This is a genomic window from Microbacterium hominis NBRC 15708 (assembly GCF_001592125.1).
In the GTDB taxonomy this organism is placed as follows: Bacteria; Actinomycetota; Actinomycetes; order Actinomycetales; family Microbacteriaceae; genus Microbacterium; species Microbacterium hominis.
In genome coordinates, this window is the sequence record NZ_BCWI01000002.1 from 114,397 (window position 1) to 171,840 (window position 57,444).

At 70.4% G+C, this 57,444-nt stretch carries 52 protein-coding genes (2 of these 52 cut by a window edge); 18 read left to right on the plus strand and 34 right to left on the minus strand.

Going from position 1 to position 57,444, the window contains the following annotated elements:
* From glmM to MHO01S_RS04120, 5 genes are all read right to left on the minus strand, one after another.
* A protein-coding gene (glmM, locus tag MHO01S_RS04100; protein ID WP_060960314.1) for a phosphoglucosamine mutase crosses the window boundary here: on the minus strand, positions 1 to 532 show its start. It extends 812 nt beyond the left edge of the window; only the first 532 of its 1,344 coding nucleotides appear in the window; the start codon lies at positions 530 to 532; the stop codon falls past the left edge of the window.
* Between the two features lie 6 nt (positions 533 to 538).
* Complete coding sequence (gene rpsI / locus MHO01S_RS04105; protein ID WP_060960313.1) at positions 539 to 1,036, minus strand: 30S ribosomal protein S9; 498 nt, start codon at positions 1,034 to 1,036, stop codon at positions 539 to 541.
* 27 nt (positions 1,037 to 1,063) lie between these two features.
* Positions 1,064 to 1,510: a 50S ribosomal protein L13 gene (gene rplM / locus MHO01S_RS04110; RefSeq protein ID WP_060960312.1), complete on the minus strand. Its 447-nt coding sequence runs from the start codon at positions 1,508 to 1,510 to the stop codon at positions 1,064 to 1,066.
* A gap of 372 nt (positions 1,511 to 1,882) precedes the next feature.
* Entirely contained in the window at positions 1,883 to 2,821 is a 939-nt protein-coding gene (locus MHO01S_RS04115; protein ID WP_060960311.1) for a UTP--glucose-1-phosphate uridylyltransferase, read from the minus strand.
* Positions 2,822 to 2,967: 146 nt separating this feature from the next.
* On the minus strand, positions 2,968 to 4,665 hold the full coding sequence (locus tag MHO01S_RS04120; RefSeq protein WP_255266062.1) for a sensor histidine kinase: 1,698 nt from the start codon (positions 4,663 to 4,665) through the stop codon (positions 2,968 to 2,970).
* Positions 4,666 to 4,800: 135 nt separating this feature from the next.
* On the opposite strand from MHO01S_RS04120, the gene MHO01S_RS04125 reads away from it, so the two are divergent.
* A complete protein-coding gene (locus MHO01S_RS04125) occupies positions 4,801 to 5,280 on the plus strand; it encodes a VanZ family protein (RefSeq protein WP_060960309.1) in 480 nt (159 codons plus the stop codon).
* Here MHO01S_RS04125 and MHO01S_RS04130 read toward each other — a convergent pair.
* The 9 genes from MHO01S_RS04130 to MHO01S_RS04170 form a co-directional block, all read right to left on the minus strand.
* Positions 5,277 to 7,535: a right-handed parallel beta-helix repeat-containing protein gene (locus MHO01S_RS04130; protein ID WP_061781870.1), complete on the minus strand. Its 2,259-nt coding sequence runs from the start codon at positions 7,533 to 7,535 to the stop codon at positions 5,277 to 5,279. The genes MHO01S_RS04125 and MHO01S_RS04130 overlap by 4 nt on opposite strands.
* Complete coding sequence (locus MHO01S_RS04135) at positions 7,532 to 8,767, minus strand: glycosyltransferase (protein ID WP_060960307.1); 1,236 nt, start codon at positions 8,765 to 8,767, stop codon at positions 7,532 to 7,534. The genes MHO01S_RS04130 and MHO01S_RS04135 overlap by 4 nt, the downstream gene beginning before the upstream one ends.
* Before the next feature lie 87 nt (positions 8,768 to 8,854).
* The gene (locus MHO01S_RS04140) at positions 8,855 to 9,868 is read right to left on the minus strand and encodes a right-handed parallel beta-helix repeat-containing protein (RefSeq protein WP_157553726.1); all 1,014 of its coding nucleotides are present in this window, start codon (positions 9,866 to 9,868) and stop codon (positions 8,855 to 8,857) included.
* A gap of 84 nt (positions 9,869 to 9,952) precedes the next feature.
* On the minus strand, positions 9,953 to 11,776 hold the full coding sequence (locus tag MHO01S_RS04145; RefSeq protein WP_061781871.1) for an amidase family protein: 1,824 nt from the start codon (positions 11,774 to 11,776) through the stop codon (positions 9,953 to 9,955).
* Positions 11,773 to 12,453, minus strand: a complete 681-nt coding sequence (locus tag MHO01S_RS16615) for a cohesin domain-containing protein (protein WP_060960304.1) — start codon at positions 12,451 to 12,453, stop codon at positions 11,773 to 11,775. Before MHO01S_RS16615 ends, MHO01S_RS04145 begins: the two co-directional genes overlap by 4 nt.
* Before the next feature lie 448 nt (positions 12,454 to 12,901).
* Entirely contained in the window at positions 12,902 to 13,597 is a 696-nt protein-coding gene (locus MHO01S_RS04155) for a response regulator transcription factor (RefSeq protein ID WP_060960303.1), read from the minus strand.
* Positions 13,594 to 13,851 (minus strand): hypothetical protein, encoded by a 258-nt coding sequence (locus MHO01S_RS04160; RefSeq protein ID WP_060960302.1) that lies wholly within the window; start codon positions 13,849 to 13,851, stop codon positions 13,594 to 13,596. The genes MHO01S_RS04155 and MHO01S_RS04160 overlap by 4 nt, the downstream gene beginning before the upstream one ends.
* Positions 13,852 to 14,177: 326 nt before the next feature.
* Complete coding sequence (locus tag MHO01S_RS04165) at positions 14,178 to 15,314, minus strand: sensor histidine kinase (protein ID WP_061781872.1); 1,137 nt, start codon at positions 15,312 to 15,314, stop codon at positions 14,178 to 14,180.
* The gene (locus tag MHO01S_RS04170) at positions 15,311 to 15,988 is read right to left on the minus strand and encodes a response regulator transcription factor (protein ID WP_231735150.1); all 678 of its coding nucleotides are present in this window, start codon (positions 15,986 to 15,988) and stop codon (positions 15,311 to 15,313) included. Before MHO01S_RS04170 ends, MHO01S_RS04165 begins: the two co-directional genes overlap by 4 nt.
* 316 nt (positions 15,989 to 16,304) lie before the next feature.
* Between MHO01S_RS04170 and MHO01S_RS04175 the strand changes: the two genes are divergently transcribed.
* Positions 16,305 to 17,399, plus strand: coding sequence for an ATP-binding protein (locus tag MHO01S_RS04175; protein ID WP_060960300.1), 1,095 nt, complete (start codon positions 16,305 to 16,307; stop codon positions 17,397 to 17,399).
* Between the two features lie 43 nt (positions 17,400 to 17,442).
* On the opposite strand, the gene MHO01S_RS04180 is transcribed toward MHO01S_RS04175, so the two are convergent.
* Complete coding sequence (locus tag MHO01S_RS04180; RefSeq protein ID WP_060960299.1) at positions 17,443 to 18,198, minus strand: DeoR/GlpR family DNA-binding transcription regulator; 756 nt, start codon at positions 18,196 to 18,198, stop codon at positions 17,443 to 17,445.
* Between the two features lie 47 nt (positions 18,199 to 18,245).
* On the opposite strand from MHO01S_RS04180, the gene MHO01S_RS04185 reads away from it, so the two are divergent.
* The gene (locus tag MHO01S_RS04185; RefSeq protein ID WP_060960298.1) at positions 18,246 to 18,641 is read left to right on the plus strand and encodes a hypothetical protein; all 396 of its coding nucleotides are present in this window, start codon (positions 18,246 to 18,248) and stop codon (positions 18,639 to 18,641) included.
* 78 nt (positions 18,642 to 18,719) lie between these two features.
* Here MHO01S_RS04185 and MHO01S_RS16220 read toward each other — a convergent pair whose 3' ends face one another.
* From MHO01S_RS16220 to MHO01S_RS04210, 5 genes are all read right to left on the minus strand, one after another.
* Positions 18,720 to 20,072 (minus strand): HNH endonuclease signature motif containing protein, encoded by a 1,353-nt coding sequence (locus tag MHO01S_RS16220; protein WP_082734217.1) that lies wholly within the window; start codon positions 20,070 to 20,072, stop codon positions 18,720 to 18,722.
* Positions 20,069 to 20,308, minus strand: a complete 240-nt coding sequence (locus tag MHO01S_RS04195; protein WP_060960297.1) for a hypothetical protein — start codon at positions 20,306 to 20,308, stop codon at positions 20,069 to 20,071. Before MHO01S_RS04195 ends, MHO01S_RS16220 begins: the two co-directional genes overlap by 4 nt.
* Before the next feature lie 10 nt (positions 20,309 to 20,318).
* Positions 20,319 to 21,629, minus strand: a complete 1,311-nt coding sequence (locus MHO01S_RS04200; protein WP_060960296.1) for a UDP-glucose dehydrogenase family protein — start codon at positions 21,627 to 21,629, stop codon at positions 20,319 to 20,321.
* A 606-nt stretch (positions 21,630 to 22,235) separates the two neighbouring features.
* On the minus strand, positions 22,236 to 23,219 hold the full coding sequence (locus tag MHO01S_RS04205; protein WP_167626502.1) for a glycoside hydrolase family 5 protein: 984 nt from the start codon (positions 23,217 to 23,219) through the stop codon (positions 22,236 to 22,238).
* A gap of 209 nt (positions 23,220 to 23,428) precedes the next feature.
* The gene (locus MHO01S_RS04210; protein WP_167626503.1) at positions 23,429 to 24,472 is read right to left on the minus strand and encodes a glycosyltransferase; all 1,044 of its coding nucleotides are present in this window, start codon (positions 24,470 to 24,472) and stop codon (positions 23,429 to 23,431) included.
* A gap of 75 nt (positions 24,473 to 24,547) precedes the next feature.
* Here MHO01S_RS04210 and MHO01S_RS04215 point away from each other — a divergent pair, with 75 nt between their 5' ends.
* From MHO01S_RS04215 to MHO01S_RS04225, 3 genes are read left to right on the plus strand one after another with little or no spacing between them, the layout of a single operon-like run.
* The gene (locus MHO01S_RS04215) at positions 24,548 to 25,996 is read left to right on the plus strand and encodes a lipopolysaccharide biosynthesis protein (protein WP_167626504.1); all 1,449 of its coding nucleotides are present in this window, start codon (positions 24,548 to 24,550) and stop codon (positions 25,994 to 25,996) included.
* Positions 25,993 to 26,829, plus strand: a complete 837-nt coding sequence (locus tag MHO01S_RS04220) for a polysaccharide pyruvyl transferase family protein (protein WP_060960292.1) — start codon at positions 25,993 to 25,995, stop codon at positions 26,827 to 26,829. Before MHO01S_RS04215 ends, MHO01S_RS04220 begins: the two co-directional genes overlap by 4 nt.
* The gene (locus MHO01S_RS04225) at positions 26,826 to 28,217 is read left to right on the plus strand and encodes an O-antigen ligase family protein (protein WP_060960291.1); all 1,392 of its coding nucleotides are present in this window, start codon (positions 26,826 to 26,828) and stop codon (positions 28,215 to 28,217) included. The genes MHO01S_RS04220 and MHO01S_RS04225 overlap by 4 nt, the downstream gene beginning before the upstream one ends.
* On the opposite strand, the gene MHO01S_RS04230 is transcribed toward MHO01S_RS04225, so the two are convergent.
* From MHO01S_RS04230 to MHO01S_RS04260, 7 genes are all read right to left on the minus strand, one after another.
* Entirely contained in the window at positions 28,198 to 29,166 is a 969-nt protein-coding gene (locus MHO01S_RS04230) for a glycosyltransferase (RefSeq protein WP_082734215.1), read from the minus strand. The genes MHO01S_RS04225 and MHO01S_RS04230 overlap by 20 nt on opposite strands.
* Positions 29,163 to 30,206: a hypothetical protein gene (locus tag MHO01S_RS04235; protein WP_060960289.1), complete on the minus strand. Its 1,044-nt coding sequence runs from the start codon at positions 30,204 to 30,206 to the stop codon at positions 29,163 to 29,165. The genes MHO01S_RS04230 and MHO01S_RS04235 overlap by 4 nt, the downstream gene beginning before the upstream one ends.
* Positions 30,203 to 31,297: a glycosyltransferase gene (locus MHO01S_RS04240; protein ID WP_060960288.1), complete on the minus strand. Its 1,095-nt coding sequence runs from the start codon at positions 31,295 to 31,297 to the stop codon at positions 30,203 to 30,205. Before MHO01S_RS04240 ends, MHO01S_RS04235 begins: the two co-directional genes overlap by 4 nt.
* Positions 31,294 to 33,423, minus strand: coding sequence for a glycosyltransferase (locus MHO01S_RS04245; RefSeq protein WP_060960287.1), 2,130 nt, complete (start codon positions 33,421 to 33,423; stop codon positions 31,294 to 31,296). Before MHO01S_RS04245 ends, MHO01S_RS04240 begins: the two co-directional genes overlap by 4 nt.
* Complete coding sequence (locus tag MHO01S_RS04250) at positions 33,420 to 34,400, minus strand: glycosyltransferase (RefSeq protein WP_060960352.1); 981 nt, start codon at positions 34,398 to 34,400, stop codon at positions 33,420 to 33,422. Before MHO01S_RS04250 ends, MHO01S_RS04245 begins: the two co-directional genes overlap by 4 nt.
* A gap of 24 nt (positions 34,401 to 34,424) precedes the next feature.
* A complete protein-coding gene (locus tag MHO01S_RS04255; RefSeq protein WP_082734213.1) occupies positions 34,425 to 35,897 on the minus strand; it encodes a sugar transferase in 1,473 nt (490 codons plus the stop codon).
* 302 nt (positions 35,898 to 36,199) lie between these two features.
* A complete protein-coding gene (locus tag MHO01S_RS04260) occupies positions 36,200 to 36,943 on the minus strand; it encodes a CPBP family intramembrane glutamic endopeptidase (RefSeq protein ID WP_061781874.1) in 744 nt (247 codons plus the stop codon).
* Between the two features lie 203 nt (positions 36,944 to 37,146).
* Here MHO01S_RS04260 and MHO01S_RS04265 point away from each other — a divergent pair, with 203 nt between their 5' ends.
* From MHO01S_RS04265 to MHO01S_RS04280, 4 genes are all read left to right on the plus strand, one after another.
* Complete coding sequence (locus MHO01S_RS04265) at positions 37,147 to 37,752, plus strand: arsenate reductase/protein-tyrosine-phosphatase family protein (protein WP_061781875.1); 606 nt, start codon at positions 37,147 to 37,149, stop codon at positions 37,750 to 37,752.
* A gap of 169 nt (positions 37,753 to 37,921) precedes the next feature.
* Positions 37,922 to 39,253: an HNH endonuclease signature motif containing protein gene (locus MHO01S_RS04270; protein ID WP_231735148.1), complete on the plus strand. Its 1,332-nt coding sequence runs from the start codon at positions 37,922 to 37,924 to the stop codon at positions 39,251 to 39,253.
* Positions 39,254 to 39,395: 142 nt separating this feature from the next.
* Positions 39,396 to 40,913, plus strand: a complete 1,518-nt coding sequence (locus tag MHO01S_RS04275; RefSeq protein ID WP_060960284.1) for a tyrosine-protein kinase domain-containing protein — start codon at positions 39,396 to 39,398, stop codon at positions 40,911 to 40,913.
* Positions 40,914 to 40,916: 3 nt separating this feature from the next.
* Positions 40,917 to 41,885, plus strand: a complete 969-nt coding sequence (locus tag MHO01S_RS04280; RefSeq protein WP_061781876.1) for a hypothetical protein — start codon at positions 40,917 to 40,919, stop codon at positions 41,883 to 41,885.
* A gap of 21 nt (positions 41,886 to 41,906) precedes the next feature.
* Here the strand turns inward: MHO01S_RS04280 and MHO01S_RS04285 are convergent, their stop codons facing one another.
* Positions 41,907 to 42,272 carry a response regulator transcription factor gene (locus MHO01S_RS04285; protein ID WP_060960282.1) on the minus strand — a complete coding sequence of 122 codons (366 nt, stop codon included), beginning with the start codon at positions 42,270 to 42,272 and terminating at the stop codon, positions 41,907 to 41,909.
* A 174-nt stretch (positions 42,273 to 42,446) separates the two neighbouring features.
* Here MHO01S_RS04285 and MHO01S_RS04290 point away from each other — a divergent pair, with 174 nt between their 5' ends.
* The 7 genes from MHO01S_RS04290 to MHO01S_RS04320 all read left to right on the plus strand — a co-directional run bounded on the left by MHO01S_RS04290 (position 42,447) and on the right by MHO01S_RS04320 (position 51,575).
* On the plus strand, positions 42,447 to 44,063 hold the full coding sequence (locus MHO01S_RS04290; protein WP_060960281.1) for a sensor histidine kinase: 1,617 nt from the start codon (positions 42,447 to 42,449) through the stop codon (positions 44,061 to 44,063).
* Between the two features lie 19 nt (positions 44,064 to 44,082).
* Positions 44,083 to 45,735, plus strand: coding sequence for a sensor histidine kinase (locus tag MHO01S_RS04295; RefSeq protein WP_060960280.1), 1,653 nt, complete (start codon positions 44,083 to 44,085; stop codon positions 45,733 to 45,735).
* The gene (locus tag MHO01S_RS04300) at positions 45,732 to 46,844 is read left to right on the plus strand and encodes a hypothetical protein (protein WP_060960279.1); all 1,113 of its coding nucleotides are present in this window, start codon (positions 45,732 to 45,734) and stop codon (positions 46,842 to 46,844) included. The genes MHO01S_RS04295 and MHO01S_RS04300 overlap by 4 nt, the downstream gene beginning before the upstream one ends.
* Before the next feature lie 24 nt (positions 46,845 to 46,868).
* Positions 46,869 to 48,659: a DUF4012 domain-containing protein gene (locus tag MHO01S_RS04305; RefSeq protein ID WP_061781877.1), complete on the plus strand. Its 1,791-nt coding sequence runs from the start codon at positions 46,869 to 46,871 to the stop codon at positions 48,657 to 48,659.
* A gap of 68 nt (positions 48,660 to 48,727) precedes the next feature.
* Entirely contained in the window at positions 48,728 to 49,300 is a 573-nt protein-coding gene (locus MHO01S_RS04310; protein ID WP_157553730.1) for a cell wall protein, read from the plus strand.
* Between the two features lie 27 nt (positions 49,301 to 49,327).
* A complete protein-coding gene (locus tag MHO01S_RS04315) occupies positions 49,328 to 50,341 on the plus strand; it encodes a glycoside hydrolase family 6 protein (protein WP_061781878.1) in 1,014 nt (337 codons plus the stop codon).
* Between the two features lie 88 nt (positions 50,342 to 50,429).
* Positions 50,430 to 51,575 (plus strand): response regulator transcription factor, encoded by a 1,146-nt coding sequence (locus MHO01S_RS04320; RefSeq protein WP_082808025.1) that lies wholly within the window; start codon positions 50,430 to 50,432, stop codon positions 51,573 to 51,575.
* A 24-nt stretch (positions 51,576 to 51,599) separates the two neighbouring features.
* On the opposite strand, the gene MHO01S_RS04325 is transcribed toward MHO01S_RS04320, so the two are convergent.
* From MHO01S_RS04325 to MHO01S_RS04335, 3 genes are all read right to left on the minus strand, one after another.
* On the minus strand, positions 51,600 to 53,135 hold the full coding sequence (locus MHO01S_RS04325; protein ID WP_060960276.1) for a glycosyltransferase family 2 protein: 1,536 nt from the start codon (positions 53,133 to 53,135) through the stop codon (positions 51,600 to 51,602).
* 33 nt (positions 53,136 to 53,168) lie between these two features.
* Entirely contained in the window at positions 53,169 to 53,900 is a 732-nt protein-coding gene (locus tag MHO01S_RS04330; protein ID WP_060960348.1) for a hypothetical protein, read from the minus strand.
* Between the two features lie 89 nt (positions 53,901 to 53,989).
* Positions 53,990 to 54,586: a hypothetical protein gene (locus MHO01S_RS04335; RefSeq protein ID WP_255266060.1), complete on the minus strand. Its 597-nt coding sequence runs from the start codon at positions 54,584 to 54,586 to the stop codon at positions 53,990 to 53,992.
* 259 nt (positions 54,587 to 54,845) lie between these two features.
* Here MHO01S_RS04335 and MHO01S_RS04340 point away from each other — a divergent pair, with 259 nt between their 5' ends.
* Positions 54,846 to 55,364: an LPXTG cell wall anchor domain-containing protein gene (locus MHO01S_RS04340; protein ID WP_060960274.1), complete on the plus strand. Its 519-nt coding sequence runs from the start codon at positions 54,846 to 54,848 to the stop codon at positions 55,362 to 55,364.
* 91 nt (positions 55,365 to 55,455) lie between these two features.
* On the opposite strand, the gene MHO01S_RS04345 is transcribed toward MHO01S_RS04340, so the two are convergent.
* The 3 genes from MHO01S_RS04345 to truA form a co-directional block, all read right to left on the minus strand.
* Positions 55,456 to 56,307, minus strand: coding sequence for a universal stress protein (locus MHO01S_RS04345; RefSeq protein WP_061781880.1), 852 nt, complete (start codon positions 56,305 to 56,307; stop codon positions 55,456 to 55,458).
* A gap of 86 nt (positions 56,308 to 56,393) precedes the next feature.
* Positions 56,394 to 57,083, minus strand: a complete 690-nt coding sequence (locus tag MHO01S_RS04350) for an endonuclease/exonuclease/phosphatase family protein (RefSeq protein WP_060960272.1) — start codon at positions 57,081 to 57,083, stop codon at positions 56,394 to 56,396.
* Between the two features lie 75 nt (positions 57,084 to 57,158).
* Positions 57,159 to 57,444, minus strand: the end of a protein-coding gene (gene truA / locus MHO01S_RS04355; protein WP_061781900.1) for a tRNA pseudouridine(38-40) synthase TruA. It continues 551 nt past the right edge of the window; the window shows 286 of its 837 coding nt (coding positions 552-837); the start codon falls outside the window, past its right edge — the gene reads right to left on this strand; its stop codon occupies positions 57,159 to 57,161.

Below are 57,444 nucleotides of genomic sequence, written 5' to 3' on the forward strand. Positions count from 1 at the left end.
CGTCGAGGCGGTGGGGAAGGGAGGCGAGCAGGTGGATCGCGTAGCGGTCCTCGGCATCCGAGAAACGCACCACACGACCGACGTCGCCGCCGGTCGGGCGCAGCTTCTCGCCCGACATCGCCTCTTCGATGCGCCGCTCGACCTGATCGGGGAGCTTGACGCCGCCGCGCGCGAAGATCTTGATGCCGTTGTCGGGCGCCGGGTTGTGCGACGCCGAGATCATGACCCCGAAATCGGCGTCGATGTCGCCGATGAGATAGGCCGCGGCCGGCGTGGGCAGCGTTCCCGCATCGAGCACGTCGACACCGGAGGAGGCGAGACCCGCCTCGACCGCCGCGGACAGGAACTGGCCCGACACGCGAGGATCACGCGCGATGACGGCGGTGAGCCGCTTTCCCGCGGCCTTGCGCGCCTCGGCGATACGGCCCTGGCCCAGGACGACGGCAGTCGCCTGGGCCAGGGTGAGCGCGAGGTCGGCGGTGAGGGGGCCATTGGCCAGGCCCCGCACACCGTCCGTCCCGAACAGCGCCATGAAGCTTTAGCGCTTCGAGTACTGCGGAGCCTTGCGGGCCTTCTTGAGACCGGCCTTCTTGCGCTCCTTGACGCGAGCGTCGCGCGAGAGGAAGCCGGCCTTCTTCAGGGTCGGGCGGTTGTTCTCGGCGTCGATCTCGTTGAGCGCACGGGCGATGCCCAGGCGCAGCGCGCCGGCCTGGCCCGAGGGGCCCCCACCGGAGATGCGCGCGATGACGTCGTAGCCACCGGCGAGGTCGAGGACCGTGAACGGGTCGTTGATGAGCTGCTGGTGCAGCTTGTTGGGGAAGTAGTCCTCGAGGGTGCGACCGTTCACCGTGATGGTGCCGGAGCCCGGGATGAGGCGGACGCGCGCGATGGCCTGCTTGCGGCGGCCGACGGCGGCACCGGGAACCGACAGCACCGGGCGGGGCGCGGCAGCGGTCTCGACCGGGGCGCTCTCGGTGGTGTAGCTCTCCGCGTTGTCGAGGGTGTTCTCTTCGATGGAGTCAGCGATCTTCGCCATGAGTTGTCCTTATGTCTCTCGGCGCGCTTACTGGGCGACCTGGCCGAAGGTGTACGGGGTGGGCTGCTGGGCCGCGTGCGGGTGCTCGGCGCCCACGTAGACCTTCAGCTTCGACAGCTGCTGGCGGCCCAGGCTGTTCTTGGGGAGCATGCCGCGGATCGCCTTCTCGACGGCGCGGACCGGGTTCTTCTCGAGGAGCTCCGCGTACGAGGTGGCCGTGAGGCCGCCCGGGTAGCCCGAGTGGCGGTAGGCCATCTTCTTCTGGAGCTTCTGACCCGTGAGGGCGACCTTCTCGGCATTGACGACGATGACGAAGTCACCGGTGTCGATGTGGTTCGCGAAGGTGGGCTTGTGCTTGCCGCGGAGGATGGCGGCGGCGTGCGAGGCGAGGCGTCCGAGGACGACGTCGGTCGCGTCGATGACGACCCACTCACGGGTCACTTCACCGGCCTTGGGGGTGTAGGTGCGCGTCACAGTAGTGCTGCTTTCTTGATTCGAACGGAGAGGTTCGTGAATCCCGCTCCGGGGTGGTTCGCTGCGCGGTGACGGTGCACGATGCAGGGGAACACGCCAGTGGAGGGCTCACGTTCGCGGTGCCGGCCGCAGGCAGCGCGAGCACCAAAGGGAGAGTCTACGCCATGCGGATGCCGCGGCAAAACCGGACGTGCGACGGGCGCCGTGAGAAAAAGGGCGACCGAGGGGCCGAAGGGATACTCCGGGCCCCTCGGTCGCGGCGGCCGCACGCGGGGGGTCGGCGACCGCCAACCGGTCGTGTGGGGACACTACCGGGGGCTGAGGGATCTTCAGCGGACGCCGGTGACGGCGCCGCGTTTATCGGTAACCAGCCTACCGGGCGGAGGGGCTCTGCACCGTAGCCCCGGCCGGAGAAACATCCGTCGCCGCGAGGCCCGCTGCGAACTGCTTGATCCAGGGTCGTAGCTCGGGTCCGAGGTCGTCGCGGTCCACGGCCAGCTGCAGGATCGCCTTGATGTAGTCGACCCGGTCGCCCGTGTCGTACCGGCGACCGCTGAAGACGACGCCGTAGACGCCGGGTCCCTCGGGGTCGGCCGCGAGCTCGCGGAGGGCGTCGGTGAGCTGGATCTCGCCGCCCTTGCCGGGAGCGGTGTGCGCGAGCACGCCGAAGACCTCGGGGCCGAGCACGTACCGGCCGATCACCGCGAGGTTCGACGGCGCCTCCTCGCGGGACGGCTTCTCGACCAGATCGAGCACCCGGTACGAGCCGTCGGGGTCGCGGTCGCCGACGGTGGCCACGCCGTAGAGGTGCACCTGTTCGGGGTCGACCTCCATCAGGGCGACGACCGCACCGCCGGTGCGCTCGTGCACCGCGAGCATGGTCGGCAGCAGCGGGTCGCGCTCGTCGATCAGGTCGTCGCCGAGCATGACGACGAAGGAGCAGTCGCCGACGTACGAGGCGGCGCGGGAGACGGCGTGACCGAGGCCGCGCGGCTCGCCCTGGCGCGTGATGTGGATGTCGGCGAGCTGCGAGGAGTGGGCGACCTTGCCGAGCTTGGCCGTGTCGCCCTTCGTCGTCAGCGCCGTCTCGAGTTCGGGAACCGAGTCGAAGTGGTTGGCGATGTTGTTCTTGTTGCGGCCGACGATGATCAGCACGTCGCGGATGCCGGCGGCGACCGCCTCCTCGACGACGTACTGGATGGCCGGCTTGTCGACGACGGGGAGCATCTCCTTCGGCATCGCCTTGGTGGCGGGAAGGAACCTCGTGCCGAGACCGGCGGCGGGGATGACGGCTTTGTAACGGGGGGACATGCGATCTCCTGCGGGGCGTAGGGGGGTGTGCTCCGAGGCGTCCGGGGACGCGCGCGTATCGCGAGCATAGCGAACGACGTCACATCGTCTGTGACGGGGATGCGACGGCTCGATGACGAGCGCGGACGTGGCCGACGAGCGCGGACTCAGGCGTGCGCCGCGAGCGCCGGAGCCGGGATCATCGACTCGAGCACGACGTCGTCGCCCTCCTGATACAGGAGCGTGCGACCCGCGAACGGGCGCATCGGCATGACGGCGCGCGGCAGCGCGCCGGAGGACGCGACACGCACGTGCAGCACGCCGTCGGCGCCTGTCGTGATCTCGATGCGCGCCGCGCGCGCACCGGAGTGCTTGACCGCGTTGACGAGGGCCTCGTTGACGACCTCGGTGACGATCGGTGCCGCCTCGGAGCGTTCGACGGCAGCGACGGCGCCGTCGTCGATGCGGGTGTCGAGATGCATGATGGGCTCCCAGCCCGCCAGCATGCGTCGCAGCTCGCCGCCCGACTCGATCTCGGCGGCGCGCACCGGGGCGATGACCTCGTCGAGGGCGCGATCCGTCTCGGAGCGGAAGCGCGCGATCTCCCGCGCCGTCGGGGCGTTCTCGTCGACGTGTGCCGCGAAGATCACGCACCGCCCCTGCACCCGTCCGTGCAGGGTGGATGCCGCCTGGAGCAGCGGCAGCTGCGCGCGGCGCGTGCGGTCGGCGAACTCCCCCGCGGCGCGGGCGAGCTCGACGGTGGAGCGCGCCGCCTCCTCGCGTGCGCGCCGGCGCGTGTCGATGGCGAGCGCCAGGACGATCGCGGCGAGCGGCATCGCGACCAGCGGGATCAGCATGATGGCGCCCGTGTCGGGCAGCAGCAGGTGTCCGACGGCGGTCGTGGCGGCGCCGGCGAGGATCCAGACCAGCAGGAAGGCGATGCCGCGGGTGCGCGGCGCAGCCGTCGGCAGCGCGCGCAGCACGGCGCCGGCGGCGAGGTCGACGAGCACGACCGCGACGGCCGCGGCGAGCACACCCACGACGTCGGGCAGCGTGACCAGGAACGGCGCGCACATGAAGAGGTAGAGGACGCCGACCCACAGCAGCGGCGTGGGGTGCAGCCGCTCCACGCCACGGCGGCGCGCGGCCGACAGCGGCCGCGGCGTCCACAGCGCAGGCACCGGAGGGCTGGCCGCAGCCAGCTCCTCGAGGCGGTGGCTGGCGGTGCGCACCCGCTCGGAGAAGTCGCGGACGGCGTCGAAGTCGACGGTGCCGGCGAGCATCGCGTCGCGTTCGGTGCGCAGCTCGGCGACCATGCCGCGCACGACCAGTCGCGCATCCCGCTCGTCGTTCAGGACCTGCTGGCTCGCGGCATCCAGTCGACCGAGGGCGTGCGCGAGCCGGTCGACCGTGGCCCGCGTCTGGGAGTACTCGGTCGTGATGATCGCGATCAGGGAGAAGAGGCCGAACGCGACGACGAGGTTGGTGCCGGTGCGGGCGAGCCACACGCCGTTCGAGTGGCCGTGGAAGACGATGCCCACGAGCATCTCGTTCAGGACCGGACGGACGAGGGCGACGGCGACGAGGGTCGTCGTGACGAGGATGCCGCGCGCACGGTGATCGCGCATGCGGCGTTCGGCGGCGGCGACGGCGAGGACGGGCAGTGCCAGCAGGGTCCATGCCATCGCGGCGGCCGCGACGCCCTGGCCGTAACCGTCCGGACGGCCGTCGACGACCGGGACGAGCAGGAGCGTCGCGATCGGCAGCGACACGATGGCGCTCCAGCGCGTGAAGAAACGACCGCTTCCCGCCGCATCCCAGTACGCTGACACGACGTTGATCGTGCGCGACCCACCGCGGGCCATCAGGTGCACCCCAACATTCCTACCCCCAAGTAGTAGTCAGTGTAGCCATTCGTCTACATGATGGGGAGAGGAAGTTCCTTATAATCCAGCGTCTATTCCGTCGCACCGGAGCGGCCCCGATTCGAGGAGCCTGACATGACGGACGAGCCCGCTCCGGCACACCGCCGCACCCGGTGGGCGGCGCGCGTGAGGGATCCCCTCGCCTGGCTGTCGGTCTACGCGGTCGCCCTGGCGCTCGTCGCGTTCTGGCCTGTGCCCGTCGACTCTGGCGCGCGCCCCTTCCTGCGGGCGGTGACGGCGCTGTTCCCCGCGCTGACCTCCGCGCGGATCGAGTTCGTGGCGAACATCGTCATGTTCGTCCCGCTGGGGTTCCTGCTGACCGTGATCCTGCGACGCCGGCGCTGGATGGTGCTGCCGATCGCGTTCCTCACGACGGTCGTCATCGAGACCGGCCAGGCGGTCGCGCTCGCCGCCCGCACGCCGAGCGTGCTCGACGTCGTGGCGAACACGGCGGGTGCGTGCGCGGGGATGCTGCTGGCCGCCCTCGCCGAGCGGCTCGCGCGTGCACGCACGCGACCGCCCGCGGACGCTCCCGAGCCGCCGCGGCGCGGCTAGCGACGCGGGCGGACGCCGGGCTCCGGAGGGCGCGAGGCCTCCTCGACCGCTTCCTCGAGCCACGTCTGCAGGCGCCACGCGGGGACGCGGAACATCCGCGAGATGGTCGACAGCGGATAGCCCGCCTCGAGCACGGCGGCCACGGCGAACTGTCGCATCGAGTCGAAGTCGCGGTCGGCGAGCGCGCCGGTGCGCAGATCGGCGAGCGAGCGGGGACGCGCTACCGGCGCGCCGGATGCGGCGCCGGCGTCCGTCGCGATGCCCGGTGACGGCGACGGTGACGGTGACGGCCCGGATGCGGCGGCGGAGACAGAGGCGCGCGCGCTCGTGGCCGGTCGCGCCGGGTGCGGCCGCGCGGGCGGCGGCGTCCGAGGTCCTTGCGGAACGGGCTCGGCCGGCGCGTCGGGGGTGACCGCGGGCTCGGCCGATGCCGGGGCCGTCGCCGGAGCGGCTGCGGGCTCCTCCGTCGATGTCACCGTCCCATCGACGCCGTAGGCCGCGATCCGCTGCTGGCCGTACTGCACGATCGCCTGCTCCAGCAGGCGTCGGAGCTGCCGGTGCCGCACACGCCGACGCCACAGCAGCGGCACGCCGACCAGGGGGATGACGAGCACCGACAGCCACATCCACGCCATGGGGTGGGCGTTGAGCCACGTGACGAAGTCGGAACGGAACTCCCACGTGCGCGTGTCGTTGCCCTGGACGGTCGGGGCGGCACCGTCCGAGGTCGCGACGGCATCCTGACCGATGCCGCCGAGGACGTTCTTCGCGACGGTGACGCGGCCCTCCCCCACGACGGCGACCGCGTTCCCGAGCCCGACGGTGATGTCGTTGTGTTCCACGTCGGCGACCGAGGCCGCGACGCGCAGCGCCGCCCCCTGCCCGTGGAGGACGTTGCCGGTGACGACGGCCGGCACGACGCCGTCAGCGATGACGACGGCGGGCTCCGCCGAGGAGGTGAGATCGCAGCCGACGATCTCGAGGCGTTTCGCGGGGCCGTTGGCCCGCACGGCGGCGGCGGTCTCGCGGGCCGTGACGCCGGTGAGGATCGTGCCGTCCGCCTCCTCGAGGAGCAGTCCGCCGCGGGCGTTGTCCGCGAACGTTCCTCCCTTGACGGCGAACCCGCTGCTGCGGTCGGTGCCGTAGCCGGCGGCCGTCGGCCCCGTCGCGAGCGCCCGTCCGCTCAGGCGCAGGCCGTACTCGCCCGAATCGCGCACGGTCGCGTCGCCGATGCCGACGGTCGAAGAGCCGCCGCCCACCTGGATGCCGTCGTCGCCGGACGCGTCGACGTCCACGCCCGAGAGCGCGACGCGCTGCGACTGGCCGGTGACGGCCACGCCGGAGACCTCGGCGGCGATCGACGAGAAGGAGGTCACCGTAGTGTCGACGACGCCCGAGAGGAAGAGCCCGTAGTGCGAGTCCTCGCTGGACACCCGCGCGAGGTCGGCCCGCGCCGATCCGGTGTCGCTGCCGGTGACGGCCAGCCCGCCGGTGCGTCCGCTCCAGAACCCGAGGTGGTCCACGTGCACGTCGGACATCGTCAGCACCCCGTCGCGCACGCGGAGGTAGGCACGCCCATCGTCGGTGGCGTCGTCGGGGGCGCCGGCCTCGGCATCCCACCCCGTGATCGTGAGCGGCGCATCGGCGCCCCCGTGCAGGTCGAGCGACCCGCCCCAGGCGACGATGCTGACGAAGCCGTCCGACCCGCTGTGCAACCGCAGCGTCGCACCCGGCTGCACGAGGGAGAGGGTGGCACCGGCACGGACGACGACGTTGCGCGTGAGGGCCCACGTGTTCTCCCCGTCGGGGGCGGCGGCGCCGGCATCCACGAGGTCGCTCAGTCCGTAGGGCGCGTCGCGGGCCGCGAGCACGACGGTGCCGAACGTCGAGAGCGCCGCCGGGTCGCCCGGCGCGACGCGGCTCAGCCCCGCGAGGCGTCCGTCCTCGCGGGCGACGGCGACGGCGGGATCGGGGGCGACGGGCGGCGCGTACGTGCCGGCGGTGACCTGCGCGGCGAGGCCGCTCATCGCCGTCGCAACGGCGGTGGCGGTTCCCGGAGGAAGCGTCGGCACGGGCGCGGCCGTCGGCGACACCTGATCCCACGGGTACCCCTTCTGGTGGATGAGGGGACCGACGAAAACGATGAGGAGGACGAAGACGGCGATCGCCGACACCACGACCACCCGCCCGAGCACGTGGCGCGTGAGCGTGGTGTCGCCGCGCTCTTCGCGGGTGAAGCCGTCGGGCGCGCTCATGACGTGGCCGTCGCCGCCGGAGGGCCGTCCAGACTCGCCTCGGACTGCCCCTCGCCGCCCTGCTGCGTGGCGGAGCGGGTGAGCCAGCCCTGCTTGTTCATCGTGAACAGGGCGTAGACCTTGATCGGCAGGGCGATGAGGATCGTGACGGCGGCCACGAGCGGCAGGACCACGATGTCCTCGGGGCGACGCCAGAGGTGCGAGACGCCGCGGATGCCGCGACCGATGACGACCCACACGAACGCCAGGAGGAGGGCGAGGGCGGGTTGGGGCGAGCGGATCGAGAGGATGATGTAGGCGACCGCCACTCCCATCGTGAACGGCGTCATCAGGATCTGCATCATCGTCAGCTGGGAGATGAAGGGCGTGCGGAACACCCATCCTTTCCCGATGGCCGTGAGGTAGCAGCGGTAGGAGTTCCTGCTCCACCGCACCCGCTGCTTCACGAAGGCGCGGAAGGTGGAGGGGAACATCGAGAGGGCGCGCGCATTGTCCTGGTGGGTGACGCGGAACCCCTGCGAGAGCACCAGCCAGGTCATCCGCCCGTCGTCGCCGGCGACGCACTCTCGGCCGAAGAAGACCTCGTGCTCGAGCTGCTCGACCTGCGGGACGATCACGGCCGCGCGATACGCCGCCGTGCGGCCGGACGCGCAGATCACGCCCCCGTAGCGCGCCATGGCCGGAACGTAGTCGTAGTAGCGGAGGTCGATGATCCAGTCGGCGACCCGCCGCCACACGCTCGACCGCGGGCGGTAGACGTTCTGCCGCGTGCTGACGGCGCCGACCGCGGGGTCGATGAAGGGCATCTGGATCGCGTCCAGCATCCCCTCCTCCCACGCCGTGTCGCTGTCGACGAAGATGACGAGCTCGGTGTCGACCATCCGCATCCCGTGACCGAGGGCCGATCTCTTGCCGTGGTGGTGGAACAGCACCGCCTCGACGCCGCGGAGGGCCAGGGCGTCGATCCTGGCCTTCGCCTCCAGGTCGGCGACGTCGAGCACGATGATGATCCGCGAGGGCCCCTGGCGATGCCAGGTGTGCAGGCAGCGGATGAGGACGTCGGGGTCTTCGTGGTACGACGGCACGACGACGGTGACGGTGGTGCGATAGTCGTTGACGACCGGTCGCGTCATCATCGCGAGCACCTTGCGGAGGATCCAGAACGACCAGGAGATCAACCCGAGCACGCCGAAGGGCAGCATCCAGAGCGCATGCTGAGTCAGCAGTTCCATCGATCCTCCGGGGCTTCGGGGGTCCCCACATCGTGCACAGCATATCTACGGCGTGTTCGCGCACGCACGCACGCGCGCAGGCAGGAATCAGCGGCAGGACGGCGACATCGGCGGCGGGGTCGAGGCGCCGTCGGACACGTTGTCGCACGTGACCGTGTTGCCCGCCCGCCGCGCGGCGCCGACGACGGTGACGGCGACGGCGGATGCCGAGAGGTCGAAGGTGTTCCGTGACACGGTGTTCGACGCACCGCTGCGGACCTCGACCGGAGTCGAGATGCTGTGGATCTGGATGCCGTCGCCTGCCGCGACGGTGAGGCGATTGTCCGCCACGAGCCAGCCGGTGCCCTTGAGGTCGACCACCGAGTCGACGGCGGCGGCATCCGCGATGGAGAGCGTGTTGCCGCTGATCACGCCGTCCGACGTGCCCTCCTTGACGTCGATGGCCTCGGCGGTGACGTCGAAGACGGTGGTGCCGGTCACCCGGTTGCGGTCGCTGCGGTCGGGTTCGCACGCGGTGACGGTGCACCAGTTCGATGCGGCGGTGCCGATGTAGACGCCTTCGCCGAACTCCGGCGTGGAGCGGCCGGTGTCGTGGATGACCAGTCCGTCGATCACGTTGTCGCTGCTGCCCGCGCGGAGGTGGACCGCCTCCTGGCCGGTGCCGGACACCTCCAGACCGGTGAGGGTCGTCGTGGCGACACCGTCCAGCACGATCCCCTTCTGCCCGCCGGTCACCCGGAAACCGGTGAGCACCCAGTCGGCGACGTGGTCGAGGTGCAACGCGTAGCCGCTGTCGACCGATCCCCCGTCGAGCACCGACGCGCTCGTGCCGCACAGCGTGATGGGCTCGTCGGCGCCGGAGGTCGTGATCGTGAACGGGCCGCGATAGGTGGCCGCGGCGAGCGCGAGCACGTCGCCGGGTCGCGCGTCGTCGAGTGCCCGCTGGAGGGCGTCCGCCGAGGGATCGACGGCCCGCGCCTGCGGTCCGCAGGCACCGATCGCCGCGCCGGCCGCGGAGCCGGGAGCGTCCGGAGCGCATCCCGCGAGCGCGGCGGCGAGGACACCGAGCGCGGCGACAGCCGCGGCGGCTCGTGTTCGCATGCGCACGAGTATGACATCCCGGGCGCGCGGGTCCGCGCCCGGGGGTTCCGACCGGCGCGCCCGCCGGAACCCCCGGGACACGTCTTAGCCGAGTGCCGGGTAGAGGGTGGGCGTCGTGCGGAAGTGCGTCGCCTGCTCGTAGTCGTAGGCGAGACCGAGGAGGCTGCCCTCCGAGAAGTCGCGCCCGAGGAACTCGAGGTTGACGCCGGCGCTCGATCCGCCCTCGCCTGCTCCCGCGCTTCCCATCGGCAGCGTCACCGCCGGCATCCCCGTGTTGGGGCTCAGCCGCATGTTCGTGCCGATCGTGCCGTAGGCATTGGTGCTCGGGTAGATGAGCGCATCGAGGTCGTTGTCGTCCATCATCTGCGTGACGAGCACCTTGCCGGCGGCGAGCTGGGTGGTGTGGCTGCCGGTCGGCCCGGCCCACGCCTGATAGACGCTGTCCGTGACGCTGTTGCGCTGCACGTAGGTGCTCCGCCGCGAGGTCACGAAGTTCCCGCCGGCCAGGATGTCGTCCAGGGTGCGCTGGGCGACGTCGGGGGCCAGGTGAGTGGCGACGTAGGCAGTGAGGTCGTGCTTGAACTCGTTGGTCGAGCCCGAGCTCTCGCCCAGCACCCCGGCGAACGCGCCGGGAGGCGTGATCTCCACGACCGTCGCGCCCTGCGCGGTCAGCTCGGCCTTCGCCTTCTCGAACAGGGCGACGGTGGTCGCGTTCGAGCCGATCATCGAGGAGACGTAGCCGATGCGCGCTCCCTCCAGCGCGGTCGTCGACAGCCCCGCGGTGTAGGACGAGGGGACCTTGCCCTCCTGACGGGCAGTGACCGGATCGGCGGCATCCACGCCCACGACGGCGTCCAGGGCGACCGCTGCGTCGACGACCGACCGTGCGATCGGGCCACCGGTGTCCTGGGTGAGGGCCAGCGGGATGATGCCGTCACGACTGGCGAGGCCGACCGTGGGGCGCACACCGACGAGCTGGTTGTACGACGAGGGCACGCGGATGGAGCCGCCCGTGTCGGTTCCGAAGCCGATGCCGGCGAGGTTCGCCGCGATCGCCGCGCCGGTGCCTCCGGAGGAGCCGCCCGCGGTCTTCGTCGTATCGTACGGCGACGCGACGAGCAGGGTCGACCCGGGGGCCTGGAACGAGGAGAACTCGGACGCGAAGCCGTACGCGAACTCGTCGAGCGAGGCTTTGGCCAGCACAACGGCACCCGCCGCGCGCAGTCCGGCGACCATCGCCGCATCCGTCGAGGTCTGGTTGTCGTTCCAGCAGCCGCAGCCGCCCGTGGTGACCATGTCGACGGTGTCGTAGTTGTCCTTGAGGGCGATCGGGACCCCGAGCAGCATGCTGGTCATTCCGTGCTCCGCGCGCTCGGCGTCGGCCTTGGCCGCCGCGTCCAGCGCCACGGAGCTCACCGTGATGATCGAGTTGAGCGGCCGCGTCGCCCCCGCCACGACCGTGCGATCGTAGGCGCTGATGCGGTCGAGGTATGCCTGCGTCAGCGCGACCGATGTCGTCACGCCGGCGTTCATGGCCGCCTGCATGTCGATCACCGAGGCCTCGACGAGCTCGAACGGGCCGTCGTCGTAGATCATGCGGTGCGAGAGGGCCGCCAGGTCCTTCACCGTGAGGCGGCCGTCGGCATCCAGATCGATGCGTCCGACGGTGGCCCACGCGGCATCCGCCGTCGTCGCACCCAGCGCTGCGGCCGCGACCTCGAGGTCGGCCGCGGTCACCTGCGCATCGCCGGTGAGATCGAGCTCGGTGTAGTACGGCGCGAGCATCGGCGCGACGGCGGGCGGCGCCTCCGCCGCGGAGGCGGGCGCAGCGACGGTGAGGGCGGATGCGGCCGCGACGACGGTGGCGGCCGCGACGATCCGGCGGGAGCGAGGGGTGAGCGCGGTCATCGCAGGGACTCCTTCGTGGTGGTGGCGCGACGGACGATGAGGACGATGCCGAGCGCGATGACGGCCGCGGCGAGCGCACCGCCGACGAGGAACGGCGCGGCGTCGGCACCGGTGGAGGCGAGCGGGTCGCTCGACGTGTCGCCGCTGTCCGCGACGACCGGGGTGGCCGAGGGCGAAACGGAGGTCTCCGGGTCGGGGGTGCCGGGCTCGACGACGGGCGCGGCGTCGAGGGCGATCACCGCGGCCGCGGGAGGCGTGACCGCGGTGGAGGCACCGTCGCTCGCGACGAAAGTGATGGCCGTGGGGGTGAGCGCGGTGGTCTGGCCCCCGGCGAGCACCGTGAAGGCGAGCGTGACGAGGCTCTGCGGACCGGTGAGGCCGGGCGAGGAGCCGAGGCGGGTGTGGGTGATCGTCACCTGACCGCTCGTCGGGGTGGCCGCGTCGTAGCCGCCCGCCGGGAACACGGCGGAGCCGTCGTCGTACGCGAGCAGCGCGGGATCGAACTGCAGGGTCAGCTCGTAGGCGTAGAGGTCGCTCACGGCGTCGGCCGCGATCGTGACGCTGATCACGTCGCCGGCGGTGGCCGTCGTCGGCGATGCGAGTGTGACCGCGGGGTCCGATGCGGCGGTGGCGGTCGGGGCGAAGAGCCCGGCCGCGGCGGTGAGCGAGAGCGTCACCGCCGTGAGGAGAGCGGCACGAGCGCGGGCGCGCCGTGCGGTTTCTCTGTGCTGTGGTGCGGGCATGCGAGGAGACGTCCTTTCGGGAGGGCGAGAGGACGGCCGACGCGCCAGTGCTGCGAGTCGCATCGGCGCGTCCGGGGGGGGTCCTCGCACCCTCCCAAAACCGGATGTCGTTCGGGTTTCATCAGATGACGATCGCGTTTCCGCACGACCGGCGGGGTTCTCCGACGCTAAGGAAGAGGAGGTCTCCGACGTCTCGGGAGACGGGGTTCTCAGACGCTCGGGAGGCGGCGCGTGCGCCGCAGGCGAGCGGAGTGGATACGGTCGCCCCGCCGCAGCCCCCCGGCAGGGGCAGGGCGACCGTCTTCCCGGGCGATGTGTGGGGTCACATCGCTGGTGGGGATGGGGCATGCTCATCATCGACGATGCGGGACCCGTTGTGGGGCTAGATGAGAGGAATCTCACCTGCACCGGGCAACGGCGTCACTCCCGCGTGCGCGAGATACCGGCGCGCGGCCTCGACGCGGGCGTTGCGCTCGGGGTCGGACCCGACGCCGAGCAGGGCGTAGGACGTCCGCAGGTGCGCTTCGACCGAACGCGGCGAGATCGCGAGCCGCCGCGCGATGGCGGCGTTGCTCAGCCCGTCGGCGACGAGAGCGAGGACCTCGCGCTGGCGCGGGCTGAGGCGGCTCAGCGGGTTGTTGCGACGCGTCGCGCGCTCGGCGCGGATGGCGGGGTCGAGCACGCTGCGCCCCTCCGCCACGGAGCGGATGGCGTAGACGAGCGCGGATGCCGTCAGCGACAGGTTCTTGGACAGCACGCCCCATCCGGCGGTCTCCGAGCAGTGCACCTCCCGCAGCTGGTCGTGCACGTCCGGCGCCGACAGCACGATGATGCCGAGCCGCGGTGAGCGCGCGCGCAGCGCGTGCCCGAGCGAGATCCCGTCGCCGTCGGGCAGGCGCGGCCCGAGCAGAGCGACATCGATCGCACGGTCGGTCGCGGCGAGCGCGTCATCCATCGAGGCGCAGGCGCGCACCGTGCGCATGTCGTGCTGCTGGTCGACGAGACCCGCGAGAAGATCGCGGAACAGGGGCTGACCCTCGACCACGAGCACCCGCAGCGGTCGCCGACCCTCCGTCACGCGGGTGGGGAGGCGTCGTCGCCACGATGCGTCGTGGTGGCGAGGTAGCGGGCGACCGAGATGTCCCGCCCGACCAGGCCGGCCGAGCGACCGGTGACCCGACTCCACAGGCTCGGCACGACCCGAACCATCGTGATCCCCTCCAGGCGCAGCTGACGCGCGGTGGGAGGGTCGAGGTAGCGGCGGGCCGGCGCCGTCTGCCAGTGCGCGTCGACGTAGATCTCGACGATACGGGCGCCGCCTGCTCGGCTCATCGTTGGTCCTCTTTCCCCAAGGCACGACCCGCCACGGGCACACGCGCGCACCCCGATCGAGCGGGTTGCGCGGCGTCGCGAGTGCTCCGTTCGCAAGGACGGAGGGGTCACGCGGGGCCCCATGACCTCGCGCAGGATCATTGTGGCGCAGGCCGAAACAGGCATCCGACCGAACGCCGCGATTTCACGAGAGTTTTACGTGAAATCACCTAGCGCTCCGGGCGGGCGCGGCGGCCGCGTCGATCCGTGAGCGCTCCCACGGACCGTCGGCGGCGGCATCCCGCGGCGCGCCCGGACGCGTGGTCGCGTCGACCACGGCGCGACCGTCAGCGCGGCGGGTCTTCCAACGGGAGCCGGAGCGTCAGCCGCGCACCCGGCGACGGGCGCGCGCCGGCTCCCGCGACCAGGGTCAGCTCGCCGCCGAGCACCTCCGCCCGGCGGCGCAACCGCGCGAGCCCGGACCACGGCGCATCGGGACGGGGCGGAGCGCCGTTGTTGCGGACGGCGACCCGGAGGTGATCGGCATCGGCCCGCGCGTCGATCGTGATCTCGTCGGCGCCGCCGTGACGCAGCGCGTTGGAGAGGGCGTCCTCGATGACGCGGATGACGAGCACCCTCGCCTCGTGCGACAGCCGGTGCTCGACCGTCGCGAGCACATCGGCGGCGGGCGCCCGCACGGCCACCGAGGGCGGCAGGCGCACGACGAGGGCGCGCACGGCGGGCGCCAGTCCGCGCTCGAGGTCGACCGGGTAGAGCCGAGCGCTGAGCGCCCGCAGCTCTTTCTCCCGCAGGCGTTCGAGCTGCCCAGCGATGGCGGTGAGCTCGGCCGCACCGTCCTCGTCGCGCGGCCGCACACCCGCGGCGAGGTGGCGCAGCCTCGTCTCGATCACGACGAACGTGCCCTGCACGCTGCCGTGAATGGTCTCGGCCAGTTCGTACCGGAGACGCAGCTCCTCCTCCTGCAGCTCGGCGACGAGCCCCGCCGCCCGGGCCTGCGCGACGGATTGCCCGCGCTCGGCATGGCGGATGCGGCGGGCCACGTCGACCTGCACGAGACCCAATCCGATCGCGCAAGCTGCGGCGAGGGTCGCGCTCGCGAACTCGCCCGCCCCGACCGAGGTGCCCGCGTCGTCGGCGGCGAGCAGGGAGATGACGACGCGGACCCCCGCCAGGGTGAGGGCGGCGCCGAGGGCCAGCACGAGGACGAGTCCGCAGCGCGCGAGGAGCCCATAGCGCTCGGGGCGCAGCACGTGGACGGCGGCCAGCATGGCGATCGGCGCGACGACGGCCGCCGTGGCCGGCGCGGCGACCCCGACGTCGCTGCCCCAGGTGCGCAGCAGCACCGACTGCAGGCTGGTGTACAGCGTGATGGCGACGGTGGCTGCGGCGGTCGCGACCAGCGCGATGCGATGGTCCGTCGCGGCATCCGACGAGGGATGGCGCGACTGCGACGCGCCGCTCATCCTCCGGCTGTCCAGGGCGACGCGGTGTGCTCCAGATAGCTGCGCACCGCCTCGACGCGCGGGTTGCGCTCGCGGCTGGCGGGAAGTCCGAGCACCGCGTACGCGACGTTGAGGTGCGCGTCGACCGACCGCGGTGAGATGCCGAGACGGTCGGCGATCGCGGCGTTGGTGAGCCCCTCGGCCACCAGGGCGACCACCTCGTACTGCCGGGCGCTGAGGCGCGACAGCGGGCTGTTCCGCCGCACCTCGCGCTGCGCGCGGATCGCGGGGTCGAGCACCGCGCGCCCGGCCGCGACCGCGCGGATGGCGTACACGAGCGCGGATGCCGAGAGCGAGGAGTTCTTCGAGAGGAAGCCCCAGCCCGCCGCTTCGGCGCCCGGCACCTCCAGGAGGGTGCTGATCGAGTCGGAGGCCGAGAGGATCAGCACCCCGAGACCGGGACGACGGCGGCGGAGCTCGCGGCCGAGGCTGATCCCGTCGCCGTCCGGCAGTCGGAGGTCGAGGAGGGCGACGTCGAGGCTGCGGACGTCGACGACGCGGGTGCCTTCGGCGCTGCGCGCGACCGCCGCCACGCGCAGACCCTTCTGCTCGCCCAGGAGCACCGCGAGCATCTCGCGGAACAGCGGCTGGTCCTCGACGACCATCACGTCGAGGGTCGGCAGGCGCCCGTTCACGGCCGCGGCACGGAGGCGGGACGCGGAACCAGAGTGGAGGTGCCCGAGGTGCGCGGATGCCGCGGGCACGAGAGTCGGGGGCGCGCTTGTCGCATGTGAGGTCTCCTGTCGACGTCTCCCCCGCCGCGCACCATTGTCACGCATCCGCTTCGACGCGCCGGTCGAAAAGTCGGCAGAACACGGCGTCCTCGGGCGGAGAAGCGCAGATTCGCTCGGTGATTCCACCTAGGGGCGGGCGGCGCAGAGCGAGGTCCGCGCCGACGCTCTGCTAGAACCGGGGAGGGAGGAAGTCCGTGGCGAGCACGGGATGGGACCCATGAATCTGGCGAGCAGGAGCGCGAACCAGCCGGCCTCTTCTCGGGGTCGGCGGACACGTCACGCCGCCGCGAGCGACGCGTCCGTCCTCGCGACGGTCAGCGATGCGGTCAGTGATGCCGTCGTCGTGACCGACGAGCGCGGCATCCCGGTGCGCCTCAACGCTGCGGCCCGCGAGGCCTTCGCCCGGGCGGGCCTGCCGGAGCGGATCCGCGCCGACGCGGAGTACCGCGATCTGCGGTTCTTCCATGCCGACCGCGTGACCCCGATCACCGTCGGCCCTCCCCTGCTGCACCACGTCACGCACGCCGGTTCCCGCATCCCCTATACGACGTGGGTGGGAGAGGGCGACGACCAGCGGGCGATGTCGATCACGGCCCGGCCCTACGCGGACGCGCGCGGCACCCGCCGCGGGGCGGTCATCGTCGCACGCGACATGACGGTGATGTTCGAGGCGGCCCGCATCCGCGACGACTTCCTCCGTGACGCGGCACACCGCCTGCGCGGACACCTGACGACGGTGGCCGGCTACGCCGAGCTGCTGGAGACGGATGCCCATCTGGGGGAGATCGGCGAGCGGTTGACGCGGGTGACCGGTCAGCTCGTCGACACGGTGGACGACCTCTTCCGCACGGCCCGCGAAGACATCGCCCGATCGATTCCGCCGGCCGACCTCTCCTCGGCCCTGGCCGACGTGTGCTCCGTCTTCCTGGCCGTCGCGGCGGCGCGGGGCGTCACGCTCCAGGTGATCGACGAGGGATGCGGGCGGGTGCGCTTCGAGCAGGCGGAGCTGCGTCAGGTGCTCGCCGATCTCCTCTCCCACGCGATCGGCCATTGCGCCACGGCGGGGAAGGTGGTGGTGCGGGCGCACCGGGACCACCACCGCACGACCGTCTCGGTGAGCGACGACGGACTCCACACGAGCCACGATCAGCGTCGCCGCGAGCTGGCGCAGCTGACGGGCGGGCCGGCGCCGGAGGAGGCGGCCCCGGGCACCGCCCGGCGCAACGTCGTGCGCGCCAATCAGGCGACGCTGTCGGTGCGACCCGACCACCCGGTGGGGACGATCGCGAGTCTCGTGATGATCGCGGTGTGAGGCCCTACGGGCGGGGAGGCGGCGGGGGTTCGTGCGCCGCGCCTCACCGCGTGTGGATGAGGGCGACCCCGGCCGCCACGAGCTCACGGGCGCCGGGGTCGGTGTCGGGGATGTCGGCGATGATCGCCGTGACGGCGTCGAGGCCGAGCACGCCGTAGCGCGAGGCGGTGCCGATCTTCTCGTCGCTGCCGAGCACGTAGGTGTCGGCGGCGCGCGCGGCGAGGGTGCGCTTCATGGCGGCCTCGTCGGCGTCACCGGTCGTGAGTCCCGCGGTGGGATGGATGCCGGTCACTCCTAGGAAGAAGAGGTCGGCGCTGATGCGGTTCGCCGCTTCGACAGCGGCGGCGCCGCACGCGACCGCCGAGTGCTTGAAGAGCTGGCCGCCGATGAGGAAGACGTCGACCGCGTGGTCGAGCAGTGCCGCCGCGATCGTCGGGCTGTGGGTGATGATCGTGCCCGGCTGGGCGCGCGGGAGTGCGGCGACGAGGGCGAGGCTCGTGGTGCCGCCGTCGAGGATGGCCGTCGCGCCCGGTTCGATGAGGGCTGCCGCGGCCGCCCCGACCCGCCGCTTGCTGTCGGGGGCGACGCCGGTGCGGGCGGCGTAGTCGACGACGGCCGGGGATGCCGGCAGGGCGCCGCCGTACACGCGGACGGCGAGACCCGCGGCGTCCAGGTCGCGCAGGTCGCGGCGGATGCTGTCTTCGGACAGGCCGAGCTCCGCGGCGATCTCCTTGGCGACGATGCGACCGTCGCGGCGGAGGCGATCGAGCAGCAGGTCTCTGCGGGCGGCAGCGAGCATTCACGTTCCTTCTTGTTTTTGCACGTTGTTGTCGTATTGTAGCCGACATGACCGCATCTCTCATGATCCTCATCGCCGGCCCGTACGCATCGGGCACCGACGGCGACCCCGCCCGGATGGCGCAGAACCTGAAACGCCTGGAGACGGCGGCCTGGCCGCTGTTCCAGGCGGGGCACGTGCCGATGATCGGCGAGTGGGTCGCATTGCCGGTGCTGGAGAGCGCCGGCGCGTCGGGACCGACCGATCCGCTTGCCGCGCAGGTCATGTACCCGACGGCGGAGCGCCTGCTGCAGCGGTGCGATGCGGTGCTGCGCCTTCCCGGCGCGTCCCGGGGAGCCGACCAGGACGTCGCGATCGCCGAGGCGAGGGGCCTCCCGGTGTACTACGCCCTCGAGGACGTGCCCGGGGTGGCGCCGTCAGCGGGACAGGAACGCCGCGCCTGAGGCCGTCGCGGACGTGCGCGACGGCAGCCCCCTCGGGACCACGCGGCATCCAGCCCACTCACGACCCGACGTCGACGCTCAGAACGGTGCCGCCACGACGGCGGTCGCGTTGCGGCCCGGCGGGGACGTTCTCGTGGGCGGCGCGACGGCATCGGCCACGAAGGCGACGAGCGGAGTCGGCGCATCTTCTCGGTAGACCCGCCCCGTCGGCGAGGTCCATTCGAGCACTCCCCTCCCGCGCTGTCGTACCGCCCAGGGGGTGAACTGTTTCATCGAATGATGTCGTTGACAGAGGTGCGCGAGGTTCCAGAGCGCGGTGGGTCCGCCTCGGGCCGCATCGACGGTGTGGTCGATCTCGCAGCGGATCGCCGCCCGCCGGCATCCGGGGAACCGGCAGTGCTGATCGCGCGCCCGCAGGAACCGCCGCTGCGGCCAGGGCGTCCGGTAGCGGTCGACCGCGACGACCGTGCCGTCGATCGGGTCGGTGAGCACGCGCGAGAGGCTGGGGGCGTTGGCCGCGAGACACCGCTCCGTCTCGGCATCCACCGGGGTACGCCCGACGAGGTCGACCGGGCCCTCGTCCGCTCCGAGGAGCGCGAGGACCGGCACCACCACCTGTACCTGCGCACGAATGCCGCCCAGCACACCGGGGCCGTCGCCGTGGGCGGTGGGGTCGAGGGCGGGCGTGGCGGTCAGGAGCAGGTCGCTCAGCACGTCGGCGCGGATCTGGTCCACCGAACGCGGGTCGTCGTCGCCCGGCTCGCGGGCATCGACGATCACGGTCGCCTGCCGGGTCAGCCGATCGAGGATGCCGTCGGCGATCACCGTCGGCACGGTGGCGACGACGTCGGACATCCCGTGCGCGCCGGGAACGACGCGAACCCGTCGGCCGGCGCTCGCGTCACGGTGCCGGTCGGTGAAGGTACGTTCCGCCGCGCGTTCGGCGAGGATCTCGACGGCGGCGCGGACCCGGTTGGGAGTGTCGCCCTCGCAGCGCCGGATCGCTTCGGCCTCGAAGTCGGGCCGCCGATCGACGGGAACCACCGCGCCCGCGTCGACGATCACGCGGACATGGCCGCGCGTGATCCTTCCCCCTTCCCAGGCGTCGAGCGTCGCCGGAAAGCCCTCGACGAGCTCGCGCGCCTCACCGATGCGCTGCTGCACCGTGCGGTCGGTCACCCGCAGCACCCCGCCGAGCTCCGCGGCGATCGAGCGCAGCACCATGTCGTGCTCCCGCACCGATCCGCGCCGGCCGGCCGCCTCACGCTCCGCGAGTCGACCGGCGCGCGCCAGCATCCGGACCTCGGCGACCTGCGCCTGCGTCAACGCTGCCGCCACCCCCTCGGCGTCGGATACGAGGCCGGCAAGCGCGGTCACGTACCCGCCGCCCGCATCAGCCTGGAAGACGCCCCCCGGCGTGAACTCCGTCATGCGTCCATCATGCCGCGACCCTCGGACATTCGTTCGAATGTCCGGACGAGCACGCCGGTCGCGGCGCGGGGCGGCGACGCGTCCGGCAGAGGCTTCGCCCAGATGATGACGGCGAGGATCACCGACACAGCGACCAGCGCGCCGGCCGAGACCGCATCCCACCACTCCCGCCACCTCGTCGCGGCGACGGACTCCGCCGTTCCGCGAGAGCGGCGCCGTCGGGACTCCTCCGTCACGGCATGCGGCTTAGGGGCGCCCCATCCCGTAGTACGTCCAGCCCGCGGCGCGCCAGGCGGCGGCGTCGAGCCCGTTGCGCCCGTCGACGACCACGCGCCCCGCGGTGAGCGACGACGCGTGCTCCGGCGGCAGCTCGCGGCGGTACTCGTCCCACTCGGTCACGAGGACGAGCGCATCCGCATCGCGGATGGCGTCGTCGCGGTCGTCGACGTAGGTCAGCTGAGGGTGGATGCGCCGCGCGTTCTCGATCGCGGCGGGGTCGGTCACGGTCACGTTCGCACCGAGGCCGTGCAGGCGCACGGCGACGTCGAGTGCGGGCGAGTCGCGGATGTCGTCGGAGTGCGGCTTGAACGCCGCGCCGAGCACCGTCACGTTCTTCTCGTAGACCGAGCCGCCGAGACCATCCACGACGAGCTGCACGGCGCGGTCGCGGCGTCGCAGGTTGATCTCGTCGACCTGTCGCAGGAACGCCACCGACTCGCCCCGGCCGAGCTCCTCGGCTCGCGCGGAGAAGGCGCGGATGTCCTTCGGCAGACACCCGCCGCCGAAGCCGATGCCGGCGCCGAGGAAGCGCCGGCCGATGCGGGCGTCGTGGCCGATGGCGTCGGCGAGCTGGGTCACGTCGGCTCCGGTCACCTCGGCGATCTCGGCCATGGCGTTGATGAAGCTGATCTTGGTCGCGAGGAAGGCGTTCGCCGACACCTTGACGAGTTCGGCGGTCGCATAGTCGGTGACGATGAACGGCGTGCCCTTGGCGACGGAGGGGTGGTAGACCTCGCGCAGCACGGATGCCGCGACCTCTCCCTCGTCACCGGCGGGGACGCCCGCGACGAGGCGGTCGGGGTCGACGGTGTCCTGGACGGCATACCCCTCACGGAGGAACTCCGGGTTCCAGACCAGCGTCGCTCCGGTCGCCGACACCCGCGGCGCGAGGCTCGCGGCCGTTCCGACCGGGACCGTCGACTTGCCCGCGACGATGTCGCCGGGTGCGAGGTAGGGCAGCAGACCGTCGAACGCCGCGTTCACATACGTGAGGTCGGCGGCGTAGCTGTCCTTCTGCTGCGGCGTGCCGACGCCCACGAAGTGCACCTTCGCGCCGGCCGCGTCGGCCATGTCGGTGGTGAACCTGAGGTTGCCCGACGCGATCCCGGCGGTGAGGATCTCCTGCAGACCGGGCTCGAAGAACGGCGCCTCCCCCTTCGACAGGGCGGCGATCTTGCGCTCGTCGACGTCGATGCCGACGACCTCGTGACCGATGGATGCCATGGCGGCAGCATGGACCGCGCCGAGATAACCACAACCGATGACGGACAGCTTCATAGGAGCTCCTGTTGGGGGGACGGTGCGTGCGAGGAGAAGGAACACGCAAGACTGTTCCTACCAGAGACGCGTATCCGGCATGTAAACGAGGGAGCGCAAAAAGGAACACACGCGCGAGCGGCGATACCGCAACGGGCGCAGCGCGCCCGGACGCGCATCGGATGGCGGCTGAGCCCCAGCGATCACCGAACCGTCCGCCGAGAGCCGCGCTCATCGAGGTGAGTTCCGTGGCGACGCTCGCGCGCTACGGAACTCACTCACGCCCCGATACGGATGCCCGCCTGAATCTGAGCCAGTTCCTCGAGGCGGGAGCGGTTCGCCACCTCGGGGTATCGCTGAGAATAGGGATCCTGCGCACCCCCGAGTCGAGCACGAAAAGCGGATTCTCGCCGCTTCATCCTCTTGACGACGCGGCGCAATTCGTCGGTCACGAATGGGTCGCCGTCGAGAATCGACGCGAGTCTGGACCGCGACACGCGCCGCTGGTCCCAGTATTTCTTGGCTTGCTCGTAAGTAACCACATTGCCCCCCGGCTCTGGTCGAGAAGATTGTATGCAGATCAGAGCGCCGTCCGCCAGTTCCGCGGCCGTCGAGGGCAAGGCCGTCCTAGCGCTTGTCGCGCGAGAGGAACTGCTCGATGACGCCGGCCTGCGACCGCGCCTGATCGATCCCCGCGGTCACCGGGAAGGTCGGCGAGGTGGAGTCGTACGCGAGCAAGCGGCTGTCGGCTCCCCCCATGGCCGCGAAGTACGTGACGTCCATCCCGTACCGGTCGGCGGTGGCGTACGCGCGATCGCCGACCGCATTCCACGCGGCGATGTCATTCGGATCGACCTCTGGAGATCCGGTCCCCGGCCATCCGATCTCGCCGATCGAACATGTCACACCCCAGCGCTCGCACCACTCACCGAAGTCGACGATCGACGTCTGGAAGGCTTCGTACCCCCGCCAATAGTCGTAGCGGACCTGAGTGGTCGCCGTGCCGCGCGGATAGAAATGCTGGGAGTACACGATGCTCTTGTCCACCTCGCCGTGCGCATCCGTGACCCAGGGCCCCTTGACGGCGTCTCTCGCGAAGGTCCAGTTCCCGACCATCGCCTCGACCCAGATCCGGGACGTATCGCCCTCGTCGCGAATCGCGTCGACGACCGCCTGGGTCGCGGCTCGATAGGTCGCGAAGCTGATCAAGTCGCTGCGGGGCTCGTTGAAGATGTCATAGGCGTAGATCGCCGGATCGTCTTTGAACTCGCGGGAGAGCGTCCTCCAAATGCTCGTCTGGGCGTCGAGCGAGAGATCGCGGCCGCAGATCAGGGAGTTCTCCGATGTGGCGCCCGGTCCCGTGGGGAAGGTGCACCCATTGTGCAGATCGAGGACGACACGCATCCCCGCGCGTTCGATCCGGTCCACCTGCTCGTGGAGCATCGTCAGCGCTTTCGGGTCGACGGGCGCACTCAAAGCGGCGGCCCGGTCAGCCGCCGTGTCCGTCAGAGCCGGCTGAAGGGTGCCCCACGAGATGGCGAGCCTCACGATTGACATTCCGCGCGAGGCGAGGAAGTCGTAGCTCGACTGCGGCTCTCCCCAATCAGACACCGGCGCATCCGAACCGCGGTGCATCAGGAGCGTGTAGACGTTCACGCCGCGCTCGAAAGGGCGCGACGATATGGGAACGCATCCCGGGAGGACCACGACAGCGCAGGCGAGCACGGCGAGGAGGACCATCGATCGACGTCGGTGGGGCGACGCGGAGCGGTGGGCGCGCGATCCCCGCCGGCCACGACCCTTCCGGTCGTCCGTGGGGCTCATCGGACCAGCCGGCGATACACCTCTGCGTGTCTCCGTCCGATGAGCGGCCATTCGCGCGCAGCCATGTCGACGCTGTCGCCATCGCAGGTGCGCGCAAGGGCGATGGCTCGTTCGAGATCGCTCGGCGTGAGAGGCGCGGCGAACGTCAGCACCCACCGGTCGCCGAACTCGTCGACGAGCTCCCGCGTCGCCTCGCAGTCCGGCATGAGAACGGGACGGTTCGATGAGAGGGCGAGCAACGCCGCACCAGAGTTGTACATCTCGGCATACGGCAGAGCGACGAGTGTCGACGTCGCGAGGAGTTCGGGAACCTGCTCGTCGGGGACGAACTCGAGCCGCAAGTCGACCCGCGGGTCGTCCCCGGCGATCTCGGCGAGCTGGACACCGTAGGACGGCGGCACGGGTTTGCCCGCGACGAGCAGTTCAGCGCCGGCGTCGCGGGCTCCCACGAATGCCTCTACGAGCTGATCGCTGTTCTTGTAGGGACGAAGAAGCCCGAAATGGAGTACACGGGGGATCTCCGGCAGGGGCTGATCGAGGACGAGCCCGTAGGCGTCGCGGTAGTGACCATGGGGAATCTTCTCCCAGTCCACCCCTTCTACGCCGTCCTCGCGACCGAGCAGCAGGATCCGAAACGCCACGCGCGACTCGAACAGCCGAAGAGCGACGCGGGAGAGCCAGGGCAGCCGCTCGTGAGGCGTGCGGTTGTGCACCGTCCAGACGATCGGTCGGCGCCGGACGGCCAGCCACCCGAGCAGCATGATGAACAGGACGGCGTTCCGGACACCCGTGCCGCCCTTCGTCGGGCCCGCGAGCGAGTGCGGCCAGTGCACGTGAAACATGTCGTAACGCCCGAGGAACGCGTGGCGCCAGGTGAAGTACGAAGGCGAGATCTCATCGAGCGGCAACGATTCGGCGAGCAGGCGAGTGTAGGGATTCCTCGCTCGCGAGGGATCCCCGAACGACATGAGGACCCGAACTCGATCGCGCGCAGCTGTCACGGCAATCAGCCTAGGCAGTCTCTCGCGCAGGAACGCCACGCGACGGCACTTCTTAGCATGAAGGTAACCTCGCCGTGACCGACGCGAATCCGCGGCCATGAGACGATGACGGACGTGAGCTTGTCGAAGGCTGCGGCGCGTGGCGCGATGACCACCCTCGGGGGTCAGTGGATCCGTTTCGTGGTGCAGACCCTGTCCGTCATCGTCCTGGCGCGGCTGCTCACGCCCCAGGACTACGGCCTCGTGGCGATGGCGACCGCGGTATCCGGGCTGGCGTTGCTGTTGGGCGACTTCGGTCTGTCGCTCGCATCGATTCAGTCCCAGACGATCACCCATCAGCAACGAAGCAACATCTTCTGGATCAATCTGGGCGTGGGCCTCGCGATATCGGGGATCGTCTTCGGACTGGCCTATCCCATGGCAGCGTTCTACGGACAACCGGAGGTCGCGCTCGTCGCCATGGGGATCTCCCCGATGTTCCTCCTGGAGAACTGCGCCTCGCAGTTCCGGGCCGAATGTTCCCGGAACCTGCGGTTCAAGTGGATGGCGGCCGCAGACATCATCAGTCAAACTGCGGGTCTTGCAGCCGCTGTCATCGTCGCGCTGAGCGGCGGCGGGTTCTGGGCGCTCGTCGTGCAGCAGGTCGGCATCTCGCTCGTGCGGCTCATCGTGCTCGTCATCGCTGCACGTTGGGCGCCCACGGTCCCCCGCCGCGCCCAGGGGATGGGTGCGCTCTACACGTTCGGACTGAACACGCTCGGGGTGCAGTTCGTGAACTACCTCAGCTCCAACGTCGACAACATCCTGGTCGGCAAGGTCTACGGGGCGGACGCGCTCGGCATGTACAGCAGGGCGTATCAACTGTTCCGACTGCCCATGCAGCAGGTCGCGGCGCCCATGACCCGCGTCGCGCTTCCGATCCTGTCGAAGATCGAGGATCAGTCGCGGTTCAACGCCTACGTCGAGCGGGCGCAGCTGCTGCTGACGTATGTGCTCGGCGGCGCATTCATGCTTGCGACGGCGTTCGCGCTCCCCATCGTCTCCATCGTGCTGGGATCGCAGTGGACAGCGAGTGCGCCGATCTTCGCGGTCCTCGCGGCCGGCGGTGTCTTCCAGGGCATCGGGTACGTCTACTACTGGGTGTTCTTGGCCAAGGCGTTGACGGGGCTTCAGCTCCGGTACGCGATCATCAGCCGACTCCTGATGATCGCGCTGATGGTCGCCGGACTCCCCTTCGGTCCGATCGGCGTCGCCGCGGGCGCGAGCACCGGCCTGGCCCTCAACTGGATCATCCTGACCATCTTCGCGATCCCGAAGGCGGGCATCGACGCGAAGTCTCTTGCGGCACAGGCGATCGTCCCGATCCTGGTGTATCTGCCCCTCGTCGCTGCCCTGCTGCCCCTGTCCTATCTCTGGAACGACGCCCTCGGAAGCTGGGGACTGCTCGGAGCGCTGTCGGGTATCGCTATCGTCTATCTCGTGGCCGTCTGGCTGACGATCCCGAGAGTGCGCCAAGACCTCAGACTGCTGACCGCCACCGCTCGCCTGATAAGGAACCGATGACCGTTCGCGACGACGTGCCCCCGTGGATCTTCCACTGGAATCCCCGCAAGCCTGTCTTCCCGGGACGGCTCGGCCGGCTGATCCCCCTGCGAAGAAGAGTCAACAACTTCGGAGACCTCCTCGGTCCGCGGATCGTCCGGCTCCTGATGCAGCAGCGCGGGGCGGTCGATCTCGGGCTCGAGGCGCCGCGGCGGCTCTTCAGCGTCGGATCGGTGCTCCACTTCGCTGCGGATGACGACATCGTCTGGGGCTCGGGCGTCAACGGGAAGGTATCGCAGAGCAGCCTGGGCTTCGAACGCCTCGATGTGCGCGCAGTGCGAGGACCGCGCACGGCAGCGATCCTGCGAGACAAGGGCATTGCAGTACCGGAGGTGTACGGCGACCCTGCGTTGCTGTTGCGGGACCTCGATCAGGATTTCGCGGGATGGTCGCTGGACAAGCGCCACAAGATCACGATCGTCCCCAACCTCAACGACCTGTCGACGCTGGGCCGGACGGCCGACGTCCTCGATCCTCGGGGACGCGTCGATGACTGCCTCGAACGGATCGCGCGGAGCGAGGTGGTCGTCGCCTCCTCCCTGCACGGCATCATCCTGGGCGAGCTCGCGGGTGCGAAGGTCGTTCCCTTCCGCGCGACGCGGGAGCACATCTTCAAGTACGACGACTACTACGAAGGGACGGGACGCGCACGACCGGAGTTCGCGCCGGATCTCGACTCCGCGTTGGATCTGGCTGCCGGCGCCGCGTCGGTGTCGGATCCCCTCGAGAATTGGGATGCCCGACCGCTGCTCGACGCGTTTCCCTGGGACGCGCTGACGACGGGCCGGGAATGAGCGCCACTGTTCCGCAGCTGCTCACGACGCCGTCCCCGGCGGCCGTCCAGCGCGCCGCGCGTGACACGCGCAACGCCAGGATCATCGGCCTGCTGTTCGGCATCTACGCCGGGACGATCGGGGTCAGGATCAGCGTCGGTGGCGGGCTGGCGTTTCCGACCGCGGTCTTCTTGATCGGCCTGGTCGCGACGCTCCTGTGCTTCGCACCGCAACGGCTGCGTCATCTGCGGATAACGTGGATCGACTTCGCGATCGTGGCCTATTTCCTCGTGCGTGTGTTGACCGAAGCCATCAACGCCGACCGGCTGGACCACTCGCCGGCATATCCGGTGGCCGTGAACGCCGCGTACTACATCACGGCGTACTACTGCGCGCGGCTGACGGTCAGCAATCGGGACGAGCTCCGCGCCTTTCTCGGCGCTTTGGCGCTGCCCTCCATCGCGGTGAGCGCGATCGGCGTGCTCCAAGTGCTCGGCGTGAGCGCCGTCACGAGTTTCGTCGTCAACTTCACGCAGAGCGACGCGGTGATCAACCGGCTCACGGACGGACGGCTCACGCGCGCATCGAGTCTCATCGGCCACTGGTCCGCCCTCGGCGGGTACCTGTGCTGCGCGGCCGCCATTGCGGCCGTGTGCCTGGTTCTCGATCGGGCGGAGGGGCGTCGGGTGTCGCGAACTCAGCTGCTCGTGTTCGCTGCGAGCATGGTGGGGGTGCTCGCCACGTTCACATTCGCCGCGATCCTCGCCGCGCTCGCGATTCTGATCGCGACGATGGCCGTCCTCGGGTACAAGGTGCGCGGCCTGCTCGCGCTCACCCTGCTGTTCGTCGCCGCGAGCGTCGTCTTCGGAGACTCCTTGCAATCGCGCTTCAACCTCCAAGACCTGCCGACGACATATCTTCCGCCGGAGTTCGCCTGGGTCCCCTCCACGCTAGCCGTGCGGATCTACCTGTGGACGACTCAGACCCTCCCCGCCATCAGCATCGAGCCGTGGCTCGGCTGGGGACACAGCGTGTTCGCGGGCGTGGGCACCTGGCCGGTCTACCCGAAGACGATCGTGTGGCCGTTCCCGGAATCCGAGTACATCAAGACGCTGATCACCGGCGGGATCGCAGAGCTGTCCGCACAGGTCCTCGTCTTCATCGGCTGGCTGACCGTCATCCGGCGGGGCGGCGGGAGCATCGATGTGCGCGCGCGCTCAGTCCTCACGGTGACCTTCGCGTCCCTGCTCATCGCGTCTTCCATCAACGCCTACTTCACGAATCAGGGAGTCCCCTCTATCTGGTGGCCTCTGGTGGGGGCGTTGGCCTTCGCCTTCACGCCAGGCAGCGCACTCCCGGCATCGCGCCGAACGTCGACAGTGACGAGGACTACATCTTCCGCACGATGACCGGCGTGGCGAACGGTGCGAACTTGAGAAGGAGGAGCGCCACCGCCCGTCGTCGATCGACGCGAACAGTCCGGGTCACGACCGTCGCGACCGAGATCCTCGCTCGGGCCCGCCGACGCGCTTCGCGCGCCTCCTGCGGTGAGTAGCGAGGATTGTACGAGTCCTTGATCGCGGACAAGAGGAAGAAGCGGTGGACGAAATCCTCCACCAGCGGAGGATCGATCCCGACCCGCTGCGTGGCGGTACGGACAGCTCCTTCGACGATGGCAAGGGACTGCGCACGCCGTCGACCGGATTGGATGATCGATCCGGGACGCACGAGGTAGCGGTACTTCACCTGGTCCGTGAAGATGACCGTCGTCGCGGCGGCGAGATACGAGGACGTCATGGTGAGGTCCGAGTGCACCTCCGAGGGGGGAACCTCGATGCTCTCGATGAGCGCGCGCGAGAAGAGCTTGTTCCACAGGTGCCCCTTCAGCACGCCGGACAAGAGACGTTCGACGGCTTCGCGACCATCCATGCGAGAGGTCTGGGCAGTGGGATGCACCGGCCGGACGAGTCCCGACGGGTAGACATAGTCGGCGTCGCAGATCACCACGTCGGCTGCCGCCGACTCGGCGAGCCCCGCCATCGAGCTGAGCAGCGTGGCGTCCCAATCGTCGTCGATGTCGACGAACCACACGAAGTCGCCGCTCGCGCGAGCCAGCCCCGCCCGACGTGCCCGCGCCACACCTTGATTCACCTCGAGACGCACGAGCACGACGCGAGCATCGTCGCCGACGACACGCTCGATCACACGGAGCGAGTCATCCGACGAGCCATCGTCGACCAGGATGAGCTCACCGTCCACCTCCGCGACTTCCGCGATGAGCTTCGGGAGGGATTCTTCGAGGTATGCGGACGCGTTGAAGATCGCCGCCACCGCGGACACGCGCGGACGAGTAGTCACTGGTTCACCACTTTCGACATCGTGAGGACGGTGGACTCGATCGACGCTCTCGCGCGACCCAGACTCTCGCGCAGGGCATTCTGCCGCGGCTCGATGTCCGCCGCCGCCCCGATGAGATCATCCGGGGTGACCAGGTCGCGGTCGAATGCTCCGACATCGAGACCGGCCGAGTCGAGCGTGCGCCACGCCTTCTCGCGACGGTTCGAGACCAGCGCGACCGGCAGCGCCCCCTCGGTCACGCCGATGGCGAGCGCGTGCAGTCGATCGCTGAGAACGATCCGAGAGGCTCGATAGACAAGACGGATCCGCTGCTCTTGGCGCATCATGTCGTCGTCATCCCAACGGACGTGCTCGCCGCCGACGAGCGCTGCGAGCTTGCGCGCCATCTGTTCGTCGCGTCGGATCTGGGCGACCACCAGAACTCGCAGATCGAGCTGCCGCGCCGCCTGACGGATGGCGTTGACGAGACCGGGGCTCGGCGCCGCGCCGTCATAGCGCAGGGAGACGGCAAGGACGTCACGGATGCCGGAGCCCTCACCCTCTTCGGGATCGCCAAGCCGCAACGCCCAGTCGGGGGCGACGCCTCCTACACCGATGTACTGGGCGCTCCACTGATCACGCCATTGCACGATGTGCATCAGTCGAAGTACGCACGCGACCACGATGCGCCCGCGGCCGGGCGCCCGGATACCCACTCCCACGTGCACGTTCGTGCCGCCGCGGAGGCGGTTCAGAAGGAGAATCGGAGCGAGCCGCCCGTAGCGAAGGGCATGGCGCCCGGCCGCGCCCGACTCGCCGGCGTTGTGAGCGTAGAGCATCCCTCCCATCGCCCCCGCCAGAAGTGCTCTGCGCCACTCCGCGCGGTCTCGAACGAGGATGTCGTCGTCACGCACGCCCAGTCCGGAGATGTACCCGGCCGATTGACCCCCGACGAAGACCGTGAGCGGGCCGAAGCCGCGGAGGACATCGAAGAACGCTCGGCGGAGGGCTGTGTCTCCAAGATTGTCACGTTGCCCCAGAGCGGAGACGAGGACCCTCATCCGGAGACGTCACGCCTCGTTCGATCGAGCAGAGCCTCGAGGAGCGAGACACTGTTCTCGGGCGAGAACCGGTGCAGCCACCTGCTCGTGTCCGTCATCGTCAGTGCCGACGCGCGCTGCACGGCGTCCGCGATGTCCGAGGGCCGATCCGAGACGGCGAGCTCACCCGTGATGCCGGGGACGATGGCGTCCGCGACACCGAGCGCTGCGGAGAGGGCGACCGACGGGAACCCCGCCGCCGCCGCTTCGACCAGGACGTTTCCGAATCCTTCACGATCCGAGGGGAGCAGCACGACGGCATCGGCGGGGAACTGCGTGAACCAGTCCTCGACCCATCCCTTGAACTCGATGTCCACGCCGGCTCGCCGCGCCGCGAGCTCGACGCTCGCCTTCAACGGCCCGTCGCCGAAACTCACCACCCTGACCGACACGCCGCGGCGCGCGAGTTCGGCGGCGGTCGCGACGGCGAGTTCCGGTCGCTTCTGCGAAACCAGTCGCGAGGGCAGCACGATGGAGATCGTGTCGCTCGGCTGACGCGTGCCGTCCGCAGCCGCGGCTCGGCTCGTCTTGGCCGTCGCCGGGTTGGGGATGACGGTGCAGCGCTCACTGAGCACACCGAATCCCGCCACGAGTTCGGCGGCGACCGGATGCGAGATCGCGACGACGTGATCTGCCCAGGGATAGACCAGCTTCGCGATGCGGATCTTCACCCGGTGGGACAGCGACGCGGACCTCAGCCCCAGAGAGACGAGGTTCCTCTCCGAGATGAGCACCGCCGGGCGGTCCTGCCGAGATATCAGGCGTGAGGCGATGAGTGCGAGGAGATTCGGATGCGCCTGCAGCGCCAGCACGACATCCGGCTTCTCCCGCTGCATGGCCTTGGCGATCGCCCGGACCTTCGCGACCTGCCCTCCGCGCCCCTTGAGCGAATGGAACTCGACACCCGCCGGAGCGTACGCGGGGTCGACGTCTCCTGCGGTGAGAACCGTCACGACGTGATGGCCGCGCTCGACCAGCGCCCCCATCCATGTGCGCGCCACGAACTCTGCGCCGCCTCCGCGCAGCGCCGGCACGACGAACATGATCCTCATCGAGCGATCTCCTCTACTGCTGCGCGATCGCTGCCGTAACGCGCATCCCGCGCCTCGGTCCATGCCCGCTCGAGGACGGGCGCCACGGCCTTCATCGAGTAGTTCTCCTCGAAGCGCTGCAGCCCGCGCGACGCGACGTCACGGCGCTTGGCGGCATCGTCCATGAGGGTGCCCAGTGCGGCGGCGAGCTCATCGACGTCTCCCGGGGCCACGATGAGCCCCGCACCCTCATCGAGGAGCTTCCCGATGCCGCCGACGCTCGTCGCCACCACCGCACAGCCGTTGGCCATGGCTTCGATGAGGAACATCGGCATCGCTTCATCGAACGACGGCAGGACGGCGATCTCGGCGCCGGCCAGATCCGCCATCAGCTCATCGTGCGGCTGGGAACCCGTGAACTCGGCGTTCGGGATGGAGAGCCCAGCGAAACTCGAATCCACGATCGGCCCCACGATGCGCAGGTTCCAGTCCGGACGCGTTGCAGACACTCGCGACCACGCCTCCAGCAGCGGGCCGACACCCTTCCTTCGCGACACCGCACCGCCGAACACGACGGTGGGTCGCTTTGCCGAGGATGCTGCCTCCTGAACGGCATTCGGGATCAGCCTCACGTCGCTGTCGGGGAGGAGGTGCGAGACGGCGTCCGCCGTCTCCTCGGAGAGGACGACCACGGTGTCCGCGGCGGCCAGCACTCGTCTCACGAGCTTCGGCCGCTCCGTGGCGAAGGACACGAACTCGCTGCCGTGCAGATGAGCGACGGTCGCAAAACCACGGATGTCGGCGAGCCGGAGCAGCATCCCCTCCCGCCAGAAGGATCCCCCCTGGGACAGATGCACGACGATGACGTCGCGACGGTCCCTCCTCTTGGTGAGTATCTTGGCGGCGGCCGAGAGGAAGAGCCAGGTGCCGCGCAGACCGCGCGTCCCGTCCCGCGAGACGATGACGTGGGATGTGCTCTGATCGAACGACCAGTTCAGATAGGAGTTGACGACCTGCGTCATGCCGCCCGCCACCTCGCCCGACCGTCCCACGTGCCAGACCCGCTGCGGAGAGTCGCCGTCGCCGTCGAACAGCGTGGCGATCTCGGCGCGGACCTCGGCCAGTTCCGCGCGCGCGGCTCGCGCCGCTGCCTGAGTCTCCTCGACGCGTTCGATCGCGGCGGCCAGGTGGTCCTGCAGAAGCTGAGCATCGGCGCCGGCCGCGGAGACGGAGACGCCGTCGATGCCGGCCGCCCTGAAATGGCGATCGATCTTGTCCGACCCGTCCGTGAGCAGCGCCGCCGGGGCCACGCCCTCCGTTGTGGCCGCGATCAGCACGTGAAGGCGATCGCTCACGGCGAGGAGCGATTCCCGGTAGAGGTCGCGCAGAGCCTCCTCGTGCTCGAGGGGACGGGAACCGTCCCAATCGTGCAACGCACCTTCCAAGCGCTGGGCGAGCACCGCGGACCGTTCGCGGTCGCGCAGCACCTGCACGACGCACACGATGGCGAGGTCGTGTTCGTCCGCCGTCCGCCGCACGGCGTCGAACCATGCGTCCGAGGGCAGATCGCGATCGCTTCGCATCGACACGACCATCTTCGACCGCGTGGGGCGCTCCGCGGTCGCCGCGGCGGGCAGCCGCTCCGCCTGACCGAACGCCAGATCCGGCATGAGGCGACCGCGGAAGTACTCCGCGGTTCGCGTGTCGCGCCACAGTGTCACGTGCGAGAGGCCGATCGATGGCTTCATCAGCATGCGGGGAAGGGGGGCGAAGTCTCGACTTCCCGCACCGACCCTCGCGACGGGGCCCCGTCTCAACCGCACCAGAGCCACCGCCGGCAGCATCCCGAGATGCTCCTTCATGCCTTTCAGCGTCAGCTGGATCTCGCCCGGCTTGAAGACGTAGGCGGCATCGCCTCGAGCAGCGCTTCGCAGCAGCGCCCGGTACCACGCCGTGAAGCTGTAGTAGATCGTGGAATCCGGGCCCGCATCCAACGCGTCCGCGTAGCCCTCCGGAGCCGCACCGACATAGACGTGGAGCTTTCCGAACGGACGCAGCCACTCGATCAGCTCGCGCCGGAGGATGATGTCACCGATGTTGTCGTGCTGCCCGACACCGGGGACGAAGATGTGACGTGCAGAACTCACTGTGTGGCTTCTCCGGGGGAGATGGGACGGACGCGCTTGCTGCTCGCTTCGACCAGCAGGTCGGCGGTCATCTCGTAGGGGTCGACAGCGGTGGCGATGCCCAACTCATTGACCAGCTCCGCGATCTGGGCTTGGTGATCATCGACGTGCTCGCCTCTCTGACTCTTCCGCACGGCGAGAACGGGATGAACACCGAGCTCCAGAAGCTCGAGGAGCGACCCGACGCCGGCGTGGCTGATCACGACATCAGCGTTACGCGCGTACTCCGAGAACTCATCCGCCCGGATGTGCTCGAACACGTGCCCGGGGAGATCCGTCCGGCCGGTCGTCTCACCGACCTGCCAGATCGTGCGGTCATCCGCCAAGCCCGTCGCGAGCACGGCGTCGATGGCCGAATCGAACCGGTACTTCTTGATGGTGCCCAGCGTGACGAACAGACGCGGCCGATCGACCGGCTGTCCCACCTCGGTCGTGAACTCCGCGAGCACGCTGCGGTGAGGCTTCCACCGTCCTGACGCCCACTGCGGGTGCTGCGTGAAGGTCTCGAAGCGGCGCATCGCCGCGAGCATCCGTCCGGACATCGACGGGCCGGAGACGCGTGAGACGCTCTCGATGTACGTGCAGGGGATGCCGAAGCGTCGCGCGAGCGGCAGCGCCGACACCGCCAGTGCCGCGCCCGTGCTGTACGCCGCGTCGAAGTCGTTCTCGTTCCTCAGATGTTCGGCGATCAGACGCCGCGCCCGGAGTGCGCCCTTCCAGTCACGAGGTTCGACGTAGGGCACGTAGAAGACCCGCTTGTCGGCGAGCAGCGACTTGCTCTGAGGGGTGTCGAAGGTGATCCACAGCGAGTCCTCGCTCGCGCCCAGCGATTCGGCGAATCGGGACAGTTGCGCGAGATGGCCTCCCGTCGACGCGACGAGGAGGAGCTTGCGGGCACCCACGGAGCTGAGGGTCGGCTGGGTCTGGGGGGAACTCATGACCATGCCCTTTCGGTTCGTTGACTAGGACGCGGAGTCGCCCGGCGCGACGGCCGCGCGGGCGGTCTTCGCGAGAATGGCGAGGTCGCCGACGAGCGACCAGTTCTCGACGTAGGAGAGGTCGAGCCGCACGGTGTCCTCCCACGACAGCGTCGACCGGCCGCTGACCTGCCACAGGCCGGTGACGCCCGGCTTGACGAGGAACCGCCGATGGACATGCGTGGCGTACTGCGCGACTTCGCTGGGAAGGGGAGGGCGAGGACCGACGAGTGACATCGATCCGCCGATGACGTTGAAGAGCTGAGGAAGCTCGTCGAGGCTGAACTTCCGCATGATCCTGCCGATCGGAGTCACACGCGGATCGTTCTTCATCTTGAACATGACCTCGTTGCCCGAGTCCACGCCCTGCTCTCGACGCTCGCGCCAGAGCTGTTCGAGCATGTCTTCTGCATTGGTGACCATGGAGCGGAACTTCAGCATCGTGAACTCGGTGCCACCGCGGCCGACGCGGACCTGCCGGAACAGGACGGGCCCCTCCGAGGAGAGCCGCACGCTCATCGCCAGGAATGCCAGGAGCGGACTGAGCACGACGACGCCGACGACGCTCGCGACGATGTCCACCGCACGCTTCAAGAACAGCTGCCCCTTGCTGAAGCGGGGTGTCTCCACGTGGATCAGCGGCAGCCCGGCGACCGGACGGGTGTGGAGACGTGGTCCCGCGATGTCCACGATGCTGGGGGCGAGAACGAGGTGCTGGCGTCCGGCTTGAAGGTTCCACGAGATCTGCTTGACCTTGTCGGGGGGAAGCTCGTCCGTGCTCGTGACGGCGACGGTGTCAGCCGCCGTGCGTTCCATCGCCCGCTCGATCGCGTCGACGCTGCCCATCATCGGGATCGCGGTTCCGGGGACGAAGTCCGCGACCTTCCCGGTCGGCGTGCAGGCGCCGACGACGTGGTAACCGGCGCTCGGCGTCCGCAGGAGTTCGCGGGCGATCTGCGCGACGGACTCTTCGGAGCCGACGAGAAGGACGCGCGCCGAGTAGGCACCGGTACGCCGCTTCATGATGAGCCACTGCCGCCACAGCCAGCGCGTCCACAGAAGCACGAAGACCCCGAACGGCAGGCTCAGCAGGAGGAACCCGCGCGCGATGTCGATGCGCGTCAGGAAGGCGATGATCGCGATCGCGCCGAACAGCCGCAGACTCGCATCGACGATGCGGAGGTATTCGGTCGAGCCCGAGCCCAACACCCGGATGCTGCGCGAATCGTTCCACGACAGCGCGCCCATCCAGAGGAGGACGAGCAGGATCGAGAACACCCAATAGGAGACGTCGGTGATGCGCGCATCGTCACGAATGGCGACTTGGGCGTTGCCGAAGCCGAACCACGCGATCTGGGTACCGAAGACGACCCACATCAGGACGAGGAAGTCGCTGAGGACGAGCCGACGTTGAAAACGCCGACGCCAGTCGTCGAGTGGAGCAGGAGCAGGGGGCATGGGGATGGCGGCCTGAACCGACGGTGCCACGCGATCCGGGGCGCTTGCCGCGCCCTGAGCGGTGGGTCCTGTCGAGTCGTGAGGCGACTCCGGCGTCGCATCGACCTGAAAGCCGGTCGACACTTCGGCGTCCTCCTTCTGTTCCTCTGGTCCTGGGCCCCCCGGCTCTCGGGAGATTATCAGCCGAATGTGTCAGGCGTGTGACGCCTGCCAGCTCGGTTACTCCCGGTGACACCTGAGCGTAGGGGCCAAGGGAGGCCGGCTCATCATCCTTTTGGTGAAAACTTGGTGACTCAGGTGACTCAGATGAGAGCGGTACCGACGACCACGAGGGCGAGATACGTCACGTTGTAGACGACGTGGGTGAGCACCGCACCCCAGATACGGCCCGTCAGGAGCACGACGAGCGCGCACGTGGCACCGACGGCGAAGAGTTGGATGCCGTCGCTCAGCGTCAAGACGCCGGCGGTCGCATGCAGCAGCACGAAACCGCCCGCCGACACCAGCAGCGCCGTCATTCCGGCGGCGACACCACCCACGCCGCGTCGCAGCAGCTGGTAGACCGCCACGAGCACGACCGTCCGGAAGAAGAACTCCTCCACCACGGGCGCGATCACCCCCGCGGGGAGGGCGTCGGTGAGCCACCATCCGGACGGCAGGGATCCGTCGAGGCTCACGGCGGAGGGGAAGGAGGCGGCATCCGCGCCGCTCACCCATCCCTGCATCATGCGCAGTGCGATCCCCAGCCCGAGGCCCCACAGCAGATCGGTCGGCCGGAAGCGCAGGAGCCCGGCAGGCCGGCCGCGCAGGAAGGCGAAGGCGATCGCAGCACCGAGTCCCGCCCACAGCACGACGGTCGACGCGAGCGGTGCCCACGGCGCCGCGATGCGACTGACCGCCCCTCCCCCGACCACACCGATCCCGACGCCGATCAGCGCCGCCGACAGCACCGTCAGGTCCCACCGCCGCACGGCACGGCCGCCCTCGCGCCAGTCGGTGCGCTTGCGGCGCCGGCGCGGCCGATGGGCGGCATCCGGGGTCGACACGGGCGTGGCCCGTTCCGACTCGCTGCGCTCGCTCGACGACCGGGACGCGCCGGCGGGAGCGGAATGTTCCGGCGCGCCGGACTCCCCCCTCGGCCGGGGGGAAGGCGAAGCGGGGTCGCTAAGCTGATCGGGCACGTGGCCAAACTACCGGTCGCGCAGCGAGCCACACACTCCCCCCGCTCCTCCCGACACCGGAAGTCACCGTGCTCGAGATCCTCACCGTGTGCACCGGCAACATCTGCCGCTCCCCTCTGGCCGCGCAGCTGCTGGCCCTCCGCCTCGCCGACCTGGACGTGTCCGTCACCAGCGCGGGCACGCGCGCACGCGAGGGGATGCCGATGACACCGGAGGCCGCCGATCTCGCCGCCGCCCGCGGCGTCGGCCCCGCGCTCACCGCGGCGCACGGCGCCCGCTACCTCACGCCGGCTCACGTGCACGGCGCCGATCTCGTGCTGGCGATGGCGCGCGACCACCGCCGCGAGATCGTCGAACTCGATCCGTCGCGCACGCGCAGCGCCTTCACCGCACGGGAGTTCGCGCGGCTCGCGGGCGACGTCACCGACGAGGAGCTGCGGACGGCCGCGGCCGGCGCGGGCGATGCGGCCGGTCCGCGGGAGCGGTTCGCGGCGGCGCTCGCCGTGATCGCCGGCCGTCGCGGGATCACTCTGCCCCCGGCATCCCCCGATGAGGACGACGTCGTCGACCCGTACGGACGCTCCGCGGCGACGTACGAACGCTCCGCGGCGGAGCTCGAGCCCGGACTCGCCGCCGTCGAGCGCGTGGTGCGGATCGCGCTGACCGGTCGTTGAGCGAGCGCAGCGAGTCGAAACGCCCCACCCCCACCCATGCGGTCGTTGAGCGAGCGCAGCAAGTCGAAACGGCCACCCCCACCCATCCGGTCGTTGAGCGAGCGAAGCGAGTCGAAACGCCTGTGGATAACTCACTCCAGTGTCGTATCTATGTTCTAATGTCGCAGGCGTGGAGAACCGACTCGATGGCATCGCCGCAGCGCTCGACGCGCTGACGGCCGCCGGTGGTGGCCGGGCTCCGGAGGCGCTCTCATCGGGCGAGCTCATCGAGGTGAACCGCATCTTCGGTCAGCTCATGCGACAGGTGGATGCCGCGTTCGCTCCCGTCGCCGCGGAGATCGCGCGGCAGTCGCGACCGCAGCTGGGCGGCGACTCCCTCGCGAAGCGGCAAGGCTTCCGGTCTCCGGTCGCGCTGATCCAGGCGACCACCGGCACGAGCGTCGGCGAGGCTATCAGGCTGGTGCAGGTCGGCGAGGCCACGGCGTCGCGGGCGACGTTCGGCGGCGACGAGCGGCCGGCGGCGCATCCGCATGTGGCGGCGGTGGTCGCGGCGGGCACGCTGGGTATGACGGCGGCATCCGCGATCATCGGGCTGCTCGATCGGCTGGCACTGCGGGTCGACCCAGACCGTCGAGACGCGGCCGAGCAGGACTTGTGCGAACGGGCACCGGGGCTCCGCGCCAACGAGCTGTCGCGGCTGCTCGCGCGGGCCGAGGCGCAGCTCGATCCCGACGGCATCGCCGCCGCACACGAGGAGCACCGGTCGCAGCGTGCCTTGCGCGTCCAGGAGCGCGACGGGATGCTGCATCTGACCGGCGTGTTCGACGTGGCCAGCGGTGCGCCCATCAAGACCGCGCTCGATGCGATGGTGACGCGGGTTCTCCAGCAGAACGAGCATCGCGATGACGCGGCGCGAGACGAGCGCACGTTGCCACAGATGCGCGCCGACGCTCTCTACGAGCTGTGCGCGCACGCTCTCGGATGCGATCGGGTGCCGACTGCGGCGACGACGACCGTCGTGGTGCGGATGACCCTCGACGAGCTCGAGTCGGGGCGAGGATTGGCGAGCATCGACGGGTTCGACGCCGCGCTGCCCGCGGCCGAGGTGCGGCGGCTGGCGGCGGATCTGCAGGTCATTCCGTGCGTGCTCGGCGGCGACAGCGAGATCCTCGATTGGGGACGCGCGCGGCGACTGTTCTCCTCGGCGCAGAAGCTGGCTCTCGCCGAACGGGACGGCGGCTGCGCCTTCTGCGGGGCGCCCCCGCCGTGGACGCACGGTCATCACCTCTCCTGGTGGGATCGAGATACCGGACCGACCGACATCGACAACGGCGTGCTGCTGTGCACCGGATGCCACCATCGCGTGCACGACGACGGTTGGGAGATCCGCATCGACGGCCGCGGCACGGCGGCAAGCGTCTGGTTCGTGCCGCCGCCCTGGATCGATGCGGACCGCACACCACGGCTCGGCGGGAACGCGCGGTATGCACTCCGGGGGTGAGTCCGGGTGCGAACGACCCACCCGCACGGCATCGTGCCGTTGCCGCCTGGACACCGGCACGAAACATGGCCTATGGCAGACTGAGTCCGATCGTCCGGCCTCCACCCCCCTCTTGGCCGGCAGCGCGTCTTCGAGAGGCACCATGGAGCTCAGCGACTACATCCGCATCCTCCGCAAGAACTGGCTCGTGATCGTTGTCCTGACCCTCCTCGGGCTCGGGGCGGCCGCGGGGTACTCGCTCACGCGCACGCCGATCTATGAATCGTCGAGCACGGTCTTCGTCTCGACCCAGACGGCGGGCACGGCTGCGGAGCTTCAGCAGGGCTCCAACTTCACTCAGGCCCGCATCAACACGTACGTCGGTCTCGTGAGCACGCCCGTGGTCCTCAACCCGGTGATCGCCGACCTCGGTCTCGCCGTGACGGCGGAGTCGCTGGCGGGGCGCGTGAAGGCGTCGGCCACGCTGAACTCGACCCTGATCACCATCAGCGTGTCGGACCCCGACGCGGTCCAGTCGGCGAAGCTGGCGAACGCGATCGCGGCCAGCCTCGCGTCGGCGGTGCCGCAGCTCGAGCCCGAGACCGCGGCGGGCGGGAGCCCCGTCCGCCTGAGCCGCGTCAGCGACGCGCAGCCGGCGCTGAAGCCGTCGAGCCCCAACGTCCCGCTGAACCTCGCGCTCGGAACGCTCATCGGGCTCGCGCTCGGCATCGGTGTCGCCGTCCTGCGCACGACGCTCGACAACCGCGTGCGCACGCCGCGCGACGCCGAGCAGATCACCGGCGCCCCCGGCATCGGCGCGATCGCGTACGACGCGAAGGCGAAGGAACGCCCGCTCATCGTGCACGCCGACCCCCTCAGCCCGCGAGCCGAGTCGTTCCGGGCACTGCGCACGAACCTGCAGTTCCTCGACATGGGCGGCCGGTCGAGTTTCGTGATCACCAGCTCCATCCCGAGCGAGGGCAAGTCGACCACGACGATCAACCTCGCCATCGCCCTGGCCGACGCCGGAAAGCGCGTCGCCCTGCTCGACACCGACCTCCGCAAGCCCAAGGTCGCCGAATACCTCGGCCTGGAGGGCGGAGCGGGCCTCACCGACGTTCTCATCGGACGCGCCAAGGTCAGCGAGGTCATGCTCCCGTGGGGTGGCCGCAGCCTCTTTGTGCTCCCCGCCGGCAAAGTGCCGCCGAACCCGAGCGAGCTGCTCGGCTCGCACCAGATGAGCATGCTCCTCGACATGCTCGAGCAGGACTTCGACGTCGTCCTGTGCGACGCGCCGCCCCTGCTCCCCGTGACGGATGCCGCGATCCTCGCGCGCGCCACGAGCGGCGCGCTGCTGATCGTCTCCGCCGGCAAGACCACCCGTCACCAGCTCACCGGGGCGACCGAAGCGCTCAACACGGTGGGCGCCAAGCTCGCCGGGTTCGTCATGTCGATGGTGCCCACACGCGGTCCCGACTCCTATTACTCCGCCTACGGGTACGGATACGGCTACGGGTACGGGTACCGCGAGGCCCCTGCGAAGAGCGACAAGGCCGGCCGCAAGGCGGAGAAGCGCCGCGGACGGTCGACGCCGCTGGCCACCGTCCCCGCAGCGCCGACGCTGGACGAGCTCGGGTTCGACTCCCGCCGCGAGGCGCGCGAGGCCGACAGGGAGAGCTGACACGTGCCCCGCCAGCGCCGCTTCACCGCGACGCGGGGCGGTGTCACCGTCATCGCGATCGGGCTCACCGTGCTCGCTGTCGCGGTCGCCGCCCTGAGCATCGCCGCGCTCCGTCAGGGGCGCGGTCCCGCCGACGCCGAGACGACCGCCGGCCCGGCGCCGACCTTCACCTACGTCCAGCGGACACCGACGGCCTCCGCCGTCCCCACCCCCACCCCGACGGCACCCGCCGACACGGCCCCGGGCCCCGACGAGCGGTTCCTGTCCGTCGGCGCGGAGGCCATGTGGCGCGGCACCGCCGGCGCGTGCGGAGGAGCGGCACCACTGATCGAGCGCTCCGGCGACGAGGGCACCACCTGGCAGAACGTCACGCCCACCGCGAAAGGCATCGCGCAGCTGCAGAGCCTCACCTCCTTCGGCGGCCGCAACGCGACGGCCGTCGCCGATCTGGGCGCCGCGTGCGCCAAGACCACCCTGCGCACCTACACCGATGGTCAGTTCTGGGAGCCCTACCCCGACATCTTCGCCGTCGACACCTACGCCCTCCCCGGCGAGCGCGCGGTCGTCGTCGACGGCGCGAAGATCGCCGCGCCGTGCGCCACCCCCTGGGGTCTGCGTTCGACGGGCGGGGTGGCCGCGCTCGTGTGCGACGGCACCGCCTATCGGCTCGACGGCCAGGCCTGGACCGCCCTCTCGGGCGGCGCGCGCGCCGTCGCCGTGACCTCCGGCGGCGTCTACGTCGCCCAGACGGATGCCGCCTGCACCACCACCGCCACCACGACCACGACCACGACCACCGCCGGCATCCGCGTCACCGGCCATCCCACCGGCTCGTCGGCGATCGACCTCGGCTGTGTCGAGATGGACGCGGCGGAGGCGGCCGGCCCGGTCGCCCTCGACGCGACGGCGACGGGCTCGGGCACCAGCCTCGCCCTCTGGGCCGGAACGCGCATCATCGCCGTCGCGAACTGAAGGCTCCCGGCCGAGCCGGGCTCAGGACGCGAGAAGGTCGGCGACGCGGCGGCGCAGCTCGCGCGGCGCGAACGGCTTCACGACGTAGTCGTCGGCGCCGGCCCCGCGGGCCGCGTCGATGTCGCTCTGCGCCGACTTCGCCGTCAGCATGATGATGCGCGTCTCGTCGAAGGCGTGGTCCTGGCGCAGCGTGCGGCACACCTCGATGCCCGTCATCCCCGGCATCATCCAGTCGAGCACGATCAGGTCGGGACGCTGCGCGGATGCCGCCGCGAGGCCGCGCTGGCCGTCGCCCGCGACATCGACCGAATGGCCGGCGATCGTCAGCACGGTGCGCACGAGTTCGGCGACGTCGGCGTCATCGTCGACCACGAGCACATGCGCCATGGGTGTGGCCTCCACCGAGTCTGCCCCTCGTGTACCTAGTTTCCACCCCGATTGCCATTAGCGTACTCGTATGAGAGCCCCCGGGGTGGAATACTCCGTCGCACACCGACCCGCGGCTCTCCGTCGTCGCCCCCGCAGCGCCGCGCGCAGCAATGGCGCGCGGTCGCGTTCTGGGTGGGCGGCAGCGCGCTCATCTTCGGCCTCTCCTTCCTGGCCGTCGCCTTCGCACTCCCGGGGATGGTCGTGGCATTGTGGTGGCCCGCTGCGGGGGTCTCGGCCGTGCTGGTGCTGCGTGCCCGGGCGGCGCACCGGCCGTCGGCGGTCGCGATCGTGCTCGTGGTCACCACTCTCGGTAACCTCTTCGCCGGTCGGCCGGTGGGAGTCAGCGCCCTGTACGGCGCGGCGAACGCGGTCGAGGTGGCACTGCTGGCCTGGCTGCTCCTGCGCGGCCGGGAGGACGCACGTCTGCGCACCACGAACGACGCCGTGCGCTTCGTCGCCTGGGCGGCCGTGGCGGCGTTGGTGTTCGCGCTCACGATCGCGCTGATCAACGCGGTGCTCGGAAGCGCCGACGCGCTGCCCGCCGCGCTCGCGACGGGCGCGTCGCACTTCTCCGCCGTGCTGCTGATCGTGCCGCTCGCGCTCTTCGATCCGCAACCCCAGTCGCCGCCGGCCGCCAGCGAGCTGGTCGGCCAGTTCATCCTCATGGTCGTCGTGCTCGCGGCGGGACTCGGCCCCCTGACACGGCTTCCCCTCGCGTTCCTCGTCTTCGTTCCGCTCGCGTGGGCGACACTGCGTTTCCCGCCGCTGCTCGCACACCTGCAGGCGCTCGCCATCGCGGTCGTCACGGTCGTGTACAGCAGGGTGAGCGTCGGTGTGTTCGCCACCTCGACCATCGACACGACCGAGCTGTCGATCACGGTGACGATCTTCCTCTCGGCGATCGCGATCTTCGCGGTGTCGACCACCACCGAGCGCAACGAGTCCCTCGTCAACGCGCGCACGGCCGTGGATGCCGCCGAGACGGCCGCCGAAGCGGCGCGGGCGACCGCCGCGACGCTGCAGGTGCGCTACGACCTGGAACGCCAGCGTCAAGACTTCCTCTCCACCACCAGCCACGAGCTGCGCACGCCCGTCACGATCATCGCGGGCTACACCGAGCTCCTCGGCGAGATCGATCTGCCGAGTGAGGCGAGGCCGTGGGTGGACGCGATCCACCGCAACACCGGACGCCTCGCCGGCATGCTCGACGACCTCCTCTCCTTCAGCCGCACGCAGGCCGAGCGTCCACGGCCCACCGACATCGCCGCCACCGATCTGGTGACCACCGTCGTGAGCCGGCACGTCGAGGTCGCCTCCGCGCGAGATCTCGCCGTCACGGTGGGGGCGATCGGCGATCTCGGCGTCATCGCCGATCGCGACGACGCCATCCGCGCCCTCGGCAACCTGGTCTCCAACGCCGTGAAGTTCACGCCGGACGGCGGTCGCGTCCACATCGAGGCGACCGACGTCGCCGGCGACGTCATGATCACCGTCAGCGACACCGGTCCCGGCATCGGTCCCGACGCGCTGGGCCAGGTCTTCGATCCCTTCTACCGCGGAGAGCAGTCCGAGGTGCGCGCCATGCCCGGCACGGGACTGGGACTGCCGATCGCGCGTATGCTCGCGCGGCGCAACGGGGGCGAGGTCATGCTCGTGTCCCTTCCCGGTCACGGCACGAAGGCCACGCTGCTCCTTCCTCGCGTCGGTGGCGCGGACGACCTGGATGAGAGCGCGGAGGACGCTCAATAGACTGCCGTGTGAGGAACCGATGACCACCCCCCGCGTCGAGAGTCGATGGGCCGACAGCCAGCTGATCGGCACCGTCGTCAGGTCCGTGTGGCAGTGGCAGCTCGTGGTCGCCTTCAGCACGGTCGCGGTCGCCGTGGGCATCGCGCTGCTCGATCCGCACCTCTTCGGCGACATCGCCTTCCTCGCCGGCCTCACCGCCATCGCGGGCGCCACGATCGCCGCGATCGTGATCCCCTGGGCGCGCCACCGCGACGCCGTCGTCGCGCTGCCCCTGTTCGACGCCGCCGCCATCGGGTTGCTCGCGATGTCCGACGAAGCGCTCGGCTACCTCTGGGTCATCCCCATCGCGTGGGTCGCGACCTACTACTCGATGGCGGCCGTCACCGCCGCGCTGGTGGTCGTGCTGGCCCTCCAGCTGTGCCGCTGGGCCGTTCCGGGCAGCGCCGCCGCCTCGCCGCTCGAGATCGTCATCGTCCTGCTCGCGCTGGGCTTCCTCGGCGTCGCGATGAACCAGGGCGCGCGACGAACACGGGCGTTCCGCCTCCTCATCCGCCGCCAGTCCCGGCAGCTCGACCGCTCGGTCGCGCGGATGACCGTCCATGAGGACCGCGCCAACGGACTGTTCGACACGATCAGCACCGCGCTCGCCCGTGTCGACGACCGCGGTCAGCTCGATCTCGCGAACGCCGCGTACCGGCACCTCTACGCCTACGACAACGACGACTACCGGCATCCCCCGCGCGCCGTCGAGTACGACGGCTATCGCGGCACGGCGCTGCCGCGCGAATCGACCTCCATCGCGCGCGCCGGACGCGGCGAGCGCACCGAGAACGAGCTGCTGTGGCTCTACGACGCGAGCGGCAACTGGCGCGCGCTGTCGCTGTCGATCCGGGGTCGCACCGTGATGCAGGAGTCGGCGCCCGACGCGGAGGTCTCGATCATCCAGCTCGACGACGTGACCGCGCACGAGTTCGAGCGTCGACAGCAGCGCGCGGCGACCAGCGCCGTCTCCCACGAGCTGCGCAACCCCCTGACGGTGATCCTCGGGCACGCCGACCTGCTGCTCGACAGCGACGAGCTCACGCCCGCGCAGCGAGAGCACGCCGCGCTCATCGAGGGCGCGGCCGAGCGGATGATCACGCTCACGGCATCCTTGCTCGACACGCACCGCACGACCGATCACGCCGACGGATTCGATCTGCGCGGGCTCTCGATCGCCACGGTCGACGCCTTCGCGCCGGCCGCGGCCTCGGCCGACATCGATCTCACCCGCGACGGCGACGAGCCGCTCCCGGTCGCGGGGGACGGCTTCCGGATGCGTCAGGTGGTCGACAACGTCATCAGCAACGCCATCAAGTACACACCGCGCGCCGGGACGGTCCGTGTGTGGACGACCCGAGAGGGGGACGAAGCCGTGCTGCGCGTCGCGGACTCCGGCATCGGCATCGCGCCGTCCGATCTGGATAGTGTGTTCGTACCGTACTTCCGCGCCCGCAGCGCCACCGCGAGCGGCATCGCCGGCACCGGCCTCGGGATGTCGATCGCGCGCACGATCGTGGAGGAGAACGGTGGCACCATCGCCCTGGACAGCGCGCTGGGATCGGGAACGACCGTCACGGTCCGCCTCCCTCTGACGCACGGACGAGACGACGAGAGCGGGGACCAGGCGTGACCGAGATCGAACCGCTGCTCATCACCCTGTCGACGGTCTGCACGGCCATCATGATCGGCCTGGGCTTCCTGCCGCATCCCTCCCGTGAGTCCGCGATCTGGTCGAGCGCCTTCGTCGCCGCGATGGTCGCGACCTATTTCGATGCGGCGTCCGAGACCCTCGGCGGTGCCTGGCCGCGCGCCCTCGCGGAGGCCCTCAACGTCGCGGCGCTCGGCCTGGTCTGGGTCGGCATCCGGGTGCGCATCGGACGACGCCACGTGCTGCTCGTGCCGACGCTGCTCGTGTCGGCGCTGGTGGCGGTCGCGCTCGCGGTGAGCGCCGACACCGAGGCGCAGCCGCTCGTCCTCGCCGTCGGGCTCGTGCTCGTCGCCGCCGTGTCGGCCGCCATCGCCATCGAGCTGTTCGCGGTGCGCTCCGCACAGCGCGCCGCGACCATCCCGCTCACCATCGCCGCGGGGCTCATCAGCGTCTTCGCCCTCATCTGGTTCGTATCGGGCCTCGTCCGTCATGCGGAGGACAGCATCGGCACGCTCCTCATGGCGCAGCAGTATGCCCCCGCCGTCGCGGTGGTCACGCTGGTCACCGCCCTGGTGTCGCTGCTCCTGCTCGTACGCACGGAGGCGCCCGTCGCCGACGAGGACGCGCCCACCGGGTTCCGCGCCGTCGCCGTCGATCGCCTCGTCCGCGCCGAGCGCTTCGACGACGCGTGGTGGTCGCTGCTCGACGTGCGCCTCGACGATCCCCTCGCACTGCGCGAAGCCTCCAGCGCGCTCGCCTACACCCGCGTGCTCGACCGCTTCGCCGCGGACGTGTCGGCCGTCTTCCCCGCCGAAGCCGACCTCGACCGCGTCGAGCCGAACCGCATGCTCGTGCTCCTGCCGCGGCACGAGGCCGCGGTGCGGCCGATGCTGCGTTCGCTGCTGGAGCGTGTGTCGACGGTGTCGAGCGACCAGTCCATCGATGTGCGACTGTCGGCCAGCATCGGATGGGCGAGCGTCTCGCTCATCGGCTACGACCTCGACGACCTCATCGCCGCCGCCGCGGCCGCGGCCGACGAGGCCCAGCTGTCCGGCGGCGACCGCTGGGAGCGCGCGAGCATCGTCGCCTAGGCCGTCCCCCTTAGGATCAGTGGCGTGAGCCCACTCCCCCGTCCGGCGCGCACCGCGGGCCGCGCCTTCGCCTGGATTCTGGCCGGCGCCCTGGTGCTCGGCCTCTTCGCCGCCGTGTGGATCGGTGTGCGCGGCGCGATGGCCTACCAGCACCTCACCCGCATCCAGACCGGAGCCGACGACAGCACGGCGGCCCTCGCGGACGACCCGGCGGCGGCCGCCCCGACCCTCGCGCGGCTTGCGACGGATGCGGCGGCCGCGCACGAGCTCACGTCCGACCCGATCTGGGCCCTCGCCGCGCACACACCGTGGATCGGCCCGCAACTCGCGGCGTTCGGCACGGTCGCGGCCGCCTCCGACGAGCTGCTCCGCGAGAGCCTCCTGCCGCTCGCCACCGCCGCGCAGGGCATATCGGTCGACGCGCTGCGCCCTGTCGGCGGGCGCATCGACACGAGCGTGCTCACCGGTATCGCCGCACCGGCGCAGGATGCCGCGACGAAAGCGACCTCGGCGGCGGAGGCGGTTCAGGAGATCGATCGCACGCCCCTGGTCGGCGTGGTCGGCACGGCCGTCGACCGCGCCGACGACCTGTTCACGCGGGTCGCGACCGCCGTGGACACCGTGTCGCGCACCGCGCAGCTGCTGCCCGACATGCTCGGCCAGAACGGTCCCCGCAACTATCTCGTGCTCGTGCAGAACAACGCCGAGTGGCGCTCACTGGGCGGGATCGCCGGCGCGGCCATCGTGGTGCACACCGAAGGCGGCGCACTGTCCCTGTCGGGCACGCTTTCCTCGCGCGACTTCCCCCGCGGCTACGACGAGCCGGTCGCTCCGCTCTCGGAGGAGGTGGTCGGCATCTTCGACACCAAGCCCGCCCGCTACTTCCAGAACCTCACCCAGATCCCCGACTTCTCGGTGGACGGCCCGATCGCGCGCGCGATGTACCGGCTGAAGAGCGGCAGCGACGTCGACGGCGTGCTCGCGGTCGACCCGGTCGTGCTGTCGTACCTGTTGAAGACCACCGGCCCCGTCTCGCTGCCCACCGGCGACACCCTGACCGCCGAGAACGCGGTCCCTCTGCTCCTGAACGAGGTGTACCTGCGCTACACGAACCCGGCTGAACAAGACGCCTTCTTCGCCGGCGCCGCCGGAGCGGTCTTCCAGGCTCTCGCGGACGGGCGCGGCTCGGCATCCGGGCTCATCGAAGCCCTCACGCGCGCGGGTGAGGAACACCGCCTCCTCGCCTGGAGCGCCGATGCCGACGAGCAGAAGCTCATCGACGGCACCGTCGTCGCGGGTCAGCTTCCCGTCACCGACGCCCGCACCGCGCGTTTCGGCGTCTACCTGAACGACGGCACCGGCTCCAAGATGAGCTACTACACCGAGCCGGACGTCTCGCTCGCCTGGGCTTCCTGCCTCCCCGCCGGAACGGTGGCGTCGAGGCAGCTCACGCTCCAACTGACGCTCACCAGTCGCGCACCGGCGGATGCCGCCGAGTCGCTTCCGTCTTACGTCACGGGCGGCGGCAACTTCGGCACGCCCGCGGGAACGACGGAGGTCGTCGGCAACCTCTACCTGCCCGAGGGGTTCGAGCTGGTCTCCGCCGAAGCGACCAACGGTGCCGGGTTCGCCGGCGGCATGCACGAGGGGCGGCGCGTTCTGACGTTCGACATCGATCTCGATCCCGGAGCATCGACAGGGCTGACCGTCATCGTCCGCGCGACGACGCCCGTCGCCGATGCCCAGGCGCTCGTGACCCCGACGGCGGATGCCCGTCGCAGCCCCGTCGTCGTGGCGACGTGCGGGGTCGGTTAGACTCCCTGCAACCGCGACAACCGCCGAGCTCCACCGAGGCCGCACCGCAGATCGCAGGGAGAAGCTCCATGACCCGCTCGCACCGCTCCACCGACCGGCTCCGCGTCGCACGCGTCGCGGGGGCGAGCCTGCTGGGCGCCGCGCTGGCGCTGTCCCCGGTCGCCGCCCAGGCGTCGACGATCTACCCGCCGGTCGACTCCTGCACGAGCTCCCCGGCGAGCGTGCCCGCGGGCGGCACGCTGTCGTTCGTCTGCGCGTCCGGCACCTTCGCCGCGAACGAGCCCGTGACGATCACCGTCACCGGCGAGAACGGTCGCGACGTCGCGTTCGGCATCGTGCGCTTCGCGATCAGCACGGGCAGCGTCACGCGCACCTCCGACGCCACCGGCGCCCTGCCCGCCGTGGGCATCACCCTCCCTCAGAACGCGAGCGGGGTCTACAACATCGCGGCGATCTCCCGCAGTTCCGCGGGCGGCACGGCGAGCACCTCCATCACGGGGGCGGACGGGCTGCCGAGCACCGGCGGCGACAGCGGCCAGCTGGTCGGCGTCTGGGTGGGCGGCGGCGCGCTCGTCCTCGCGGGCGCCACCGTGCTGATCGCCCTCGCCGCGCGGCGGCGACGCGACCGCGACGATCGCTGACGGACCAGCACCCGCTACAGTTCAGGAGTGTCCTCCTCCCCCCGCAGGCGCATCTCCCGCCGCGCGATCGTCATCACCGCGATCTCAGCGGGAGCCGTCCTCGTGCTCGGCGCGATCGCCGTCGTCGGGGTCTTCATCACCCAGGGGGTGCACGCCGTGCTCGCACAGCCGCCCGCCGTCGGCACGACCGTCATCGCGCCCGAGCAGTCGAAGGCGCGCGTCGCGCTGGACCACATCGACATGGCGGCCGACGCCACCGCCGCCACGCAGTATCTCGCCGCCCAACCGACGGCCTACTGGCTCACGCCCGAGCAGGATCCGATCGGCACGGTCGGCGGCACGGTGCTCAGCCTCATCGCGCAGGGCCGCGACCAGGGCCGTGCGACCGCGATGGTCGTCTACGGGCTGCCCGACCGTGACTGCGGCAACCACTCCGCCGGCGGCCTGTCGCCCGACGATTACCCGCGCTGGGTGCGCGAGATCGGCAAGGCGCTGAAGACGGCGCCCGACGAACAGAAGATCGTGGTGCTCGAGCCCGACAGCATCGCTCTGACCAGTGAGTGCGGCGACATCCCGACGCGGGCGAAGTATCTCTCCGACGCCGTCGACGCACTGAGCTCGACCGGCACCTGGATCTATATCGACGGCGGCCACAGCGCCTGGCACAGCGCCGACGAGATGGCCGATCTCATCGGCCAGATGGGCATCATCGACCGGGTGCGCGGCGTCGCGACCAACGTGTCGAACTATCAGTCGACCTACGACGAGTTCGCCTACGCCCACGCCCTGTCCGCACGGCTCGGCGGCACGCATGCGGTGATCGACACCTCCCGCAACGGCCTCGCGACCGCGGGGGCCACCTGGTGCAACCCTTCCGGGCAGCGGGTCGGCGACCCCGGCGGCACCTTCGGCGACGACGTCGTCGACACCAACCTGTGGATCAAGCCCCCGGGCGAGAGCGACGGCACCTGCAACGGCGGCCCGGACGCCGGGCGGTGGTGGCCGCAGGCAGCGGAGGAGCTCACGCGCGACGTCCGCTGAGCGGGCCGCGGTCCCGCGGCGCTCCGCCGTGGCTAGACTGTGGCTCACCACCCTGCTCCACACCCCCCTAATGGAGAACCTCGGGCCCATGACCGATCCCTCGTTGCCGATGAAGACCGCCGTGATCATCGAAGATGATCCCGACATCCGCCACCTCATCGTCGAGGTGCTGGAAGCGGCGGGCTTCTCGACCGTCTCGGTCGGCAACGGCATCGACGGCGTGCGCGCCGTGCTCTCCTACCAGCCGCTCGTCACGACGCTGGACGTCAACATGCCCGGCATCGACGGATTCGAGGCGGCGCGACGCATCCGGGCGCAGAGCGACACCTTCATCATCATGATCACGGGCTTGGAAGAGGAAGCCGACGTCGTCGTGGGGCTCGGGTCGGGGGCCGACGACTACATCGTCAAGCCCTTCCGCCCGCGCGAGCTGCGCGCCCGCATCGACTCCCTGCTGCGCCGACCGCGTGCGACGATGACGAACGCCCCGCAGCAGGCGGCGCCGCGCCAGGAGGTCGCGGGCCCCTCCTTCCCCGGCGCGCGTCCCGGTCAGCGCGTGCCCGACTACGGGATGCCGTCGGCTCCCGCCGCGGGCTACGGCTATCCCGGCCAAGCGGCGCCCGCGGGATGGCCCGGGGTCGCGTCGCCGACCGGCGCTCCCGACGCCCAGCCGGGGCCATGGCCCACCGTCGAGCCGGTCGCCGACCCGCCCTACAGCTTCGACGAGGTCCGCCACACGGGGGCTCCCGCGGCGGCGGGCCAGCCCGCGGCATCCGCGCCGGCGGCACCGCCCGCGCCGGCGCAGCCGATCGTCGTCCCCTCCACCGTGGGGCCGCAGGTGCCCGGCACCGAGCTGGCCGCGCCGGGCGGCCCCGGCGCGGTCGTCGCGTTCACGGGACCCGGCTGGGTCGCGCACCGCGATCTCGCCGTCAACCCGGAACAGCGCGTCGCGGCGATCAACGGTCAGGAGCTCGTCCTGACGCGGACGGAGTTCGACCTGCTGGCGACGCTGATGGAGTCCAAGCGTCGAGTGCGCAGCAAGGCCGATCTGACTCTCGTGCTGCGCGGCGAGTCGTACGTGACGAGCTACTTCGTCGGCGAAGCCGACAAGCGCGCCATCGAAGCCCACATGACGAACCTCCGCCGCAAGCTCGGCGACAACCCGGCGAACCCGCGTTACATCGAGACCGTCCGCGGCGTCGGCTACCGGCTCACCTCGGAGCACGCCGCCTGATCCGGCCCGGCGCGGCGCCGGTCGTCAGACCTTGAAGCCCTGGTGCCGGCGGAACAGCTTGAACGACATGAGCACGGTCTGGATGACCGTGACGACACCGACGATCGGCCAGCCCACCCACAGGATGGCGGACTGCGCCACCGGGTCGAGCATGTTCCAGATGACCGCGACGGCGATCGCGACGATCGCGAGCATGATGAACGGCACCCAGTGCCCGATGCTGCCGCCGCCGCGCTCCGCACGCGCCTGCATCGCCCAGTTGTCGACCTTCTTGCGCGAGAGGAACCGCGTCCACGAGCGCAGGAAGTGGCTGATGCGGATCCACATGAACACCTCGGCCGGGACGATGAGCCCGGCGAACATGAGGTCTCGCGAATCGCATGCCTCCATCGTGCGCGCGACGCGCAGGTTCAGCATGGTCGCGATCACGGGCGGGATGAGCCACCACGGCGAGAAGACGAAGGCGTTGATCGACAGGGAGGCGATCAGCAGGGTCAGGAAGGCGACGCGCACGAACAGGTTGGTGAGCATCGAGAAGTTCTCGAACCACCGCAGGCGCAGGTTCGGGTGGAACGGCTGCCCCTTCGTGTCGCCGCGCTGACCGGGCCACATGAGCTCGATCGCGCCGTACGTCCACTTCACCTGCTGGGCGTCGTAGCCCTTCAGCGTCGTCATGCCGCCGACATCCGCGCGGGCGAACGGGCTGATCTTGGTGAGGTAGCCGGCGCTCTTGATCTGCAGCGACAGGAGCGAGTCCTCGACCTCGCTGTCCTTGACCCAGGGCGAGTTCTGGTGGTTCGCCTTCATCACGTCGCGCAGCGCCGTCGTCGAGAAGATCGAGAACTGCCCGCCCAGCACGGCCATGTTGCGCCCGCGCAGGAGGTTCTGGAGGTTGAAGGCGGCGAACTGCGTGCGCTGGCCGGCGATCAGGAACTTGGCGACCAGCCCCTGGATGGGCTTGTCGTCGATCGAGTAGATCGCCGAGATGCCGCCGATACGCGAGTCCGAGACCGCCTCGCTCTCGAGGAACTCGACCGCGCGACGGTCCGCGATCGTGTCGCCGTCGACACCGAGGAGGTAGTCGTAGCCCTCGACGAGCGCATAGCCGTAGTTGAGCGCCCCGACCTTCTTGTCGGGGTTCTTGCCGATGTCGTGCACGAACACCTCGGTGAACTGCTCCCCGAGTTCGGTCGAGATCTCGTGCGGTCCGCTGAACTCCGACGCGATCTTGACGGTGGCGTCGGAGGTGTTGTTGACGACGACGTGGATGACGTCGGGAACGCGACTCTGTCCGAGGAGGGAACGGATCACGTCCGCGATCGACTCCTCCTCGTTGTACGCGGGCACGACGCACCCGATCGTCGAGCGGTGGACCGTCGTGTGCTCGAGGACCGAGGCGAAGTCGTCGAGGTCGGGGATCGCGAGATCGGCCGGATGCGCCGACGCGTCCGGCGCCGGGAACGCGAACGGGTTCGCCGGGGGCGCCGGCGGCGTGGCGAACGGCGCAGCGGTGAACTGCGGTTCGGCTGCCTGCCGTCCGGTGTCAAAGGGCGTGCTCACGATAGATACCTCGTGTCTGCTGTGCTGAACAGACTATTGAGTGGAAGCGGTCGGAGAGAAGATGGCGACCGGCAGAACCTGATAGACGGTCTGCTGCGCGAAGCTCGAGTCGGTGTTGGCGGTGCCTTCCACCCACACCTGGAGCGCGAACTGCAGCGTGATCCCGTAGGTGTCCGCGGGAAGCTGATGGATCGTGGTGGTGGGCACGAGCAGCCCACCCTGGTAGCTGTTGAGCAGCAGACCGCGGTCGGAGCGCAGCGTGTCGGTCGGCACGAGCGTGCGCGGGTCGGCCGAGAACTGGAACGGCGACATCATCTGCTGCTGTCCGATCGTGGACTGCGACACCTGCGAGGTGACGCTGATCATCGACAGGTAGACCCGGCGCTTCTGCGTGAGGACGGCCTTCTCGTCGACGCGGTGGTCGTACACGTTGACGGCGAACCCGAAGGTCTTGTCGTTGTCGGGCGCCCACTCCTGCGTGCGCTTGGGGTCGGCCGCCCACACGTCGAGGCGCACCTCGAGGCCGTCGGCGACGTCGGTGGACAGCGACACCGACCCGTCGTAGGTGAAGGCGGAGTCGAACGGCATCGAGACCGCGGCCGACGCCGACGGGCGCGGTTCGGGCGTGGCGACGACGTTCTGCTGGAGACCGTTGAAGGCGCTCGCGATCTGAGTGCAACCGGTCAGCGAGGTCAGCACGACGAGTCCGGCCGCGACGGTGCCGACGGCGCGGAGCCGGGCGGGGCGGAGGGGGGCGGGAGGCATGATCGACACGTTATCTTCTGGGCGCTCCGCCGCCCGCGGAACTGGGGAAACCTCGACGCGGTCTTTACCCGATCTTGAGGAAGGGGCGGTCAGCCGCCGGTCTGGGCCGCGATGGCGATCGTGAGCGTGTCGCTGGCGGTCTGCTTCGCGAACTCCGTCGACGTGGGCGTGGTCTGCACGAGGAAGTCGTAGTCGAACTGGATCGTCACGTAGGTCGCCTCGGCGGGGACAGCGCCGACGTTGAAGGTGTTCGAGTAGCTGTAGGGCGAGAGCACGAGATAGCCGGGCGACACGGTCGACTGGTCGACCTGCGCGTCCAGCGGCGCGAAGGTCTCCGTCGCGTTCGCGGGGATCGCCGTCATCGACGCGCGCTGGAGGTAGACCTTCTGCCCGTCGTTCGGGGTGATCGTCGTGACCATCGAGAGGCTGATCGGCTTGACGGCCGTGGCGGTCCAGCGGTCCATGCGCAGCGTCGACCAGTAGTTCACGGTGGCCGAGACCGCCCCCGCGGTCAGGGTGCGCTGCGTCGAACCTCCGGACAGGTCGTTCGAGACGGGCGGCGCGACGGGCGCGGCCGAGGTCGCCGGCGGGGCGGCAGGTGTGGTTCCCGTGGCCCACGGCGCGGGTCCGCAGCCCGACAGCGGCAGCGCGACCGCGACGATCCCGATGGCGGCGAGGCGGAGCATGCGATGACGCGCCGACACTGCTGTGCGGGCGGCGCCCCTCCCGGCTCGTCCCATCCGTCAGGTCCCCTTCACGTCGCGAAACATTTACATATCGGAAACCGCGAGAGTTTGCAATCCGACAGACCCCTAGGCAATACTCGGGAGAGCATCAGCTACACCATACCGCTTCATTCTCATCCCCCCCATCTGCAACAAGACCGGATATACGGAACGAGCGGATCATCAGGTACCCCCAGACCGGATTCGAAAGCAGGCTCTCATGAAGCATCGATTCACCAAGGCGGTGGCCTCGGCCGCCGTCGCCGCAGCGCTCGTCTTCGCGGCGCCCGCCATGGCTCAGGCCTACACGCCGGGCGGCACCGTCGACGTCGTCTCGGACGCGCCCTTCACGGTGTCGGGAGACACCTACACGTTCTCGGGATTCGAGGCGGGCGCCACCGTCACGTTCACCCTGACCGGCGAGAACGCGGCCGCGGGCTCCCTCGCGATCGCCAAGTTCGCCGTGTCGTCGACCTCCACGACGAAGACGGCCAGCTCGTCGGGCGTCGCGGCGGTCACCGTCACGCTCCCCGCCGAGGCCAGCGGCAGCTACACCCTGTCGGCCACCGGTGCCCTGACGCCCGCGAGCGCGGGTGGGAGCGGCACGCTGCCGTCCACCGGTGGCGACAGCGAGTCGCTGCTCGGCATCTGGGTCGGTGGCGGGGCACTCGTCCTCGCCGGCGCGACGATCGCCGTGGCCGCCACGGTCCGCCGCGGCCGCCAGGAGACCAGCGCCTGACACGCACCACGCAACGAGAGAGCCTCCCCGGTCACGGCCGGGGAGGCTCTCTCGTTGTCGGGACGCCCGTGTCGCGGCATCCGCAGCGCGCTCAGCGCACGACGGCGGTGACGCTCGTGAGCCGCGACAGCACCTCCTGGCTGATCGAGCCGAGCAGGAAGCGCGCGAGCGCACCGCGCCCGTGCGTGCCCACGACGGCGAGGCGCGCGGTCATCGCGCGCGATCCGATGACCCGCGAGGGATACCCGCGCTCGACCACCCGCTCCACGACGAGGTCGGGGAAGTCGACGGCGAGACCGGCGAGGGCGACCGCCTGCATCTCCTCCGTCGCGGCCTGCATGTTGGCGAGGTACATCTCGGGGTACACCGCGAGTCCGTTGCGCGGGGCCTCCAGCGGCGTCCACACGCTCACCGCCGTCAGCGACTCGCCCAGCCGATCGGCCTCGCGGGCCGCGAAGCGCAGCGCGTGCTCCGAGACGGGCGAGCCGTCGATGCCGACCACGACGCCCGAGCGCCCCACCAGCTCCACGTCGGGGACGACGACGACCGGGCACGCGGCACCGGCGGCGATGCGGATGCCGTGAGCTCCCCGCGCCGGACCCGCGCCCGGCCCGCGGTAATCGCTGCCGATCACGAGAAGCGCCGCCTCCGCGCTGGCGTCGATCAGCCGCGAGACGGGGTCGCCGGCCTCCGCGCGGCAGACCACCGGGATCCCGGCATCCCGCACCGGCTCGGCGAGGCGCTCCAGCAACGTCTCCGTCGCCGCGACGGCCTGCTCGAGCACCGCCGCTTCACCGACGGTGCCGAGCACGCCGCCGACCACCGAGAGGAGCTCGATCCGCTGACTTCCCGGAGGCGCCGCCTGAGCCCGCTGCACTGCCCAGCGCACCGCGCGAACGGCGACGGGCGCACCCGTCACGGCTACAACGATCGAGTCGACCATGATCTCATCCCTCCGTCGGGATCGGCGTAGCAGAACCCTACGCCGGACGGCACGAGACCCGCGCGGGCGCGGGCCGTGACTAACCCTCAGGACGACGCGGTCGGCAACGCGGTCGGCTCGGCCGTGATGAGGATCGGCAGGTGGTCGCTGCGTCCCTGCGGCAGCGTCGTGATCGTGTCGATGTGGAAGCCGACACTCGTCGCGAAGTCGTAGTGTCCGCGGAAGAACTTGTACCGCGTGTAGGTGCGCGCATCGCTCAGGGTCAGCTCGTATCCCGACTCGCGGACGTGCTGGCCCAGGTTCTCCTTGAACACGGGGTAGTTGTAGTCGCCGACCATGAGGATCGGCAGGTCGGGCCCCAGGCTCGTGAGCTCCTCGAGCGCCGCCTGGATCTGCTTGCGCCGCAGCGCGTTCAGCGCGGTCAGGGGTGCGGCGTGGAAGCTCGCGACGATCAGCTCGCGACCGAGATCGATGTCGTGCAGGCGCACCGCCAGCATCCGCTCCTCCGCAGGCTTGAGCACGCGGTCGTGGAGCGACTTCTTCAGCGCGAGCGAGCGCACCTCCCGGGCGGCGAAGCTGTTGCGGCGGTAGTAGAGGGCCAGCCCCAGACGGTTGCGCGCCGTCGCCTCGGCGAGGTGGAGATCGCCGATCTCCACCGGAAGGTCGCCCGAGACCGCCTCCTGCAGGCACAGGATGTCGGCGCCCGTCGTCTCCACGAGCGCGTCGAGCTCGCCGATCGCCTTGTGCTTGTTGAGGTTGTACGAGATGACCTTCATCCCCCGCCTTCCGTCGCCATCAGCCTAGGCGCGCCTCTTAAGAATCCGCTCCGTCTTGACAACGCGGGCAGGCCGTCAGTCGGCGTCGAGGCGGCGGTGGGCGCGCGTCTGCTCGGCACGGGCCGCGAGCTGATCGTCGGCGGGGTAGCCCACCTCCGTCAGGGTGAGGCCGCGGGCCGCCAGCACCTTCACCTCGCTCGTGCGCACGCCCTCGTCGCGGATCGCGGCGACGTCGGCGACCTCCAGGCGTCCCTCGCCGACGGCGGCGCACGCGCCGACGAGAGCGCGCACCATGCTGTGGCAGAAGGCGTCGGCCCGCACCCGCGCGACCAGGATGCCGCGGTCATCGCGGTGCCATCCG

Excerpts from the sequence above, each read along its gene's own strand:
- rpsI (WP_060960313.1), bottom strand. The coding sequence starts at position 1,036 with ATGGCGAAGATCGCTGACTCCATCGAAGAGAACACCCTCGACAACGCG.
- MHO01S_RS04115 (WP_060960311.1), bottom strand. The coding sequence starts at position 2,821 with ATGTCCCCCCGTTACAAAGCCGTCATCCCCGCCGCCGGTCTCGGCACG.
- MHO01S_RS04120 (WP_255266062.1), bottom strand. The coding sequence starts at position 4,665 with ATGGCCCGCGGTGGGTCGCGCACGATCAACGTCGTGTCAGCGTACTGG.
- MHO01S_RS04125 (WP_060960309.1), top strand. The coding sequence starts at position 4,801 with ATGACGGACGAGCCCGCTCCGGCACACCGCCGCACCCGGTGGGCGGCG.
- MHO01S_RS04130 (WP_061781870.1), bottom strand. The coding sequence starts at position 7,535 with ATGAGCGCGCCCGACGGCTTCACCCGCGAAGAGCGCGGCGACACCACG.
- MHO01S_RS04135 (WP_060960307.1), bottom strand. The coding sequence starts at position 8,767 with ATGGAACTGCTGACTCAGCATGCGCTCTGGATGCTGCCCTTCGGCGTG.
- MHO01S_RS04140 (WP_157553726.1), bottom strand. The coding sequence starts at position 9,868 with ATGCGAACACGAGCCGCCGCGGCTGTCGCCGCGCTCGGTGTCCTCGCC.
- MHO01S_RS04145 (WP_061781871.1), bottom strand. The coding sequence starts at position 11,776 with ATGACCGCGCTCACCCCTCGCTCCCGCCGGATCGTCGCGGCCGCCACC.
- MHO01S_RS04160 (WP_060960302.1), bottom strand. The coding sequence starts at position 13,851 with ATGAGCCGAGCAGGCGGCGCCCGTATCGTCGAGATCTACGTCGACGCG.
- MHO01S_RS04165 (WP_061781872.1), bottom strand. The coding sequence starts at position 15,314 with ATGAGCGGCGCGTCGCAGTCGCGCCATCCCTCGTCGGATGCCGCGACG.
- MHO01S_RS04175 (WP_060960300.1), top strand. The coding sequence starts at position 16,305 with ATGAATCTGGCGAGCAGGAGCGCGAACCAGCCGGCCTCTTCTCGGGGT.
- MHO01S_RS04180 (WP_060960299.1), bottom strand. The coding sequence starts at position 18,198 with ATGCTCGCTGCCGCCCGCAGAGACCTGCTGCTCGATCGCCTCCGCCGC.
- MHO01S_RS04185 (WP_060960298.1), top strand. The coding sequence starts at position 18,246 with ATGACCGCATCTCTCATGATCCTCATCGCCGGCCCGTACGCATCGGGC.
- MHO01S_RS16220 (WP_082734217.1), bottom strand. The coding sequence starts at position 20,072 with ATGACGGAGTTCACGCCGGGGGGCGTCTTCCAGGCTGATGCGGGCGGC.
- MHO01S_RS04200 (WP_060960296.1), bottom strand. The coding sequence starts at position 21,629 with ATGAAGCTGTCCGTCATCGGTTGTGGTTATCTCGGCGCGGTCCATGCT.
- MHO01S_RS04220 (WP_060960292.1), top strand. The coding sequence starts at position 25,993 with ATGACCGTTCGCGACGACGTGCCCCCGTGGATCTTCCACTGGAATCCC.
- MHO01S_RS04225 (WP_060960291.1), top strand. The coding sequence starts at position 26,826 with ATGAGCGCCACTGTTCCGCAGCTGCTCACGACGCCGTCCCCGGCGGCC.
- MHO01S_RS04235 (WP_060960289.1), bottom strand. The coding sequence starts at position 30,206 with ATGAGGGTCCTCGTCTCCGCTCTGGGGCAACGTGACAATCTTGGAGAC.
- MHO01S_RS04240 (WP_060960288.1), bottom strand. The coding sequence starts at position 31,297 with ATGAGGATCATGTTCGTCGTGCCGGCGCTGCGCGGAGGCGGCGCAGAG.
- MHO01S_RS04250 (WP_060960352.1), bottom strand. The coding sequence starts at position 34,400 with ATGAGTTCCCCCCAGACCCAGCCGACCCTCAGCTCCGTGGGTGCCCGC.
- MHO01S_RS04255 (WP_082734213.1), bottom strand. The coding sequence starts at position 35,897 with ATGCCCCCTGCTCCTGCTCCACTCGACGACTGGCGTCGGCGTTTTCAA.
- MHO01S_RS04275 (WP_060960284.1), top strand. The coding sequence starts at position 39,396 with ATGGAGCTCAGCGACTACATCCGCATCCTCCGCAAGAACTGGCTCGTG.
- MHO01S_RS04285 (WP_060960282.1), bottom strand. The coding sequence starts at position 42,272 with ATGGCGCATGTGCTCGTGGTCGACGATGACGCCGACGTCGCCGAACTC.
- MHO01S_RS04295 (WP_060960280.1), top strand. The coding sequence starts at position 44,083 with ATGACCACCCCCCGCGTCGAGAGTCGATGGGCCGACAGCCAGCTGATC.
- MHO01S_RS04310 (WP_157553730.1), top strand. The coding sequence starts at position 48,728 with ATGACCCGCTCGCACCGCTCCACCGACCGGCTCCGCGTCGCACGCGTC.
- MHO01S_RS04320 (WP_082808025.1), top strand. The coding sequence starts at position 50,430 with ATGACCGATCCCTCGTTGCCGATGAAGACCGCCGTGATCATCGAAGAT.
- MHO01S_RS04330 (WP_060960348.1), bottom strand. The coding sequence starts at position 53,900 with ATGCCTCCCGCCCCCCTCCGCCCCGCCCGGCTCCGCGCCGTCGGCACC.
- MHO01S_RS04335 (WP_255266060.1), bottom strand. The coding sequence starts at position 54,586 with ATGCTCCGCCTCGCCGCCATCGGGATCGTCGCGGTCGCGCTGCCGCTG.
- MHO01S_RS04340 (WP_060960274.1), top strand. The coding sequence starts at position 54,846 with ATGAAGCATCGATTCACCAAGGCGGTGGCCTCGGCCGCCGTCGCCGCA.
- MHO01S_RS04345 (WP_061781880.1), bottom strand. The coding sequence starts at position 56,307 with ATGGTCGACTCGATCGTTGTAGCCGTGACGGGTGCGCCCGTCGCCGTT.
- MHO01S_RS04350 (WP_060960272.1), bottom strand. The coding sequence starts at position 57,083 with ATGAAGGTCATCTCGTACAACCTCAACAAGCACAAGGCGATCGGCGAG.